The sequence below is a fragment of the Geobacillus sp. WSUCF-018B genome, from assembly GCF_002809985.1.
Taxonomy (GTDB): domain Bacteria; phylum Bacillota; class Bacilli; order Bacillales; family Anoxybacillaceae; genus Geobacillus; species Geobacillus thermophilus.
On the sequence record NZ_PIJF01000005.1, the window covers coordinates 1 to 57,047 of the forward strand.

A 57,047-nucleotide genomic window follows, 5' to 3' on the forward strand; every position below is an offset into this window, starting at 1 on the left:
TCTATTCTACCAGAAAAAAGGGCGATTCTTCTATATTTGAGGCAAAAAAGTGGGGGCTGATCCCAAAACGCATTCGCGTTTTGGGTCAGCCCCTTTTTTATGAGCGGGCACCTATTTTTCGACCGGCAGGAGAACCTCCTTTCGCCGCCTATATACTCGTGGTCGTTCGTTCCACTTCCTCTCGCTCGTCTTTTATGCCTTGTCATCCCACTTTTTCAACCGTTACGTCTCCCGTTGTCTTTTTCCGTCACGGAGTCGTATGAATGGCGAACAACTGACGGAGCATTGCATCATCTGACGCTATAAGAAAAAGCGCCCGGAAAGCGCAACATTCCGGGCCCCTTATTGTTCAGTCTTCCATCGTCGACAAGTCGCCGGTCGGCAAGTTGAGCTCCCACGCTTTTAAGACGCGGCGCATGATTTTCCCGCTCCGCGTTTTCGGCAGTTTGTCGCGGAACTCGATCTCACGCGGCGCGGCATGAGCGGCGAGCCCTTTTTTGACGAACTGGCGGATGTCTTCTTTCAGCTCTTCAGACGGCTCATAGCCTTCGCGAAGCGCGATGAACGCTTTGATGATTTCCCCGCGCACCGGGTCCGGCTTGCCGATGACGCCGGCTTCGGCCACGGCCGGATGCTCGACGAGCTTGCTCTCCACTTCAAACGGCCCAACGCGCTCGCCGGATGTGTTGATGACATCGTCAACACGGCCTTGGAACCAGAAGTAGCCGTCTTCATCCATGTAGGCCGAATCGCCGGATACGTACCAGTCGCCGATAAAGTACGATTCATATTTTTGCGGGTTGTTCCAAATCGTTTTCATCATCGACGGCCAGCCTTTTTTGATGGCCAAGTTGCCCATCCGGTACGGCGGCAGGACGTTTCCTTGGTCATCAATGATCGCCGCCTCGACGCCTGGGATCGGTTTCCCCATCGATCCCGGCTTGATTTCCATGCACGGGTAGTTGCAGATGAGATGCCCGCCTGTTTCCGTCATCCACCACGTATCATGGATGCGGCGACCGAACACTTTCATCCCCCAGCGGATGACTTCCGGGTTGAGCGGCTCGCCGACGCTCAAAATGTGGCGGAGCGAGCTTAAATCATATTTTTTCACGACTTCATCGCCGGCGCCCATCAGCATGCGGAACGCCGTCGGCGCGCTGTACCAGACGGTGACGCCGAAGTCTTGGATCGTTTCATACCAGGCGTCCGGGCTGAAGCGGCCGCCAACGATGACGCTTGACGCCCCGCACAGCCACGGGCCGAAGATGCCGTACGACGTTCCGGTCACCCACCCCGGATCGGCCGTGCACCAGTAAATGTCGTCTTCTTTTAAGTCGAGCACCCACTTCGCGGTTTGATAATGCTGAATCATCGCGTTATGGACGTGCAGGACGCCTTTCGGCTTTCCGGTCGAACCGGATGTGTAATGCAAAATCAAGCCGTCCTGGCGGTCGACCCATTCGATGTCGAAGTGCTTGCTTGCCTCGTTCATCCGCTTTTTCAAATCGATGTACGGCCCTTCTTCGACAACGCCGTCGCCAACCAAAAAGACGTACTTCAACTCCGGCAAGTCGCCCACCGGCACGCGCGGCAAAAGCTCCGGCGTCGTCACGATCGCCTTCGCCCCGCTGTCTTCGAGGCGGTCGCGCACCGCGCCTTCCATGAACGCCTCAAACAGCGGTCCGACGATGGCGCCGGTTTTGATGATCCCGAGCACAGCGAAATACAGCTCCGGCGAGCGCGGCATAAAGACGAACACGCGGTCTCCTTTTCCAATCTCGGCCACATTTTTCAAAACATTCGCCACTTTGTTCGACATTTCTTTCATTTCTTTAAACGTATATTTCTCATTCCGCACCGCATCCCGGTAGTAAAGCGCCACTTTATTTTTGCGGAACGACTCAGCATGGCGGTCGATCGCCTCGTACGCCATGTTGACCCGTCCCGTCTCATACCAAGAAAACGCTTTCTCTGTTTCCGACCATTGAAACTGTTTATATGTTTCTTCGTAGTTTTTCAAATTGTAGTCCCCTTGTATGACGGGAAGCCGTTCTGTGTTCATTCTCCGATCCCCCTTATGTAAGTGATTACATTTCTATTATAGTCGATTGAAAACCATTTCTCAATTTTTAAAATATTCCTTGTCCCCACTTTTTTGAAATTTTTTTGATCCGCGCCAGCCGGCGCCATTTTTATGTATAATGGAAGCAGAACGACCAATTCAGGTGGTGGACGAATGGAACATAAAAAAACGTATAACGCCAAAGAGCTGAAAACCCCGAAAGGAACGCTCCTCATCGAAGGGCCGGTGACGCCGGAAGCGTTGGCCAGCTACGAATTCCACCATGACCTCACTTCCTTCCGCCCGCCTGCCAAACAGCACAAAGCGTTGATCGAAATCGCCAAGCTGCCGGAAGGGCGGATCATCATCGCCCGCCGCGGCGAGGTGATTGTCGGATATGTGACGTTTTTGTATCCCGATCCGCTTGAGCGTTGGTCGGAAGGGAACATGGAAAATTTGCTCGAGCTTGGCGCCATTGAAGTCATTCCGGAGTTCCGCGGGTTTGGCGTCGGAAAAAATTTGTTGATCGTCTCGATGATGGACGACGCCATGGAAGACTACATCATCATTACAACTGAATATTACTGGCATTGGGATTTAAAAGGCACGGGGCTGAACGTATGGGAGTACCGAAAAGTGATGGAGAAAATGATGAACGCCGGCGGGCTCGTCTGGTATGCGACCGACGACCCGGAAATTTGCTCGCATCCGGCGAACTGCCTGATGGTCCGCATCGGCAAACGGGTCGACGCCGAATCGATTCAACGGTTCGACCGGCTGCGGTTTATGAACCGCTACATGTATTAAATGAACTCCAGGCCTGCCTGCCGAAAAGCCGGCCGTCGGTTGAACAATCGCAACATATGCGAAAGAAACGGGTGTACGGACGGATGGCTTCGGCCGTTCGCTGCATACAAGGCGGCGGCCGCGGGCGAAACGACGCGGGCTCGCCTGCGGCTGACAGCCGGCCGATCATGCATGAAATGACAAAGGGGAGAGGGAAAGCATGATTGTCGAACAAATCATGAAAACGCGGGTGGTGACACTCCGTCCCACGAATACGATCGCCGAAGCGCTGCAGCTGCTCAGACATCACCGCATCCGCCATCTGCCGGTCATCGATGAAAGCGGGAGATTGATCGGCCTTGTGACCGATCGCGATTTGCGCGACGCGAGCCCGTCCATTTTCCATCTTCATGAACATCTGGAAGACTTGCAAAAACCGGTCAGCACGATGATGAAAACCGACCTCATCGTCGGCCATCCGCTCGATTTCGTCGAGGAGGTGGCGGCGCTCTTTTACGAACACCGAATCGGCTGCCTGCCGATCGTCAACCATGGGAAACTCGTGGGCATCATCACGCAAACGGATTTGCTCCGCACGTTCATTGAATTGACCGGCGTTCACCAGCCGGGGTCGCAAATCGAGATCAAAGTGCCGAACGAGGCCGGCATGTTAAGCAAAGCGGCGGCCATCATCAGCGAGCGCCATGTGAACATCGCCAGCGTCTTGGTGTATCCAGCTCCGGATCCGAATGAGAAAATTCTAGTCTTCCGTGTGCAGACGATGAACCCGCTTCCGTTGATCCGCGATTTGCAAAACGCCGGCTATCGCGTGCTATGGCCGAACTTGCCGGGGGTTACGTCATGAGCGGAAACTGCGCATTCGTCTATAGCGAGCAATTTCTTCAGTACAAATTTCATGATAACCATCCGTTCAACCAGCTGCGGGTCAAAATGACATACGACTTGCTTTGCACGCTCGGCTCGCTCGAAGACCGCCAGATCGTCGCCCCGCGCATGGCGACCGATGACGAGCTCGCACTCATTCACGACCGCTCCTACATCGAGGCGGTGAAAGCGGCCGGGCGCGGCGAACTGTCGGAAGCGGCGGCGCAAAACTACGGCCTTGGCACCGAAGATACGCCGATTTTCCCGAACATGCACGAGGCGAGCGCCCTCTTGGTTGGCAGCACGCTGACTGCTGTCGACGCGGTTCTTTCCGGAGCAGCCGAGCATGCCCTCAACTTGGGCGGCGGCCTGCACCACGGCTTCCGCGGCAAAGCATCCGGCTTTTGCGTCTACAACGACAGCGCGGTCGCCATCCAATACATCCGGGAGAAATACGGACTGCGCGTGTTGTACGTCGACACCGACGCCCACCATGGCGACGGGGTGCAATGGGCGTTTTACGACGATCCGAACGTCTGCACGTTTTCCATTCATGAAACGGGGCGCTATTTGTTCCCAGGGACCGGAAATGTCAACGAGCGCGGCTTAGGCGCAGGCTACGGCTATTCGTTCAACATTCCCGTTGATGCGTTCACGGAAGACGAATCATGGATCGCCGCCTATACGACCGCGCTTCGGGAAATCGCCGACTTTTTCCGCCCGGATGTCATCGTGACGCAAAACGGCGTCGACGCCCACTATTACGATCCGCTCACCCATTTGTCGGTGACGATGAAAACATACCGCGCCATTCCGAAGCTCGCGCACGAAATCGCCCATCAATATTGCGGCGGACGCTGGATCGCCGTCGGCGGCGGTGGGTATGACATTTGGCGCGTCGTGCCGCGGGCGTGGGCGCTCCTTTGGCTCGAGATGACCGGACGCGCCGACGTATCGGGCCCGTTGCCGGATGAGTGGCGCCAACGCTGGCAACCGCTTTCACCCGTCGCGCTTCCGCTTGAGTGGGACGACCCGGATGACTTGTATCCCCCGATTCCGCGCAAAGCAGAGATCAGCGAAAAAAATGCGCAGACGGTGGAAAAAGCGTTGTATTTCATCCGCAGCCAGCGGCCGGCACGGTGACCGGCCGGCCGAACCGCCCTCCAAATTCAGAAACAATAGGCGAAGGGGGCTGCTTTTTATGGGCGCCATCGAGCCGGTTCGCGCCTGTTGGCGGCGCATGGGAAACGCAAACGAGAGCGCCTCGGCGGGCGCGTTCGGAGGAAACGCGAAAAAGGCTGATCCGAAAACGCTCCGCGTTTTCGGATCAGCCTCGCTCCTTATTTCGTCGATTCCCGCACTTCAAGCCGGTGCGGCAAGACGACGATATGGTTGTCAACTTTCTCCTTGTTCATGTACTTCGTCAGCAGCCGCATCGCCACCGCTCCGATGTCGTACATCGGCTGCACGACGGTCGTCAGCCGCGGCCGCACCATCGTCGCAAGCCTTGTGTTGTCAAAGCCGACGACTTCCACCTCTTCCGGCACGCGCACGTGATGGTCTTGGGCGCTGTGGATGATGCCGAGCGCCATTTCGTCCGTGCCGGCAAACACCGCCGTCGGTCGTTCGGCAAGCTCCGCGATTTTCTCATACGCTTCCAAGCCGGAGTCGTATGAATTGTCGCCCTCAACGACCAGCTCTTCGTCATATGGCACCCCGCGCTCTTCCAACGCGCGCCGGTAGCCAGCCAACTTCCGCTGGTTGATCGGATCGTCGGTCGGACCGGTCACATACGCCACACGGCGGTTTCCTTTTTCCAGCAAATACGTCACCGCTTCAAACGCCGCCTGCTCATAATCGATGTTGACCGATGGAATCTCCTCCGGCCCGACCGTCGCTGCCAGCACGATCGGCACCGATGATTTTTGAAATTCGGCGACGTGCTCTTCGGTGATGGTCCCGCCCATAAACAACAGGCCGTCCACTTGCTTGGCGAGCATCGTGTTGAGCAAATGCAGCTCTTTTTCTTTGTTTTGGTCGGAGTTGCTCAAAATGATGTTGTACTTGTACATCGTGGCGATGTCCTCAATGCCGCGCGCCAGTTCGGCGAAGAAAATGCTCGAAATATCCGGGATGATCACTCCGACCGTCGTCGTTTTTTTGCTGGCGAGCCCCCGCGCCACGGCGTTCGGGCGGTAGCCGAGCCGTTCGATGGCCTCAAGCACTTTTTTCCTCGTCGACGGTTTGACGTTCGGGTTGCCGTTCACGACGCGCGAAACAGTCGCCATCGAGACGTTCGCCTCCCGCGCCACATCATAAATCGTTACCGTCATTTTGTTTCACTCCTTTTCGCTCGATCCGATAACCGGTCAAATTCCGAATGTATGTACAACTATCATACGATACATTATCGCCAACTCGCAACGAAATCGCAACCATTTTGCCGGTTTGTTCACAAACCGTTCACCAATAGTTTGCCCGAAGCCGCGCCATTGCATGAAAAGGAAGCCGCTGTTTCCCCATGTTTTGGCGCTGGGCGCCAACTGCCCCCAGTGCAAACGAAAACACGCCGGACAGCGCGATTCGGTTGCCCTATCATGCCGCCAACCCAACCGGCCTCCATTTCCCGCCTCGGCCGCAGTCCGCTTCGCACTGCCCCAAAAACAAAAGACGCCCCAACACAATGGGACGTCTTCTTTCGCCGACACGCCGCCCTTTGCCCTTTACGCTTGAACAAACTGGCGTTGGAACGCGCGCACTTCTTCCATAAACTCGTTGAATTGGGCGATGTCCATTTGCTGGGCGGAATCGGACAAGGCGACGGCCGGGTCCGGATGCACTTCGGCCATGACGCCGTCGGCGCCGATCGCCAAGGCCGCTTTGGCGCACGGGATGAGCAGATCGCGCCGCCCCGTTGAGTGGGTGACATCGACGAACACCGGCAAGTGCGTTTCTTTCTTCAAAATCGGCACAGCCGAAATGTCGAGCGTGTTGCGCGTCGCCCGCTCGTACGTACGGATGCCGCGCTCGCACAAAATGATCTGCCCGTTTCCTTTCGACATGATGTACTCAGCGGCGTTGATGAATTCTTCGATCGTCGCCGCCAAGCCGCGCTTCAGCAAAATCGGCTTATTCACTTGGCCGGCTGCCTTAAGCAGCTCAAAGTTTTGCATGTTGCGGGCGCCGATTTGGATGACGTCAATATAGTCCAAGGCGATTTCAATGTCCGCCGGCGTGACGATTTCACTGATGACCGCCAAATCAAACTCATCGGCGATCCGTTTCAAAATTTTCAGTCCTTCCACGCCGAGCCCTTGGAAATCGTACGGCGACGTGCGCGGTTTGTACGCACCGCCGCGCAGCATCTTGATGCCTTGTTTTTTCACCGCTTCGGCGACCGCAGCCACTTGCTCGTAGCTTTCCACCGCACACGGGCCCATGACAAAATATTGCTTGCCGTCGCCGATCCGCTCTCCTTTCACCTCGACGATCGTGTTTTCTGGATGCTTTTTCCGCGAGACAAGCAGCGCTTTCCGATGGTCATCTTCTTGCAATTCGAGCGCCGCTTTGAAAATTTCCTTGAAAATGTGCTGCAGCGTCGACGTTTCGAACGGACCGTCGTTATGCTCGGAAATGAGGTCGAGCATTTTCCGCTCGCGCACCGGGTCGTAGCGGTGCGTTCCTTGCGCTTCTTTGATCTTGCCGATTTCTTGAACGAGCCGCCCCCGTTCGTTGATCAGCTTCAACAATTGCAGGTTAATCTCATCGACCCTTGCCCGCAGCTCCTCCAACCGTTCGTTGCTCATGCTTCTCTCATCCTTTCGCCCATTTTCATGCATCGTTTCCGCCCCATAGCGGCCGCCGGCCGGCTGCGTTCGGGGCGCTTCCCCGTTTTGAAGATCGAAGTTTTGTAATTAGTCTTTATTATAATCGATGACTTAGCGGTTGTCACGAAAAAAATGCTTTTTTGATTAAACGCTTTTAAGCAATAAAGCAAAAAGTGTGCAAAAAACCGCCCGCAGTAAAGGCGGACGGTCAAGCGCCGACATGCTCCGAGAGCGCGCCATACGTAATGGCCCAATGGGACGCGTGCCAGACGACTTTGCCGTTTTCAAACAAAAGCGCCTGCGGCGATTCGTGCTTAACGCCGGTCGTCTCGGCGATGTAGTTCGAGAGCGGGCGCGCTTCTTGAACGTACAGGCAATATACCGCGAGCTCCGGGTGATCGGCGGCGAACTTTTCACATTCGCCGAACGCCGCTCGGCTGATCGGGCATGTTAGGCTATGTTTGACGAACAAAAAGCGGTTCGTTTCCTTCTTGACGCGTTCAAACTGTTCGACGGTTTCCAGTTTCTCCATTCCCACGTTCTGCTCACTCCATTCCGCTTCGGTGTCCCATCGTTTGCTCGGTGTCATCGAGCGCCGCTTCTGCTTCCTCAAACAGCTTTTGCAGCGTCTCGCGGTCGGCCGGCTCAGCGGATGGCGGAATCGGGATCGTCGCATTTTCAGCACCGGTCTTTGCCTCTTCGCCTTCGGACGGAGCCTCAGCTGTTTTCAGCGGGATGAACTCGGCGATTTCCTTCGTTTTCTCTTTCGCTGTTTCCAACCATTCCGCCGCCGTCGTTTTCACCGGCTCCCACGTTTCGCTGCTGCTCCATTCCGCGAGCCATTGCCGTCCTTTCTCACTTGTTAAAAACATGGCCGCCGCCGCGCCGGCGATGCCGCCGACAAGCGCCCCAAGCAAAAATCCGCCGTTATTTTTCGCCATTTTGCATTCCCTCCTGTTCACGCAATCGTTCCCTTTCCCTCCATTTTTCCCTTAGATCGAGCAAAACATTTGCCCATCGCAACGTTTTGCGCCATTTTTTCCGCCCACCGCCCGCTCGAGCCGACAGCGCCGCGACTGTCTGCTGAAGGGCGCGGTTGAACGAGCGGACGGCGTCGCCGACTTCACTGACGGCTTCGACGGCGCTGTTCAGCTTTTCCACCTTCTTTTGCACATCGCCGGCGATATCGTTCGCCGTATGCAAAAGCTCGGTGACTTCGCGGGCCACCGCTTGCACTTGCTCCTCCGTATGGCCCACCGCCGCCGTCAGCCGGCGCAGCGTTTCCTGCAGGACGACGAGCGTCCTCGCGATGTACACGACAAGCAACAAAAACGCCGCCGCCGCCACCGCAGCGCTCGCGTACAAAAGCCACTCCACTTCGTTTCCCTCCTTGCCGTCCGGACCGCCTCATCCAGTTTGTACCCGTTTGCCTCCGCCTTTAAACGTTCGCCGCCGTCTCATTCGATTCCTACCGCCCAACGAAAAACGGACTGTTTTGGTCACAGCCCGCTTCCCGGCCGGCCGCTACGCGGACAGAACGGCCTGTTCGTACGCCTGTTGAAATTTTTGAATATCGCCGGCTCCCATAAACACCAACACTGCATCCGGATGCTGCTTCAACACTGCAACGTTGTCTTCTTCAAGCAGCTGCGAGCGCGGAATTTGCGCCTGCAAATCGCGGATGGACAGCTTGCCCTCGCGTTCGCGCGCCGAGCCGAAAATATCGCATAAATAGACGTGGTCGGCCTGTTTTAAACTTTCGGCAAACTCGCGCAAAAACGTCTGCGTTCGCGTATACGTGTGCGGCTGGAAAATGGCGACGACCTCGCGTCCCGGATATTTTTGCCTTGCCGCCTCCAATGTGGCGGTAATTTCGCGCGGATGATGCGCATAATCGTCAATCAACACCTGGCGCCCGACCGTTTTTTCGCTGAAGCGGCGTTTCACCCCTTGGAACGTCTGCAGCCGGGCGGCGATCGTGCCGGCGTCAATGCCTTCATAGTGGCAAAGGGCGATGACCGCGAGCGCATTCAGCACGTTATGGGTGCCAAAGCGCGGGATGGAAAAAGAGGCAAAAAACGTGTTGCGCACGAACACGTCAAACGCCGTCCCTTCGGGCGTCTTGACAATATTGCGCGCCTGAAAATCGTTTTCGTCGCTAAGCCCGTAAAACAAAATCGGCACTTTCGCCTGGAGATTCGGCAAATACGGATCATCCCCGCAGGCGACAATCGCCTTGTTCACTTGTTCCGCCATTTGTTGGAAGGCGGAAAAGACGTCGTCAATATTGGCAAAATAGTCGGGGTGGTCGAAGTCAATGTTCGTCATGATTGCATAATCGGGAAAATAGGACAGAAAATGCCGGCGGTACTCGCACGCCTCAAACACAAAGTATTTGCTCCCCGGCTCCCCTCTTCCCGTTCCGTCCCCAATTAAATATGACGTAGGGTGCGCCCCTTGCATCACGTGAGCGAGCAAGCCCGTCGTCGTCGTCTTTCCATGTGAGCCGGTCACCGCGATGCTTGTGAATTTCCCCGCCAGCTCGCCCAAAAAGCGGTGGTATCGAATGACAGGGACGCCGAGTTGACGGGCCGCTTCGATTTCCTCATGCGTATCGGAAAAGGCGTTGCCGGCAATGACCGTATAACCTGGGCGGATATTGTCTTTGGAAAAAGGCAAAACCGGGATGCCCCGTTCCTCGAGCACCTTTTGCGTAAAAAACCACTTTTCTACATCCGACCCTTGCACTGTATAGCCGAGATCATGAAGCACTTGTGCAAGCGCGCTCATTCCCGTGCCTTTGATGCCAACAAAATGGTAAACTGTCATCGCTAAGCCCTCCAGCCATCTTCTCTCTGTAGAACAGTATATGATATTCGTCTAGTTTTGCCATTTGCTTCATGCCGCCGCGCCGGCGGTTTCATTTCCCCATTATAGCACGGCCGGCGGCAAAACACTACCGCCCGGAAGCAACGCCGTTGGCAGGGCGCCCGCCGTGCTCCCCGCGCCAGCGCGCCCACTCTTCCTCGCTCATCAGCACATCGCGCGGTTTGCTGCCGCGCGCTTCCGAGATGAGCCCATGATGCTCCATCATCTCGATGAGCCGGGCGGCGCGGTTGTAGCCGATGCGGAAATGACGCTGCAAACTTGACGTTGACGCCCCTCCCTGGGCGATGACAAACCGGCATGCTTCGTCAAACAGCTCGTCGTCTTCCTCGCCGAACGCCGCCGCTTGCCGGAACTCGTCCGGACTGAACATGTACGAAGGGGCTTGCTGCGCTTTCACGTGGGCGGTGACCCGCTCAATTTCTTCATCGGAAATGAAGCAGCCTTGCAACCGCACCGGCTTGGCTGACCCGTTTTCCAAAAAAAGCATATCGCCGCGCCCAAGCAGCCGCTCGGCGCCGTTCACATCCAAAATCGTGCGCGAGTCGACTTGGGAAGAAACAGAAAAGGCGATGCGCGTCGGAATGTTCGCCTTGATCAAGCCGGTGATGACGTCAACCGACGGCCGTTGCGTGGCGATCAACAAGTGAATGCCGCACGCCCGCGCCTTTTGCGCCAAGCGGCAAATCGATTCCTCGACATCGGCCGGAGCGGCCATCATCAAATCAGCCAGTTCGTCGATGACGATGACGATGTACGGCAACGGCGGCTCACTTCCCCCGCTTGCACGCAGACGGTCATTGTATTTTTCAAGATCGCGCACGCCGGCATGGACAAACAGCTCGTACCGCCGCTCCATTTCGCCGACCGCCCACTTGAGCGCCCCGGCGGCCGCTTTTGCTTCGGTGATGACCGGGCTGAGCAAATGCGGCAAGCCGTTGTACGGGGCAAGCTCCACCATTTTTGGATCAATCAGCAGCCACTTCACCTCATGCGGGGCGGCTTTGTACAACATGCTGACAAGCATAGCGTTCATGCAGACGCTTTTGCCTGACCCGGTCGCCCCGGCGATGAGACCATGGGGCATGTTGCGGATATCGGTCACGACCGGCGCGCCGCTGATGTCAAGCCCAAGGGCGACAGTGAGCGGAGAGCGGCGCTCGCGGAAGGCGCGGTCGTCTAAAATCTCCCGCAGCCGCACCGGACGGCTCGATGGGTTCGGCACTTCAATGCCGATCGTCCGCTTTCCGGGAATCGGCGCTTCAATCCGAATGTCTTTCGCTGCCAAACTCAGTTTAATGTCGTCCGTCAAGCTCGTAATTTTGCTTACTTTCACGCCCAAATCGGGCTGCACTTCAAACTGCGTCACCGTCGGCCCTTGCGTTGCCCCAACGACCTTCGCTCCGATATGGAAGCTCGCAAACGTCTGGTCGAGGCGGGCGCATTGTTCGCGAATCCACTGTTCGTCAGCAGACGCCGCCTCCCCGGGCGGCTCAAGCAACGCAGACGGCGGCAGCGAATAGCCGTCCCGGCGCGAGCGTTCCTCGAGATTGCGCCGGTCTTCCTTTAGCATCATCACATTGTACGGGATGCGCGCCCGTCCGGCGCCTTTCTCCGCCCCATGGCCGCGTTGCCCCTCATCTGGTCGCGGCGCTCCTTCTTCTAGCACCTTGGTGATCTTCTCCGTCGCCGTTTCATTCTCAATCGCCTCTTCAAGCCGCGGACCGGCGCCAAAGACGGACCGCTCCTCTTCCTCTTGCCCGGCGCCCCTTTCCTGCTGATCGTGCTGCCGCTCATCCGATCGCGGCGCCCCTTCTTCCGCGGCCTTGGCCATAGTCTCTGCTACCGTTTCGCTCCCGGCCGCAACGGCGGCTTGTTCATCCGGTGGGGCGGTCGCTTTGCTGCTCTCTTCCTGTTCGGGCGGCGCCAAAGAGGCGGAGCGGCTTTGCTCCGGCTTAAAGTCGGAAACCGGCGTTCGTTTTGCCCCCCGCTGTTCGCCGCCCTGTCTTTGATACCCAAACACCGGCGACGGCACATCGGACGGGCGGAACGGGCGTTTTTCCGCCGTTTCCCGCGCCAGGCTGTCTGACGGGCGGCCAGAGGCCGGCCGCGTTCTTCCCCCGTCTGCCAACCGCTGCTGCTGTTTCTGTTCCTCCCGCGGCTGATCGTCGGGAATGAGCGGAAACCGAAAGCGGCCTTGCGGGTATTGGTACACCACTTTCGCCTCTGCACGCTCCGGTTGAGGAATGGGCGGCTGTTCCTGCTCTTCTTCCTCCGCAAACATGCGAAGCCATCGTTTCCAAAATTTCATCGGCCGTTTCACTCTTTCTATCTCATTCATTGTCGGCAAAAACGCCGTCGGGACGGTCAAAACACGAACGGCTGGCCGACTTCGTACTCGTCAGAGAGCACAAGAATCCCTTTTTCTTGCGGGGCGTTCGGCAGCCCGAGTTCGCGCGCCGAACAAATCATGCCGGATGACCGGACGCCGCGCAGCTCGCTTTCCTGAATGACAAGGCCGCTCGGCATGACGGCGCCGATTTTGGCGACGACGACTTTCTGCCCGGCGGCGACGTTCGGCGCCCCACAGACGATTTGCAGCACTTCACCGCCGACATCGACTTGGCAGACGCTCAGTTTGTCGGCGTTCGGATGCTTCGTTTTTTCTTTCACATATCCGACGACAAACTTCGGCGACAAATCAGCCTCGATCGGTTCGTCAAAACCGTTTTTCGCCAAAATGTCATTGATGACGCCAACGAGTTCTTCATCGACATCGAGCGGGCCACTGCCGGAAAACGGATGGTATGAAGAAGCGGAAAAAATGTTGTAACCGACCGTCTCTCCGCTCCGCTCCGAAAAAATGCGAACGACGTCGCCTCGTTTCACAAACGCCCGCTCTTCGGCAGGAATCGGCTTCAGCGACACAAGCAATACATCGCCGATTCCTTCGCGATTGTAAAATACATTCATCGGTTGATTCCTCCTTGCACCTTACGTTCTCCGTTTTTTTCCTAAAATAAAAATAGGTTCCAACTCCCCATTTTCGTACAAAAAGGATAAGGCGGTAATCGGCACGCGGCCGCCGGCAAAAAAACTCATCGTCATTTGCGCTAGAACGTCGTAGCCGACCTCGTTGCGCAAATCGGCGATAATGAGCACATCTTGATGCGGGACGGCCAACGCCATCGTCCCTTCGATGCGCGCTTCCATTTCCGCCAAAAATGCCTCGTTCAACAACCGGCTCGCATCATAGCCGTCGTTCGTATTGACAAAATAAAACACGTTGTCCGCCACGCGGTCTTCTTTCACCGGCGTCGGCAACGACCGGACGTTGAAACGGGCGATTTCCTTCACCCGTTCGGCGCTCCACCGCTCCGCTTTCAGCATTTGTTCATCGATCAAGCGGTACGTTTTGCCTAAATCAAGCGCATAATAAATGCGCGTTTCCGCCGTATGGCCATCGTGCACAAGCGGCACGCCTTCTTTCGTCTCCGTCGGAAACGATGTCGAGCGAATGACCGGGTAAATGTTCCGCTCGTTGCCGGAAAGCGCGGCCGCTTCTTCCATCGTTTTCAGCGTTTGTTCCACGTAATAGACGATTTCGCGCACCGCTTCGTCTTTTTGATCGTGCCACTTGGCGATCACGCCGGGAAGCGAAATCGTCACGCCTTTTTTCGTGCGTTCATCCTCGATGCGCATCGCATCCTGCTTGGCGTCAAAGCGAAACGTCCAGTGCGGATGGCCGCCTAGACGCTTCTTGATCGTCTCGTACATTTGCCGGCTGTCCATTCGTTTGCCTCCTTAGCATAATAGCGTCGTCAGCCGCTCCCTTTTATCATACCGTGAACGGTCCGTTTTGGCAAAAAAACTCATAGTGGCCGGCCAGCAGCTCGACGATGTGGGAAAACATCGCCGCACGCTTGATGCGCCCGTTCGTCAGCACGCCGACCGCCCCTTCGTTCGCGCGAATGTTCCGCCGCCCCGTATATTCCTCCATCACCTCGCCGAGTTCTCTTCCTGCTTCAAGTCCGGCGCCGATCTCCGGAGGCAGGGCAAGGCGCGCACCCGCCGCGGTGAGAACAAGGCCGCTTCGGTCGGCCAACGCCCCCCAATTGCACAGCCACCATTGCCCGTCGATCCGCATCACACCGCCTTCCAACCCGATGCCGATCTCCGCTCCTGCCGCGTCCAGCGCCCGTTTGGCGCGGTTCATCGCCCCAAGCCGCGTTTCTTCATCGGACAGCGGCTGGACGGAGACGCCGGAGGGCACGTCCAGCGGCACAAGGCGCCACGACGGCGCGGCGAACACCGCGCGGACGGCGGCAACTTTCGCTTCGTTTTTCGTTCCGACCGCAACAGTTTTCATCATTGTCCCTCCTTCGCATGGAAAAGGAGAAGCTGCCGCTTCTCCCCCTCCTTTTGTTCCGCTCTGCCGTTCGTTTCTCTTTGCCTAGCTGTTTTGGCGGATCGCCTCAACCGTCGCCCGGTCGCACCGTTTCACGAGCTCGACGATGAGTGCTTTCGCCGCCGCATAATCGTCGACATGAATGATCGCCGCATGCGTATGAATGTAGCGGGCGCAAATGCCGATCACCGCCGATGGCACGCCGCGGTTGGCGACATGGACTCGCCCGGCGTCTGTCCCCCCGCCCGGGGAAATGAAAAATTGGTACGGCACATCAAGCGACTCGGCCGTATCGAGCACAAATTCGCGCATGCCGCGGTGCGTGATCATCGTCCGGTCGTACAGACGGACGAGCGCTCCTTTCCCGATATGGCCAAACGCCTGCTTGTCGCCGGTCATATCGTTCGCCGGGCTCGCCTCAAGGGCGAAGAAGATGTCCGGATTGATCATCGTGGCCGCCGTCTGCGCCCCGCGCAGCCCGACTTCTTCCTGCACAGTCGCGCCGGCGTACAGGACGTTCGGCAGCGCAGCGCCTTGGAGCTCTTTCAGCAGTTCAATCGCCAACCCGCAGCCAAACCGGTTGTCCCACGCCTTCGCCATCACCGTCTTCCCGTTCGCCAACGGCGTAAACGGGCTGACCGGCACGATCGGTTGGCCGGGGCGAATGCCGATGCGCTCCGCGTCGTCGCGGCTTTCCGCACCGATGTCAATGAGCATGTTTTTCAGGTCCATCGGCTTATTGCGCTGCTCTTCATCAAGCAGGTGCGGCGGAATCGAGCCGATGACGCCGATGACCGGCCCGTTGTCCGTGATAATTTGCACGCGCTGGGCGAGCAGCACTTGGTTCCACCAGCTGCCGAGCGTTTGAAAGCGGATCATGCCGTTGTCGGTGATCGCCGTCACCATAAACCCGACCTCATCCATATGACCGGCGACCATCACCGTCGGGCCGGTTTCGTCGCCGCGCTTGACGCCGAAAACGCTGCCGAGCCGGTCTTGCACCACTTCATCGGCATACTTCGCCAGCTCTTGGCGCATAAACTGGCGCACCGGATGTTCATAGCCCGGCGCCCCCGGCAGCTCGGTCAACGTCTGAAACAATTGGAGCGTTTCTTCATTCATCGCCTATCTCCTTTCTGTTTTCAGTTCCTTTTCCCGTTCTGCTTACCTATTTCGCCAAAATCGGCTATACTAAACCGTATCAAGGCAAAAGGAGGACCGAACGCATGGCTTGGAAAAAATGGATCGTTGGCGCCGCAGTGGGCGCCGCCGCCATCTGCGCCGTCCGCGCCGCCGCAAAGCCGACGCTTCTCGCGCCGGAACAAGCGCTCGCGATGGCGAAACGCGCGCTCGGCGGACCGCTCCCCATTCGCGGTTCATGGATTCAAGTTGCGCCGGAGCAGTATGAGAAAAACGGGTTGACGTACACTGTTTACCGCGGCGGCGTTTGCCGCGATGACGGGGACGCGGAATTTTTCGTCAACGCCTACACCGGCGCGGTCATCGAGGCCAAACCGTTATAGCGGCGGCCGGTTCCGCTTCACCGCTGCGGCGATCGCGCCGTCCGCCTGCCATTTCACCGCCCGGTAATAAGCGTCGTGGTAAAACGTAAACCAGGCGTTTCGCTCCATGCCGTACGGGAGCCATCGCTGTTTGGCAAAAATGGAATCCATCGGGTAGTCGTCGTACGCCATCACCCAAAGCACGTTTTGATGGGCGTGCGTCCCGAGCAAATCGCCAAGATGAATCGCCATCTCCCCGTCTGATTCAATCACCACGATCGCATGGCCGGCGCTGTGGCCGCCGGTATGTATAAGGCGGATTCCCGGAACGACTTCGGTCTCTTTCGCAAACGGAACGACTTGTTCGGCGATCGGTTCCCAGTTTTCTTTCCAATACGTATTGCGCGAACGAATGTTCGGGTTTCGCATCTCATCCCACTCAACATCCGACACGATGACCGCCGCCCGCGGAAACGCCGGCACGAGCCGCCCGTCTTCCCACACTGTCAAGCCGCACGCATGGTCAAAATGAAGATGCGTCATGATGACAATGTCAATGTCGCAGCGCGCAAGCCCAAGCGCGGCAAGCGATTCATCGAGCGACGATTCTTCGGTGACGCCGAAGTTGCGCTTTTGTTTGTCGGTCAGCTTGCCGTTGCCGATGCCGGACTCAATGAGCAGCCGCTTGCCGCCCGCTTCAACCAAAATCGGGTCGGTGCGCAGCTCAATCTGGTTGTTGTCGTTTGGCGGATACTTTTTCGACCAAAGCGGCTTCGGAACGACGCCAAACATCGCCCCGCCGTCCAGGTGAGTGACGCCTCCGTTCAGCCACGTCAAGATGATTTGCCCGATTTTCAGCTGTTCCATGTCCATCTCCCCCTTCCTTAGTGTACCATTTTCTTCATAATCGAGAAAGAAAAAAACCGCCCCGCCGTTCCGTTCTAAACCGATGGGGAAAACGGCGGTGTTCCGTGGGCGAACCGGTGCGGTTCAACATTTTTCTGTTTGAGCCGACGATCATATCGATGACCAAAAACGGGATGAAAATCGGTGTGGTGCAACATGTTTCCGTTTGAGCGGGGCTGACCCAAAAGGCTGTCTGTCTTCAGGATAGACACAAAATATAGCGCGGAAGAAGCGATCGGGGTATATATAAAAACGAAAGGGGGTGTCCCGATCCTTTTGGGACACCGCCTTTTTTTGTAAGGCCGGAAACGCTCATCCGCTTTGATGTTCGCAGACTGGGCCGGCATCGTGCCCTCTTGGTCGCGGCAGCGCAGCGTCCGCCCCTGTCGGCTTTTCGTAAAACAAAAAAGAGCCCCGCCTGTTGGGGCTCTTCCGTTTGCGGCTACGCCCGCCGCGGGCGCACCGCCTCGCAGCGGTAAATGCGGTTGCCTTTAGCGGAAAACTTCTCCTCGTATTCGGTCATCACATTGCCTTCGACATCGCTCCGATGCAAATCGAGCTGAACCGCCGCGAGCACAAAGCCGTATTGCGACAAGCTGACGAGCGAGTATTCAAAAAACGACTGGTTGTCCGTTTTCAAATGAATGTCGCCGTCTTCCGTTAAAATGCGCTCATAAAGCGCCAAAAAATCCCGATATGTAAGCCGCCGCTTCTCGTGCCGCTTTTTTGGCCACGGATCGGAAAAATTCAAATAAATGCGGGAGACTTCCCCGTCGGCAAAAAATGTGCCGAGGTCTTTCGCATTGGCATTGAGCAGCCGCACGTTCGGCAGCTCGCTCTCAATCAGCTTGTCAAGCGCTGATACGAGCACGCTCGGATACAGCTCGATGCCAATGAAATTGAGATCGGGATGAAGCTTCGCCATTTCGGTGATAAATTTCCCTTTCCCCGTGCCGATTTCAATATGGATCGGCCGCTCGTTGCCGAACAGTTCGCGCCATCGCCCACGCCTCGCTTCCGGGTCGGGAATGACGTAATGCGGATAAGCGGCGATTTTGTCTTTCGCCCACGGTTTGTTGCGCAAACGCATACGGACACCTCTGCCTCGTTGAATTTGTCAGTTTGACGATATCATAGTCGCGCCCAAAGAAGCAAACGCCCGGGCATAAACGCTGCTGCGCCCGGGCATATTAACAACGTACAGCTTTGCTTGAAGGATGGTGATCGACATGCCGCTCGACCATAACGACCAATTGACCGTGCTCCGCGATATTTTATCCGAACATCAGGTTGATTGCTGCGGAACCGTCTCCGAATGTGAACAAATTGAGCGGCTTGTAAAGTCGCTGCTTGCCAATAGCGAAGTGAACGCCCATGTCAAGCAAATTCTTCCGAACATTTACGCCTACGGCCAAGGCGGAAAATACAGCGCCGATTTAAGCGCCCACATTTCCGCTCATCAAAGCCAGCTCGCCGACTGGGTGAACGAGCTCTCCTGAACAGGGGGGCGGCGCCAAACCGCCGCGCTTTGCGCTGCCGCTTCGGTGCACGTCAAAGCGGGTCGGACAACACACGGTGCAAAAACTGGAGCGACCGCTCCTTTTCTTTTTTCCAGTCCTTTCCCTTCGGCCAAAACAGCGAGTAAAGCGTATGGGCGATCGTATACCACTTCAGGCGGAGGCCAAGCTCCTCCGTCCACGCCAACCCATACTCGCGCAGCCACGCTTCCCATTCGGCGCGTGGAATGTATAGATGAAGCAGTGTGCCGATGTCAATGGCCGGATCCGCAATGACCGCCCCATCCCAATCGATCAAGTACAACGTGCCGTCATCGGCAAGCAGCCAATTGTTATGATTGATGTCACAGTGGCAAACGACATATTGATCAGCCGGCAGGAGCGGGACGCGCAGCTCAAGCCAGCCGAGCGCTTCGGAAACGGCCGCCGAACCGAGCGGATGGCGCCTCTGCTGCTCAGCGAGCGCAGCGAACATCGCCTTCGGGTGCAGCGGCGTTTTGCCAAGCCGCTGAAGCATCGTCACGAGTTCTTTCGAGCCGTGAATTTTCTTCAGCAGCGCCGCCACCTGCCCGCTCTTCATTTCATGCGGCTTCAGTTCCCGCCCGTTCAGCCATTGCTGAGCCGTAAACACATCGCCGTTTTCCAGCCGTTTCGTCCATACGAGCTTCGGGACGATGCCCTCGGCAGACAGCACGGCAAGAAACGGGGAAGAATTCCGTTTCAAAAACAGCTTCTTCCCCTCATATTCCGCAAAATACGCATCCCCTGTTGCACCGCCAGCCGGAGTGATCGCCCACTCCTTACCTAGTAACTGTTCCAAAGCATGTTCACCTGCGACTTAAAGTACAAATAAAAAGGACGGCCATCCCGCGTCCTGCTTCCGTCCATGTTACTTGTATTATACTGAAATACAACCCCGGCATGCAAACATTTTTCTTGCCAAACAAACCTCCTAAAGCTTCCATCCTTCATCCGCCAAGGCGAAAAAACGGCGGGGCCGCTGTCATGCCGTCCGGCTTCATTTTCCGTTTTCCACATCCGCGGCCGCGCCCGTTTTGACGAGCACCCATGTGCCGATGCCGTCCGCGTCCAAAAAGCGGCGCACTTGCCGAAGAGGGACGGTCCCGCTTTGCTCTCCGTCGCATACAACGTGCCATTCCCCGTCATCCGGAAGGGCGATGACTACCCCAGTTTCCTCGTTATGGTGAATGACGACAATGTCCGTCCACGGTCCGTAAAGGGCGACATCGCGCAGCCAATAGGCGATGACCGATGGCGGGGTTGGTTCGAGAAACGTCAAATGGCGCTGCACATCGACTTCGGTCGCTAGGCGGAACGCGCCGTGCGCCCGGCGGATGGCGATCAATCCTTGGATGTAGCGGACATCGTCTTCATAGCGGCTTTTCCGCTCCCAGTCGAGCCGGTTGACCGCATCGGGCGACCGGTAGCTGTTTTCGTCGCCGCCTTTCGTCCGATAAAACTCTTGGCCGCTGTGCAAAAACGGGATGCCTTGCGCCAACAGAACGATTGCAGTCGCCAATTTTTGCCGTTTACGACGAAGCCATTCCGGTTCATGGCCGTTGGCGGCCTCCATTTTGTCCCAAAATGTATGGTTGTCATGGCATTCGACATAGTTGACCGATTGAAGCGGATGGCAAAACAGACCGCCGAACGCCTGCAGGCTGCCGGCGATCGCCGTTTTGACCTGCTCGCGGCCGGCGGAGTCGCCAAGAGCGAACCCGCGGTCCGGCAAATAGAAGGTGCTGCCTTTGGCCGCATCGCGGAACCGGTCATTGAAATAGGCAAGGCGCGGCAGCCGCTTGGCGTTTGCCATCGTCGCTTTTTGCTCCGGAGCGAGCGGCGTCGGCAAGTCCCAGCCTTCCCCATAGACGAGAATGGACGGGTCGACCGCATCGAGGGCGTCGCGCACCGACTTCATCGTTTCGATATCATGCACGCCCATCAAATCAAAACGAAACCCGTTTATGCCGTACTCTTTCGCCCAAAACACCACTGAATCGACAATCCAGCGGCGCGCCATCCGCCGCTCGGAGGCGATATCGTTGCCGACGCCGGTGCCGTTGGCCGGCCAGCCGTAGGCGTCATAGCGGAAGTAATAGCCGGGAACAAGCTTCTCAAGCGGCGACTGCTCCCGGTCGTACACATGGTTGTACACCGCGTCCATCACGACGCGCAAGCCGTTCTCCTGCAGCGCGCGGATCGCCTGCTTCAGCTCGACAATGCGCGCGTATGGGTCATGCGGATCGGTGGCATAGCTTCCTTCCGGCGCATATAGATGAAGTGGATTGTATCCCCAGTTGTAGGCCGCTTGTGGATCGCGCTCATCGACCCCGGCGAAATCGGCAAACGGCATGAGCTGGACATGGGTGACGCCCAGCTCCTTCAAATAGGAAAGCCCGGTGACGGTCCCGTTCGGCCCGCGCGTATGTTCCTCCGTCAACCCGAGGTATTTTCCTTTCCAGACGGCGCCGCTGTCGGGATGGCTCGTAAAATCGCGGATGCTCAGCTCGTAAATGACGGCATCGGTCGGCGACGGGCATGGCGGAAGCGGCGGAGCAGGCTTGGCCAGCTTCGTTTTTTCCCAATCTACGATCACGCCATACTCTCCGTTGACCGAGACAGCGGTCGCATACGGGTCAACCGCCTCGCGCCAGACGCGGTTGATGCAGGCGACATACATATAGCGCGCCCGCTCCCAGTCCCCGGGGACGGCCGCTGACCAGACGCCGCGCTCCCCGCGCACAAGCGGCACATAGCGGACATCGCCATGGTCTGGATGGACGAGCTTGACGCTCACGGCAGTGGCCGTCGGCGCCCAAACGCGGAAGATCGTCTGCTCTTTCGCATACTCCACGCCAAGCTTTCCGTCGTAAAAAAACTGGTCATCAAACGCTGCCGTCCGCACCACCGCCCCGATTTGCACATCGGAATCCTCCCCGGAGCGGGCGCGAATCCAATGCGTCTCTCCAAATTGAAACGGCACCGAAAACCGGCACACATATTTGACCGCATCGCCCAAGTCCTCCTTTTGTTGCACCACAAGCGGGATGTCTTCTCCGCTGGGCGCCGTCATCACAAACGGCTCCATGTTGTCGAGGCAGCGCGCTTTCGGCACGATCACTGTTATTTGATCGATCTCGTCCAAATAGGCGGCAAACGTTCGGCTGATGTGAAGCATCGCGGTTCACCTCCTTTTTTTGCCTCCCGTTAGTACTATCATACGCAAAAGAAAAAGGGCGGTGCCAAAAAAACGGCCGGTCGCCCCATCGATGCACACATGATTCTATTGTTGCCACTCATCAACGCCGCTATTCCCGTCATAACGGCGGCTCGAAAAGCTGATGCAATGCCTGAGCAGTGCTTCAGCCGCCTTCAGCTGCCCGTGCCGAAGCGGCAGGGCCGAGCCGCGCAGGCGGGAAAACCATGATTCATAGTTTCGCTTATCGATATAGCGGACAAATGGAAAGAGATGGCCACTGTCAATGTAGCCATAGCGGTTGACAACCGCCAGATGGATCGGCCACTCCACACCGTGCCGGCGGAAAATGTCCGAAACGATTCCTTCCGTCCGCCGCAGCGAGATAACCGGGTTGACCCGCTTCACTGTGTCCGCTCCGGCGCGTTCCACCCAAAACCGGCCGGTGGAGGCGATGACGACGTTGTCCGGCTCCCCTTCGACAAACGCGAGGCACCAAGCGGCCGCCGGCGTCAACAAAATCGTCTCAAGCTCGACGGCCGCCTTGCCGGCTGCCGCGACTGGCCGGTAAAAACATAAATAGGTGTCCGGAAACCGCTGCAAAAAATATTTCAACCTTTCATCGCCGTACCATGCTTCATCCACAAAAGAGATGTGCGTCATCGTTGAACTCGCCCATCTCAGCTGGAGCTCAAACAAATCGTCAAGAAACTGCCGCTTCAGCTCATCGAGGGTGGCCGCCCGGCTCAAAGACGGGGCGGGCGGCCGTTCTTCGTCCATCTCCGGCTCCGGGCCGCGGCGCCAGCGGCCGATGAGCCGCTCCCACCATGACGGCTTGTCAAGCAAAAAGTCCCACGTTTCTCCCGGTTCCCGCCGCGCGCCATCGGCGTCCCGCTCCGCCTCCCAACGCGCTTTCGCCTGCTCCCATTGCCATTGTTTCAGCCGGATAAACTCCGGCACATAATGATACACATCCGTTTCATAGCGGGAAATATAATCCCGCAGCTTCAAAAGCTGCCCCATGCCTTCACCCGCTCCGGCCGTCCGGCGCGCCAAGCAACGGGAACGCGGCGATCGTCTCGTATTTCGGCGTTTTCTCCATATTCGTCCGGTACAGCACGATTTCCGGCACCGAAAACACCGTCGAAGCGGCTGGAAGCGAACGGAGCGCCTCCGGCTGAAACGGCGCCTCGCCCTGCCATTTGCGGGCGATCGTAATATGCGGGGCAAACGGCCGCCGGTCGAGGGAAAAGCCGAGCGCAAGGCACGCTTCATACACATCGCGTCGCAGCTCGTTCAACGCAGCCTCCTCTTTCACCCCTTGCCAAAAAATGCGCGGCGCCGTCCGCTCCCCGAACGTCCCCAGTCCGGCAAGCGCGAGGGAAAACGGGGCGCTTTTGGCGGCGACGGCGGCCATCGCTTCGCACAGCGGCGCCATTTTCCCCGGCGGCACATCGCCTAAAAACGCGAGGGTGATATGATAATCCTCTTCATGCACCCATGTGCGAAACGGCAGCGATGACGACGCATCCCCCGAAAATCGGGCAATGGCTTGTTTCGCTTCAGACGTCAGCGGAACAGCGATAAAATAATGGCTTCGTTTCACTTCTCTTCACCTGCCGTTCGTTCTCGTTTTGCGAGCAAAAGGAGCACGAGCACACCCACGATCGTGCAGATGCTAAAAAACAAGTAGACAGCGCCGATCTGCCAACGCTCAAACAAATATCCGCCCACCAACGTGCAAAACCACGCGCCAAGGCCGTTGCCGACCGCTGAGTATAACGCCACCGCCGTCGCCTGCACCCGCTCCGGCGCCAAGCGGCGCGCATATTGAAGCGCCGTCGGAATCGCCAGACCTACGGAGCAGCCTTGGACGACCGCCGTTGCATACACAAACCAAAGCGGCGGGTCGACCGCATACGACAACCAGCGGACTGCCGAGATGAGCGCCGCCAATAGAAGAAGCCGCACCATGCCGAAGCGGCCGATGAGCCGATCCGCCGCTTTCATAAACGGCGCCTCGCTGCCGGCGGCAAACAAAAAGGCGAGGCCGATGCCAGTTAACGTCCCGCCCAGCTCATGAATGAGCAGCCCGAAATACGAGTTGTTGGCCAAAATCGGGCCAAACAATAAAAACGTCGCCACAAGCAGCAGCCGAAACGGGCGGGACGCCAGCAGCCCGCGCACGTCCTGCCGCGTCAGCGCCCCCGGCGCCCCCATCGGATAGCGCGGCAGGCGGGTGGCCAAAGCCGCCGCGGTGAGCAGCGCCAACGAAAAGGCGTAAAAAATGACCGCAAACGCGACATGATCGGACAGCCATCCGACAACCAACACGGCCGCGGCAAACCCGATCGATCCCCAAAGCCGGATCGCCCCGTAGTTTCCTCCCTGTTCGTGCACATGGCGAAGGGCGAGGCTGTCGGAAAGCGGAACGATGGCGCTTTGCATCGCTGACAGCAGCACGGTGAGCACAACAAACAGCCGATAGCTGCCGGCGAGCGCATACATGACCCCAAACAGCGCCGCCAGCACGAGCGCTGCCAGCAAAAGGCCGACCGGTTTGCGCGTGTAATCGGCCGCCGTGCCCCAAAGCGGCTGGGCCGCCATCGTCACGATCGGAGGAAGCGACATGATCCAGCCGATCGCCGCCCCCGAAAGGCGCGCCTCTTCCTGCAAATAGACCGACAAAAGCGGAAACAACGCGCCAAAAGCAAAAAAGATGAGAAAGTAAAAGAGCGGAAACACCGTTTTTCGCGCTGCCGCCCCCCGTTTGAACGCCGCTTCCATCCCGTCTCCCCTTTCGTGAAAACAACGCCCGCCCCGCTCTCTTTTTCGCCGGAGCGGCGGACCGCCGTTTATTTCGCCAGCTCGTAGATCGCCTGCGCGTAAATGGCGGTCGCTTTCACCAAATCGTCGATTTCGATATACTCATCTTTCTGGTGGGCGACATCCGGACGGCCCGGAAACAACGCGCCAAACGCCACCCCGGCGGTCAAGGCGCGGGCGTATGTGCCGCCGCCGATGGCCAAAAGCCGGGCCGGCTCGCCCGTCTGCTCTTCGTAGACGCGCTGAAGCGTGCGGACAAGCTCGTGGCTCGGATCGATATAATGAGGCTTCGTATCGCTGAAACGGCTGAGCGCGAATCCATGTTCAGCCGCAGCGCCGGCGAGCGTCCGGCGGATCGCGTCGCCGTCGGCCGTCACCGGATAGCGGATGTTCAGCCCAATCGTTCCGCCATGCCGCCGGTCATACGACAGCACCCCGACGTTGACGGTCAAGTCGCCGCTTTGTTCGTCCCGATACGCAAGGCCGAGCCGCCGGCCGCGGGCATCGCCGAAAAAGGCGGAGGTCACAAACTGAACGAACGGCCGGCTTCGGCCATCGAGCGGAAGCGACGCCAAAAACTGCGCCAAATAGACGCCGGCGTTTTTGCCGCGCTCCGGCTCGGCGCCATGAGCGGACATCCCTTCCAATTGAAAGACGACGGCCCCTTCGCTTTGCCTGATGCTCCCCTTTACGCCGCGCTCTCGGCAAAACTGTTCATAGAGGCCAAGCAGCTCCTCCGTCCGTCCCGCTCCTTCCACCACCGCTTCGGCCGCATCCGGCACCATATTGTAGCGGCGCCCGGCTTGGAATGAGGCAAGCGCGAGCCCTTCCGCCTCCGCCGATTCAGGCGGGCGGTACGACAAATCGGCGTCAATGATTCCTTTTTCGGCATGAATGATCGGAAAATCAGCATCCGGCGCAAACCCGACATCCGGCATTTCTTCCCGCTGAAAATAATGAGCGACGCAACGCCAATCGCTTTCCTCGTCGCCGCCGAGGATAAGCCGCACCCGCTTGCGGAGCGGCAAGCCGAGTTCTTTGACGATTTTCAAGGCGTAAAACGCCGCGACGGTCGGCCCTTTGTCATCGATCGCCCCGCGCCCGTAAAGGCAGCCATCCTTGACCTCAGCAGCAAACGGATCAACGGACCAGCCGTCCCCTGCCGGCACGACGTCCAGATGGCCGAGCACGCCGATGAGCTTCTCCCCTTCTCCCATTTCGATATGACCGGCATAGCCGTCGACGTTTTTAATGCGAAATCCTTCTTCTTGACCGCGAGTTAACATGTAATCGAGCGCCTCCGCCACCTTCGGGCCAAACGGCGCCCCCGGTTTCGCCCCGCCGTCATCGCGGACGCTCGGAATGCGGACAAGCGCTTGCACGTCGCGGACAAGATCGTCTTTTCGTTTCTTCGCTTCGTTCATCCAGTCGATGTTCAACGCCCTTCTTCCTTTCCTTATTCAACACCCTTTGTTGCCAACGTATCATATCAAAAACAGGAAGTCAAAATGTTTCATTCGTTGCAAATCGATTTCCATTTCATGACAAAATGTTGAAATTTTTCGTGAATAGAGGCAACCGGGTAGCATTTTCCCTCTCATTTCGTGTACAATGGTAGTAAACAGACAAAGACATCTCTCATCTGCTAGCGGTCGGTTGTGCCATGCGAATGATGCTAAGATAGGGAGTGGTCTTTTGAAACCTTCAACACATCGGATGCTTACCCGCATCAAATCCGTGTATATGTACATTAGCGAAAAAGGAACGGTTACGACCCAAGAGCTTGTTGATGAGTTCGGCACCACCCCACGAACGATCCAGCGCGACTTAAACGTGCTTATGTACAACGATCTCGTTCGCAGCCCAAGCAAGGGCAAATGGACGACCACAAACAAAAAAGTGCGCATCTCTTCGTAAACCCGGTGCCAATAGGGTAGGCAAGATGGGAGATGAACGCGAACCATTTTTCCACAGATGAATATCCACTATTTTTCCATAAAAAAGGAACCGCGTCAGGTTCCTTTTTTTTCGTCCGTCTCTGGCCGGTATTGCTTCAACATGTCCACCTCTTCGTCCGTCAATTCCCGATACTCACCGACCGCCAAATCCGGGTCAAGCGGCAGCGGCCCCATTTGAATTCGTTTTAAATAGACGACCCGCTTGCCGACCGCTTGAAACATCCGCTTCACTTGATGGAACTTCCCTTCGGTGATCGTCACCTCGACATCGGAACGAAGGCCGGATTTCAACACAACGAGCTTGGCTGGCTTTGTTTCATAGCCGTCATCAAGGACGACGCCGCGCTGAAACGCCGCGACATCCGCTTCCGTCACTTCCCCGTCCACGACGGCAAAATACGTTTTCGGCACGTGTTTTTTCGGCGACAACAGCTGATGGGCGAGCTGGCCGTCATTCGTCAAGAGCAGCAGCCCTTCCGTATCTTTGTCAAGCCGCCCGACCGGAAACGGGGAAAATGCCCGGTCTTCTTCTTCAAGCAAATCGACGACCGTCTCTTCCACGGCATCTTCCGTCGCGGAAACGACCCCCGAAGGCTTATTCATCATCAAGTAAATGAATGGCTTGTACTCGACCGTTTCTCCCCAAACGGTCACGATTTGCTCATCCGGCCGCACTTTCGTTTTCGCATCACGAACCGGCGCGCCGTCCACTTTCACCGCTCCGGACTTGAGCAGCTTTTTCACTTCCTTCCTCGTCCCATACCCCATATGGGCGAGCAGCTTGTCAATGCGCAGCTCCACAAATCTCCCTCCTAAAAATATGGCCTTCATTAGGCGTTCATCTAGTCCGCTTCCGCCTTCCCCCCATACACTGTGAAGGAAACATCAAGAAGGGGGATTTGCCGATGAATGAATATTACTATTATGTCCCAACGTTGGATGATTACCGTCAACAGCCGCCAGCCAGCCAATTTTGGCCCGGATACCCAGGCGGGCCATTCGCCAACTGGGCGCGGCGCATCGAACGGCTTGAGCGGGCCGTCGAACGGCTCGACCGCCGGCTCGACCGGGTGGAAAGCCGCCTCGATCGCATCGAACGCCGGCTCGGCCTGTCGTAAGCGAAATGGAGAAAGAAGGCGGGGACGACCGCCTTCTTCTTTTTTTGCCGCAAGCCGAACGGCATGGGGGAGGGCGAAAAACAGCCGTCGTCGAACCCTTTCGCTCGGGCGCCGCGACGTTCGCAAGAAGCGCCGTCCGCCGGGCTCCCGGCCTAAACGAGCCGCTTCTAGGAAACGGCCGTCCGGTCAACGGCCGATCCCCCATACACCCTCGTCTACGATACCGCCTTTTTCTCTTTCCGGCGCCAAAACGCAAACCGGTCGCCAAACAGCGCCGAAAACAACCCGGAGCGGATGCTGAGAAACAAGTAGACGGCCGCCCCGACCGCTGCGCCGATGGAAACAGCGCCCACCGATTCAGCGGTGCCGGCGCGGTAATCGATCCATCGGGACGCCAACGCCTCGACCCCCATAACCGCCGCTGACATCGCCGCCGTCAGGATGGCCATAAACGCCGTCCGGCGGGCGACAAACCGATAGCGGTAGCGCGTGCGGCGCTGAATGACCCATAAGTTGAACGCCACCGAGACGAAATAGCCCGCCATCGTGGCCACAATGGCCCCGGCGGCCGACCATTTCATAATGAGCGGCGTGTTGAGCAAAAGCTTCACAAGCAAGCCGGCAGCCAAACTGACGACCGTAAACCGCTGCTCGTTGATGCCTTGCATGATGGCGGCCGTCACGGAAAACAATGCGTACAAAATCGCCGCCGGCGCATACCAGCGCAACACTTGTTCACCAAGCGGATCATAGCTGTAAAACGAGCTGTACACCGGCCCTGCAAGCACCGCCATGCCAATCACCGCCGGGAGCGTTAAAAACATGAGCACTTGAAACGTCTGGTTCAAATATTGCCGCAGCGCTTTCCGATCTTGCGCGACATACGCTTTCGTAATCGTCGGGATGAGCGCCAAGCTGAACGAGGTCGCGAGCGTCACTGGTATGATGACGAGCTTTTGCGCCCACATGTTGAACACGGAATACGCGTGCTCCGAGATGTTCCCGCGGCCCGCCGCCGCCATCGCGTGATTGAACGTAAACTGATCGACGAGCTGGTACAGCGACATCGACAAGCCGACAAACACAAACGGAATGGACGACAGAAGCAGCTCTTTGTACATCGCCAAAAGCGATACGTCCGCTTTGCCGCGGTCCTGCTCAAGAAGCGAGCGCAAATGCGGCCGCCGTTTCCACCAATACACCACAAGCACCAGCAGCCCTCCGATGGCGCCGACAAAGGCGGCAAACGTCGCCGCGCTCACAGCGGAGACGATCGAGCCGTCCCAAACGCGCAAAATGACATAGCAAGCCCCAAGCAAAAAGGCGATGCGAACGATTTGCTCGACGACTTGCGACAACGCCGTCGGGCCCATCGACTCATGTCCTTGGAAAAATCCGCGGATCAAGCTCATCACCGGCACGATGAGGAGCGCAAAGCTGACCGCGCGGATGACGGCCGTGACGTCGTCGACCGAGTTGACGTTCGTTTTCGCATCGATGACGTGCGGCGCCAAGATGGGCGCCAGGGCGTACAAAATGAGCCATGAGGCGATGCCGCTTGCGATCATCAAGACAAGGCCGGAGCGAAAGAGCCGATAGCCGACGCCGTATTCCCCAAGCGCGTTGTATTTCGACACAAACTTTGACACCGCCACCGGCAGCCCGCCGGTCGCCAAGCTCAAAAAAATTTGGTACGGCACATAGCCGTATCCGTACAGCGCCCCGCCGCGCTCGCCGACAAGATGGTAAAACGGGATGACGTAAAATAAACCAAGAAGGCGAGAAATCATCACGCCAGCCGTTAAAATAAACGTGCCGCGCAGCAGTTTCGATGTTGACATATGACCCCTTCCCTAGCCATGGACGTTGAAAATGACAACGTATCTATTTTACCATAGTTGTCAATGGAACGAAAAATATCGGCCACGCGCAGAAAGAAAGGGTGGAATGAACATGGGATACGACGTCATCATCATCGGCGGCGGTCCGTCCGGGCTCATGGCGGCCATCGGCGCCGGCGAAGAAGGGGCGAAGGTGCTCTTGTTGGAAAAAGGAACGAAGCTCGGGCGCAAGCTCGCCATCTCCGGCGGCGGACGCTGCAACGTGACGAATCGGCTGCCGGTGGATGAAATGGTCCGCCATATTCCCGGCAACGGCCGCTTTTTATACAGCGCCTTTTCCGTATTTAACAATGAAGACATCATCCGCTTTTTTGAGCGGCTCGGCGTGCCGCTCAAGGAGGAAGACCACGGCCGCATGTTTCCCAAAAGCGACAGCGCCCAGTCGGTCGTCGACGCGCTTGTTCGCGAATTGTCGCGCCTTGGCGTCGATGTTCGACTTGAATCGCCAGTGGCGGACGTGTTGTATGAACAAGGAAAAACAGTCGGTGTCACGCTGAAAAGCGGGGAGACGATCCACGCCCGTGCGGTTGTCGTCGCCGTCGGCGGCAAATCGGTGCCGCAAACCGGCTCAACAGGCGACGGCTATCCGTGGGCGGAAAAAGCGGGTCACACGGTGACCGAACTGTTTCCAACCGAAGTTCCGATCGTCTCGCATGAGCCGTTCATCCGAGAGCGGACGCTGCAAGGCTTGTCGCTGCGCGACGTCGCGTTAAGCGTCTTAAAGCCGAATGGCAAACCGATCATCACCCACCGGATGGATATGCTGTTTACGCACTTCGGCATTTCCGGCCCAGCTGCTCTCCGCTGCAGCCAGTTTGTCGTTAAGGCGTTGAAAAAAGCGGCGGACGGCGCGGTCAAAATGAGCATCGACGCGCTTCCGGACGTGACGCAGGAAGAGCTGTTTCAACAGTTCGCCAAGCTGTGCAAAGAGGAGCCGAAAAAGGCGATGAAAACGATCGCCAAAACGGTGCTTCCCGAGCGGTACGCCGTCTTTTTGCTCGAGCGTGCCGGCATCGACCCGCACGCCTCTGCCGGCACGGTCGGCCATGAGGAGCTGCGGGCGTTTGTCCGACAGTGCAAACAATTTACCTTTTACGTCCACGGCACGCTGCCGCTTGAGAAAGCATTCGTCACCGGCGGCGGCGTGTCGGTCAAAGAAATTGAGCCGAAAACAATGGCCTCCAAATGCATGGCCGGCCTTTACTTTTGTGGGGAAATTTTGGACATTCACGGCTACACGGGCGGCTACAACATCACCGCCGCCCTTGTCACCGGGCGGCTCGCCGGCGTGAACGCCGCCCGCTATGCATTGGCGGAAAAAAACGGGGCGAGCGGCTCCGCGGGGCAGACAGCAACGAATTGACCGCCGTCCTCATGCCCCTCGGGTGCTCCGGGGCGTTCGCTGACATTCCGACAACGCCCGTCTTCAAGGCGGGCGATCGCAAAATTTCGCCGCCTGAAATGGAAATGCCGCAACGAAAAAAGCGTCGCCCGCTTTGGGGGGATCAGCACGAAAACGGCCAAAGAATCCCGCAGTCTGGAGCCGTGTGAAGTGTCAAGTCCGGTAAATGACCATGGCGGAAAAACAGTAGATTTGCTCGCCTTCCGATTCCATCGCCGCCACACTGTACTTGACATCGATCAACTGTCCGTCTTTCAATCGGGCTAAAAAATCATTGACCGCCGCTTCCAAATCTTTTTCATGCTCTTTATCAAACACTTTCACTTTGTACATCGCCATTCCCCCGTTTTCTTTTTCCTTTTCCACGCATTTAGGGAAAATCCTGCCCACAAAAGGCGTCACGCGCCCTCGAACAGCGGGACGCGTGACGTCAGAAACTTCATCATCTTTGGCGAGGGGACCCCGACTTCTAAGCGAGAGCGAAAGTCGGGGAGGAATCGCCCTTCCTCCTTTCTTTTGTATATGATAGAATAAGAATGTGGAGAAAACCGTTGAATCAAGGCACTCCAATCCCCGTTACTCGATGTAGGGAGTTGGTTGCAGGAAACGTTGCAACCGTAAAACATCGAGCGTACATCCGTCTGTTGTGCGTGGAAGTCAAGTACTGCCTACAGACATGCCGAGCCACTCGGTAGCGATATAGGCATGACCTATGTCGTTGGGTAGTCGTCAACCTGCCCCTGATGCAACCCCAAGTCAAGGAAGGAGGACGAAGTCCGTTCGCACTTCTGGGGAGTTGCAAGCCCCCGCTTCAAGCGTTAGCTAAGTGGGGGTAGTTGACTCGTCTTAATACACTCCAACCGCATTGAACGCCTGTTTCACCGAGTTGACTTCTTGGCTTGTCGACCCGTACAAATCAGCGGCCGCTTGCACGCAGGCGGCGCGCAGCTGGCTGAAGTTCGACGTCGGCGTCAAATAGTAGACAAGCGCCCGGTAGAAAATTTTCCCCATTTTGTCGCGGCCAATGCCGGTGACGCTTACGCCGTAATGGACGCCGCCTTGGCTGAGCAAGTACGCCGCTTTATTGATGATGCCGCTGTTTGTATGGACTCCTCCATTGTCTTGTGTGCCGGTGTACCGTTTGGAATAATGATCCGGATCGCCGTATTTCGCCGGATCCGACATGGAGCGAAGCGCGTCGCCGGCAATTCCCGGCGTGTAAATGTCTTCGCCGATCTCCCAGTCCGGGTTGCGGTTGGCGTAGAACTCCACGAGCGTGCCGAAAATATCGGACATCGCTTCATTGATGGCGCCGGATTCGTTTTGGTAAACAAGCCCGGCCGTATAATCCGTCACCGCATGGGTCAGCTCATGCCCAACGACGTCAATGCCGCCGGAAAACGGCAAAAACGTCTGTCCGTCGCCATCGCCGTACACCATTTGCGAACCGTTCCAAAACGCGTTGTTGTAGCCGCGGCCGTAATGGACGGTCGAACGGATGGCGGCGTTGCTGCCGTCATAGCTCAGCCGGCCGTGCACATTTTTGTAGTAATCATACACGACACCGGCGTAATAATGGGCGTCCACGGCCGCCGCGTCATAGCTGGCGAAAAATTGGTTGTCGACATCGGCCCATAAGCTGCCGGGCAAAACGGTGCGGTTTCGTCCGTCATACGTAAAAATGCCGCTGCCGCGCGTATTGTCTTGCAAATAGTAGTAGCCATAATACGAGGAATACGTCGGCCTGCGACAAAACAGCCAAAGTGAAACACGACCGACAGCGAAGCTGCCAAGCGAAAAAACGATTGATCTTTATGCAAGCGCCGACAAGTAAGCCAAATCGGCCTCCTCCCCGCTCGTTTTCCATTCCCCCTTCAACAACTCTTCTGCCTTTTGATAACAATGCAAGGCGTCGTCATATTTTTCTTGACAATAATATAAAAGCCCAAAAAACTTCCAATACTTTTTTTTCTTGCATCACACTTTGGTACTAAAACAAAATGGAAAAAGCGCCCCAAAAAGCTGGGACGCTTTTTCGCTCCTACCCCGCAAGCGGACCGGGGAAGCGCAAGCCGCCGACGCATGAAAAGGCCCGCGGCAGCCAGCCATTCCTCTGCCTCTTGACTGAACGGGGCCGTTCGGATGGATCCATTTCCCATCCGCTGACACGTTCCGTCGTTTTGGTCTCGACAAAAACGGGATCACTTGGATGACGGCCCGCCGCCATGCCCTGTTCTTTGAGCCGGAAGCGCTTATCGCTTCGGCACTGTTTCGCCTTCCCACTCGAGCATGCCGCCCGTCATGTTGCGGACGCGATAGCCAAGCTCTTGCAAGTAGCGGCAGACGTTTTCGCTCCGCCGTCCGGAGCGGCAGACGAAAATATATTCTTCGTTGCGGTCGAATTCCTCAAGCCGATCGGGGATGTCGCCCATTTTAATATGTTTGGCGCCGGGGATCATGCCGAGGGCGACTTCCTCGTCTTCGCGCACATCGACAATGTTCAGCTTTTCCCCGCGTTCGAGTTTTTCTTTCACTTCAGCCGGCGTGATTTCCTTGATCTCTTCCATGGCAGATCGACCCCTTTCGTTGGTGGATAGGGAGCGGGCCGAAGCCCGCCCTCATCATCAGTTGGCGACGATATTGACGAGCTTGCCGGGGACGGCGATCACTTTGCGCACGGTTTTGCCCTCAAGCTGCTCTTTGATTTTTTCATCGGCGAGCGCCCGCTCCTCGAGCGCTTCTTTTGGCAAGTCAACTGGCACGTGCAAGCGCGACCGCACTTTGCCGTTGATTTGCACGACGATTTCCACGACGTCTTCCACAAGCTTCGTTTCATCATACGTCGGCCACGGTTCATAGGCGATCGTGTCCGTGTGGCCAAGCTTTTGCCACAGCTCCTCGCCGATGTGCGGGCAGACCGGCGACAAGAGCTTGACGAAGCCTTCCATGTATTCTTTTTTCATTTGCTCCGCTTTGTACGCTTCGTTGATGAACACCATAAGCTGCGAAATGGCGGTGTTAAAGCGCAAGGATTCGTAGTCTTCCGTCACTTTTTTCACCGTTTGGTGATAGATGCGCTCGAGCGTATCGTTTGCCGGTTCGTCGACAATGTTCGGGTTCAGTTCGCCATTCTCGGTGACAAAGAGCCTCCAGACGCGGTCGAGAAAGCGCCGCGCCCCGTCAAGCCCTTTCGTCGACCAAGCGATCGACGCCTCAAGCGGCCCCATGAACATTTCATACAGCCGCAAGGTGTCGGCCCCATGGCTTTCGATGATGTCGTCCGGGTTGACGACATTGCCTTTTGATTTGCTCATTTTTTCGTTGTTTTCGCCTAAAATCATCCCTTGGTTGAACAGCTTTTGGAACGGTTCTTTCGTCGGCACGATGCCAAGGTCATAAAGAAACTTATGCCAGAAGCGGGCATAAAGCAAATGCAAGACCGCGTGCTCCGCCCCGCCGATGTAGACGTCGACCGGCAGCCACTTTTTCAGCTTTTCCGGATCGGCGAGCTGCTTGTCGTTGTGCGGGTCGATGTAGCGCAAATAATACCAGCAGCTTCCAGCCCATTGCGGCATCGTGTTCGTTTCGCGCCGCCCTTTTTTCCCGGTTTTCGGGTCGACAACATTGACCCATTCTTCGATGTTGGCCAGCGGCGACTCGCCCGTTCCCGACGGACGGATTTCATCCGTTTTCGGCAACACAAGCGGCAATTCCTCTTCCGGCACCGGCGTCATCGTGCCGTCTTCCCAATGGATGATCGGAATCGGCTCGCCCCAGTAGCGCTGGCGGCTGAACAGCCAGTCGCGCAGCCGGTACGACACTTTTTTCCGCCCTTTGCCATGCTCCTCAAGCCAGGCGATCATTTTGTCGATCGCTTCCTGCTTGTTCAAGCCGTTTAAAAACTCGGAGTTGATATGCTCACCATCTCCGGTGTACGCTTCCTTTTCGATATTCCCGCCGGCAACGACTTCTTTGATCGGCAAGTGGAATGTTTTCGCGAATTCATAGTCGCGCTCGTCGTGCGCCGGCACGGCCATGATCGCCCCAGTGCCGTAGCCCATCAAGACGTAGTCAGCGATCCAAATCGGAAGCCGATCGCCGGTGACCGGGTGAATGGCGTACGCGCCGGTGAACACGCCCGTTTTTTCTTTCGCCAAATCGGTGCGCTCAAGATCGCTTTTCCGCTCAACTTCCTGCAAATACGCCTCAACGGCCGGTTTTTGCTCCGGCGTTGTGATTTTTTCCACGAGCGGATGCTCCGGCGCCAAGACGGTGTACGTCGCGCCAAACAGCGTATCGGGCCGCGTCGTGAAGACGGTGAACGTTTCGTCATGGCCGTCGACGGCGAACTCGATTTCCGCTCCCTCCGAACGGCCAATCCAGTTGCGCTGCATTTCCTTAATGCTTTCCGGCCAGTCGAGCTCTTCTAAGTCTTCGAGCAGCCGGTCGGCGTAGGCGGTGATTTTCAACACCCATTGCCGCATCGGCTTGCGAATGACCGGATGTCCGCCGCGCTCGCTCCGGCCGTTGATGACCTCCTCGTTCGCCAGCACGGTGCCGAGCGCCGGGCACCAGTTGACCGGCACTTCATCCATGTAGGCGAGCCCTTTTTCATACAGCTTCAAGAAAATCCATTGCGTCCATTTGTAATAATTCGGGTCGGTCGTGTTGATTTCACGGTCCCAGTCGTATGAGAACCCGAGCGATTTGATCTGCCGGCGGAAGTTGTCGATGTTTTTTTGCGTAAACTCCGCCGGGTCGTTTCCGGTGTCAAGCGCATATTGCTCGGCCGGCAGCCCAAATGCGTCCCAGCCCATCGGGTGAAGGACGTTGTACCCTTGCATCCGCTTCATGCGCGCCAAAATGTCGGTTGCCGTATATCCTTCCGGATGGCCGACGTGCAAGCCGGCGCCGGACGGATACGGGAACATGTCGAGCACATAAAACTTCGGCTTGTCGTCATCATCGGGCGTGCGGAACGTTTTGTTTTTCTCCCAATAGTCCTGCCATTTTTGTTCAATTTCGCGGTGGTTGAAGCTCATCTCAGCACTCCTCCTATCCAGTTCTACTTGCATCATAGACGAAAATATGTACAAAAAAACCCCCCATCCCCACAGCAAAGGGACGAGAGGCGCGCTTCCCGCGGTACCACCCTTTTTGGCGCGCCAAACGGCGCACCCGCTTTGTTCCTTAACGCAGATTCACGGCCGGCGTTATCGGCCGCAGCCGTTCACGCCGGCAACTCCGAGGCGAGTTCGCGGATTGACTTCGGTTGACTCGCACCGACCGTCAACTCTCTGCCGTCCATCAAGCCCGCTACTATTCCTCTTCACCGTTGTTCGCTTTATGATGACAAATTTATTATTATTGTAAAAAATTTGTCGATCGATTGCAAGCGGAAAACTAGACGGTCACAGCCGTTTTTTCCCCCGCCTTTTCCGCCCGCTTCGGCAGCCCCCGGTCATACACGAGCGCCGAGCCGGCGGCCAGCAGAGCGAAGGCGACAAGCAATCCGATGAGCGGTTTCATTCCGAACGCATCGGCGACCCACCCGCCGAGGACCGGCCCGATCATCCGTCCAGCCGTGGCCGTGCCGTTGACGATCCCTTGGTAAAACCCGGCTCTCCCCAGCGGCGCCAGCTCGTTCACCGCCGCCGGAATCGCCGGCCAGACGATCATTTCGGCGATCGTGAGCACAACCATCGACGTCGCAAATTGCAAAAGTGAATCCGCGCCAAACAATATCGCAAACGAGATGGTGAAAACGGCGAACCCGATGGCGATCTGCCGCTTCATCCCCGGCATAAAGCGGCGGACCAACGGCGCCAACAGCGGCTGGCCGAGCACGATCAAGGCGCCGTTGATCGTCCAAAGCAAGCTGTAGTGATGAACCGGAATGGAAAGCTCGCGCGTATAGGCGGCGATCGTCGTCGACCATTGGACGTAGCTCATCCAGCATAATCCATAGCCGGCGCAAAGAAGGACAAGGGCGCGGATGTGCGCCCGGGGCGCCCCGTCCCCCGTTCGGCGCTTCCGCTCTTTTCTCCGCAGCGGCGGCAGCGGCATGCGCCGCAGCCCAATGACGACCGTCGCCAAAAAAGCGGCATACAGCCAAACGTTCGCCCAAAACACGAGCGCAAACGAATGCGAGGCGACAACGCCGCCAAGCGCCGAGCCGGCGGCGACGCCGATGTTTTGCGCCACATACAAGGCGTTGAATGCCCGCCGTCCCCCTTCCGGCCAAACCGCCCCGACATACGCCGACGCCGCCGGAAAGACGACGCCGTTGCCGATGCCGACAAGCGCCAGCCAGACGGCATAATGCGGCCAACCATGCCAGACGCCCAAACCGGCAAGCGCCGCCATCGTCAGGCACGCTCCGGACACGAGCGTGCGAAACCCGCCGATCCGGTCAAACAACATGCCACCGAGCAAGCTGCCGATGACGCTGCCGCCGGAGTTGAGCATCAGCACCGCTCCCGCTACGGCGAGCGGCTGGCCGAGCTGTTCATGCAAATAAATGGTATTTAGCGGCCATAAAAACGACGCTCCTGTGACATTGAGCGCCATGCCGACAAGCAGCCACCAAAGAGCGCGGGGCATCGGTCATCATCCTTTTCGTCTGCTATTTCGACTCCCAAACTAATTGTATGTGGGAAAGCGAAAAAAAGCAATCAAAAAAAAGAGGGCGGCATGGCGCCCTCACGGACAGCGGCGCATCACCCGTTCCGCTGCTTGGAGCGGGCCGGCTGGCCACCTGTTTGTTCATACTGTTTTTTCGCCAGTTTCACCGGATCAAAGTCTTGGCCGAGTTCCAAATCGTTGTTGTTGTGACCGTTGCGCGTTTTTTGCTCCGGGTTCGTTTGTTTCAGACGTCGCTTCATTCCTTGTTCCTCCTTGTGTTCGCCATCAAGCAGACAGCCGCCCTGCGGTTGCTTTCCGTTTCACCGGTCAGGCAACATCCGCTTGTTATGCACCAGGACCTTCGATAGCGGCCATCGTGCAAAGCTCTTGTTTCATCGGTCAAGCAAGATCATCTCGTTTTGCAGCTGCTCAAGCTGAAGCCGCATCCGATGCAGCTGTTCGCGCTGCTGGGCGTTGCAACTTCGCGCCAAGTGAGCCAAATCGTTGACTGTCTGCTCAAGCATTTGCTGGGCGTTTGTGTATTCCGTGATGTTGTAGTGCTCTTGCTTTTGCGCTTCCGTATATTGTTCTTTCGCAAAGCGGATGACGTCTTCGCACCGCTGCAAAAATTCTTCCACCGATTGTCTTGTCGCCATGCGCTCACCTCTTTTCATGATGTTCCCTCATCTTTACTATGCGCCGACGCTTTCATCTGTATCACGTCAATGATTGGCAACAGTCGCTTTTTGCCGCCATCCGTGGTACAATGCAAGGATGATGCCATTTCAGCACAAGGAGAGAACGGCCGTGACAAACGCAATCCCATTTCCATATGCCGCCGACGGAAAACGGTATCACACATGGAACTGCCATTTGCGGCAAACGTTCGGCCAAAACGTGTTCAAAGTCGCCCTTGACGGCAGGTTTGACTGCCCGAACCGCGACGGGACGGTGACGTATGGCGACTGCACGTTTTGCAGCGCCGCCAGATCGGGCGATTTTGGCCCGATGTGGAGCGTCAACAAATGGGAAGGGCTAAACGCCATTGACGCTGAACTCAAGCGGCGGGACAGCTTTCAAGGAAAGCGGCGCGAACAGGGGGTGGCAAACGCATGGCCATCATGAATATTTTGCCGTTTGCCCGTTTTTTGCTAGACGGCGCGCTCGAAGAAGGCGACATCGCCGTCGATGCGACGGTTGGCAACGGCCATGACACCGTCTTTTTAGCCGAGCTCGTCGGGGAGCGCGGGCATGTGTTTGGTTTTGATATTCAAGCCGAAGCGATCGCGGCGGCCAGAGCCCGCCTCGCCGAACACGGGCTGGACGGGCGGGTGACGCTGTTTCAGACAAGCCATAGCCTGCTGCTCGAAACGCTCCCCGACTCCGTTCACGGACGCATCGCCGGCGCCGTGTTCAACCTCGGCTATTTGCCGGGCGGCAATAAGCAAATCGCCACCAAGCCGGAATCGACGATCGAAGCGGTCCGCCAGTTGCTTTCCGTCATGAAGCCGGGCGGCGTCATCGTTCTTGTCGTCTACCACGGCCATCCGGAAGGAAAGCGCGAACGCGACGCGCTCCTTGATTACGTCCGCTTTCTTGATCAACGGCGCGTCCATGCCTTGAAATACGAATTCATCAATCGGCAAAACAACCCGCCGTTTTTGATCGCACTCGAGAATCGGGCGGATGGGGGCGCCTGATTCCGTCCGATCCGCCGACGAACCACTGCTCTCGCCAGTACAAGCAAACGGCTGCCCTTACGAAAAGGACAGCCGTTTTTGTTGCTCCTGCCAAAAGCGGTACGCTTTTCCGTTCCAATAAAAAAACATCGACGCCGCCCCGCCGGCGCGGACGAGCCGGCGCGCCAGCCGGTGCAGACCGCGTTGCTTTTTCACCTTGGCATCCGACAAATACAACCCAAGAAGCCCTCGGTGAATAAGGCGGTGAAACTGGCCGTGCGGAAGGGCGCCGACATGGCGGTCGGCCTCTTCGATGAAATGGCAAAGCCGCTCAAGCATCACCGTTTCATTCGGATAGTAAAAGCAAAAATTCAAATCGCCGCCGGCTCGATCTTCCTCTTGATCGATCAAATAGTCGAGCAAAATGTGCAGCCCTTGAATGTATGGAAAATAACCGTCGCGCACTTGTCTCGCCATCTCCAGCGGCAGCGATTCGCCAAACGCATAGGCGACGAGACAGAAAATGCCGAGCGTCGAACCGGAGCAGGCGGAAAACTCATACCACTCCATCGGCGGCAAGGCGTCTTTGTATTGCGCGAACCATTTCTCCAACCGCGGCACCCGCTCGCTCGCTTCGACATGTTTATGTACTTGCAAGTCGCAATAATATCCGGCCAACTCATGTAAAAACGGGGCGATCGTCTCATAATGGCGCACCGTCTCGAGCACCTCTTGGCACGTGCGGACGAGCGCCGGCAAATAGCCGCCGTCTTCCTGCTCGCGGCGATGGCGGTAATAGTTCGACGGCTCGGCGCCGATTGTCAACGCGTCCGGCATTGAATCGTGCAAGGCGCGAAAGTCGAGCGGATCAAGCGAGGTGCTGCGGTCGCACAAATTATCCAAATAATCGCTGATCGTCTGGTAAGCCACGATAAAGCGGATGCAATCCTCCATGTTTTCTCCGGCCAAAAGCGCCAAAATGGAGCCGCCTTCGCAATGGAACGTTTTCGACGCGATGCTCGCCAAGGCCTGGCGCCGAAGCTCCGGGTCGGGAATGCGCTCGGCCTGGCGCCGCCAATAGGCAAGCTCGCGGTGGACAAGCGGAAGCACGTCACGATACACCATTTTCATCAAGGAGATGGGGTTTTTCGGAATGTTCAATCGGCTCACCTCAGGTGCAAACACCATGGTCTCGTCTCCTAGCATTTCCATCTTATCGGCAACCAAAATTGTTTCGCGTCTGAACAGCTTGCGATCTCGTCTTCCAGTATTGCCATCAATGCGGCCGGGGCAAACCATAAAAGGGTTGGCGACGGAGTGAAAAAGCCGCTCAACAACGGTTCTTCTCACGTTGAGAAGCTTTGTGAAATCGGATCTTCTTCCCCGATCCCAACCACTCATCGGGCGAAACGAAACGTTTTTCACCAATCCCGATTAGGCGCGCTCGCTTTCGTTGGCGATTTGGACGCAGCGTTGTACAATACATGGTGAACGATCGATTTTGCAACAGAAAGGAACGAACGCCCATGATCTATCCGTACAAAGGAAAAACGCCGCAAATCGCCGCCTCCGCCTTTATCGCCGACTATGTGACGATCACCGGCGATGTCGTGATCGGCGAAGAGACGAGCATTTGGTTCAATACCGTCATCCGCGGCGACGTGGCGCCGACGGTGATCGGCAACCGGGTCAATATCCAAGATAACTCAATTTTGCATCAAAGTCCAAACAATCCGCTTATCATTGAAGACGGGGTGACGGTCGGCCATCAAGTCATTTTGCACAGCGCCATCGTTCGCAAAAACGCGCTCATCGGCATGGGCTCAATCATTTTGGACCGCGCGGAAATCGGGGAAGGCGCGTTTATCGGCGCCGGCAGTTTAGTGCCGCCGGGCAAAAAAATTCCGCCCAACACGCTCGCCCTCGGCCGCCCGGCCAAAGTCGTCCGCGAACTGACGGAAGACGACCTCCGCGAAATGGAGCGCATCCGCCGCGAATATGTGGAAAAAGGGCAATATTACAAAGCGCTGCAGCAAGCCGCGCGTCCTCACGAACAAGAGCTGCCGTAATCCGGCAGCTCTTGTTCTGTTGCGTTTGCCGACGCCTGAAACGACTCGCGCATCCGCGCCGTCCGGCCTTACTTGTTCGCCAGCGCCAGCGCTTGTTCTCTCAGCGTCGTCGCTTTATCAGTGCGCTCCCACGGCAAGTCGATGTCCGTACGCCCGAAATGCCCGTAAGCGGCCGTCTGTTTGTAAATCGGGCGGCGCAGGTCAAGCATTTTGATGATGCCCGCCGGGCGGAGATCGAAGTTGCTGCGCACGACCTCAATCAAAATGTCTTCCGACACTTTGCCGGTGCCGAACGTATCAATGGAAATCGATACCGGACGGGCGACGCCGATCGCGTAGGCGAGCTGCACTTCGCATTTGTCGGCCAGTCCTGCCGCAACGATGTTTTTCGCCACATAGCGGGCCGCATACGCCGCCGAGCGGTCGACTTTCGTCGGGTCTTTGCCCGAGAACGCGCCGCCGCCATGGCGGGCGTAGCCGCCGTACGTGTCGACAATGATTTTCCGCCCCGTCAGCCCAGCATCCCCTTGCGGACCGCCGATGACAAACCGTCCTGTCGGGTTGATGAAATAGTTCGTGTTCTCATCAAGCAGCTCGGCCGGCACGACCGGTTTGATGACATGCTCCTTAATGTCGCGCTCGATTTGCTCTTGCGTAATTTCCGGATGGTGCTGCGCGGACACGACGATCGTATCGACGCGCACCGGTTTGCCGTTTTCATCGTATTCGATCGTCACTTGCGTTTTCCCGTCCGGCCGCAAGTACGGCAAGACGTCCGTTTTACGCACTTCCGCCAATCGACGCGCCAAGCGGTGCGCAAGCGAAATCGGCAGCGGCATCAATTCTTCCGTCTCATTGCAGGCGAACCCAAACATCAATCCTTGGTCGCCGGCGCCGATCGCTTCAATTTCCTCGTCAGTCATCTGACCTTCGCGCGCCTCAAGCGCCCGGTCCACCCCCATCGCAATGTCTGGCGACTGTTCGTCAATCGACGTCAGCACCGCGCACGTATCGGCGTCAAATCCGTATTTGGCGCGCGTGTAGCCGATCTCCCGGACCGTATCGCGGACGATGCGCGGAATGTCCACGTACGTTGATGTTGTGATTTCCCCACTCACGAGCACCAGCCCGGTCGTCACGCTCGTTTCGCAAGCGACACGGGCGTTCGGGTCTTTTTCCAAAATGGCATCCAAAATGGCATCAGAAATTTGGTCGCAAATTTTATCCGGATGTCCTTCTGTCACAGACTCTGACGTAAACAAGCGGCGTTTGGCTGACATTCGGTTTGTTTCCTCCTCTTAACATAATGTGGCGACACGGAACTCATTTCCCTTTTTCCCTTCGCAATATAAAAAACCTTTCCTGTAACGGCTGAGGAAAGGTCATGGCAATCGTATTGCTTCCTTTCACTCTTATCGTTCAAGGACTGCGCCTTGCCACAGGTTAGCACCATTTCACACATGTCCAGTTGTGACGGTTGCTGGGCTTCATCGGGCCTGTCCCTCCACCGGCTCGGGATAAGAGTATCCGTTCAATGAATTATCTTATCGCAATTGAAGGAACAAAGTCAACCGCAGAAGTGAATTTTTTATCATCCCGCTTCCGCGCACGAACCCAAGCAAAGGAGGAATGAGCGCCTTTCCCTTGCCTCCATAAAACAAAGGGAAGCTAAACGCAGCCCCTTTCTTTTGTATAGGAGGGGAGCGCGTCTATATAAACGTGCCGCTTCCGGCTGCATGCTTGAACAAGACGAGGCGGATTTGGCAAACGTATTGCCGATTTGGGTCATCACTGCCTGCTTCCTTAATAGCAAGACAGTAAGACAACCCGGGAACGGCCGCCTCCCGCTTGAAGCACAGGCGGGAGAGCGTGCAAAATCTGAAAAATAGGCAAAATAAGTTCAAAAAAACCCACACAATTAGTATGGACTATTAATAAAAATGTGTTATACTATTTTCAAGAGTGATTACAAAAAGAAGGCAGGTTGTGAACATGGGGATCGCAAACATGACAAATAAGCTGGATGTATTGCTGCAAAAACCGTACGTACATCACCAATTGTCCGTCGCCGAGCTCGTCGAGAAAGTATTGCAGCGGAACGAAGGACGGCTGACCCACACCGGGGCGGTTGCCGTGACAACCGGCAAGTACACGGGGCGGTCGCCGAAAGACAAATACATCGTCGAAGAACCGTCCACGAAGCAAACGATCGACTGGGGAACGGTCAACCAGCCGATGTCTCCGGAAACGTTTGAGAAACTGTACGACAAAGTGCTCGATTATTTAATGAAACAAGATGAACTGTTCGTCTTTAAAGGCTTTGCCGGCGCCGATCCGAAATACCGGCTGCCGATTCAAGTCGTCAACGAATTCGCCTGGCACAACTTGTTCGTCCATCAGCTGTTCATCCGCCCGAGCGCCGAGGAGCTCGCCGCGCACGAGCCGCAATTCACCGTCATTTGCGCGCCGAACTTTAAAGCCGACCCGAAGGTGGACGGGACGCGCTCGGAAGCGTTCATCATCATCTCGTTTGAACGGCGCACCGTGTTGATCGGCGGCACCGAGTATGCCGGCGAAATGAAAAAATCGATTTTCTCGGTCATGAACTATGTGCTGCCGGAACAAGGCATCCTGCCGATGCACTGCTCGGCCAACGTCGGGCAGGAAGGCGACGTCGCCCTCTTTTTCGGCTTGTCGGGAACGGGAAAAACGACGCTCTCGACCGACCCGAACCGCCGCTTGATCGGCGATGACGAACACGGTTGGTCAAGCCGCGGCATTTTCAACATCGAAGGCGGCTGCTATGCGAAATGCATCAACCTATCGCGCGAGAAAGAGCCGCAAATTTTTGACGCCATCGGCTTCGGCGCGGTGCTCGAAAACGTCGTTCTCGATGACGCGACGCGGGTGCCGAATTACGACGACGGCACGCTGACGGAAAACACACGCGCCGCCTACCCGCTTCAGGCGATCCAAAACATCATCGACCCGAGCGTCGCCGGCCATCCGTCCACGATCGTGTTTTTGACAGCCGATGCGTTCGGCGTCCTGCCGCCGATCAGCAAGCTGACGCGTGAACAGGCGATGTACCATTTCTTAAGCGGCTACACAAGCAAACTCGCCGGCACCGAACGCGGCGTCACCGAACCGGAAGCAACGTTCTCAACGTGCTTCGGCGCACCGTTTTTGCCGCGCCCGGCCGTCGAATACGCGGAAATGCTCGGGCAAAAAATCGCCGAACACAACGTCCGCGTCTTTTTGGTCAACACCGGCTGGACAGGGGGGCCGTACGGCGTCGGCAGCCGCATGAAGCTCGCCCACACCCGGGCGATGGTGCAAGCCGCCGTCGAAGGGGAGCTCGACAACGTCGAAACGGTGCAAGACCCGATTTTCGGCCTCGCCATCCCGACCCGCGTCCCGGGCGTGCCGGATGACGTCCTGCAGCCGCAAAACACATGGGCTGACAAACAAGCATACGAACAAAAAGCAAAAGAGCTGGCGCAAAAGTTCCGCGCCAACTTCCGAAAGTTCGCCCATATCGACCCGACGATCGAAAAACTCGGCGGACCGCTCGTGTAACAAGAACCCGGCCGGACAGGGAACATCCTGTTCGGCCGGTTTTTCTGTTCTTTCCTCTGCTTTCGTCTCCGACACTGAATCGTTAGACATTTCTGTACGTCGGTCCGTTTCATTCGCCTCAAACAACCAGACTCGAGCAAACGCAATGAGCTTCTGTGTTTTCATTTGCCGCAATGGCCATGAGTTCTGCAAGGAATACGTAATGTCATCAAAAGATGGATGATTAATGAACTTGCGCATTATTTCTAAAGTTTTTACTCCCTGTTTCCCCAAGAATTGTGTTCTTACTTCTATTTCTCCAACTGTTTTCCGCAAATCATTCATATACTTATCACAATTTTTAGTATCATTAAACAAGTGATCAAGATGCATAATTCCTATAGAAACTCCAGCAGCATGATATGCTCTGTCTAAAGGCCTTTTGATTTTCAAGATACTCTAAACAGAATAAGGGGGAGGCTTCCATTGCTTCAGTATATCCATTTACCTTTAGCAGATTGTTGAAAATCAACCCGTTTTCCTTCGCTCCATCGTTTTGGGGCGTGGCAAAAAGCCAGTTTCATCAAAGACTGAAGATCTGATTTTTGGTTCATTTTGACTATTCCATCACCAGTCGTTTCGATGATCAAAGAGAGGATTGAGGTCATGAAAAAGAAACCATTTCATTTCCTTTGGATCGGACAATCTTTCGCGAATTTCGGAGATGTGTTCTACATTGTTTCCGTTGTCTCTTACCTATATCATTTGACATCGAAAGCCATGGCTGCCGCATTAGTCCCTTTTTTCGTTACATTGTCGTTATTTATTAGCGGAATCGTCGCACCGATATTTTTCGAAAAATATAAACTAAAAACGTTATTGTCCTACGGACAAATGTGTAAAACATTTCTGCTGCTTTTTCTCTCGCTGTTTTTGCACTGGGGTGCGGAACATTACACTGCGATCGTTTATGTTTTTGTATCATTGATCGCTTTTTTAGATGGGATCAATAATCCGATTAAAAACTCCCTCGTTCCTTTTATCGTTTCCAAGGAGGAAATCTTGAAAGCCAACAGTTTTGTAAACACGTTAGACCAATTCATCAAACTTAGCGCATGGCCGATTGGGAGTTTGATTGTCAGTGTAGGGTCGCCGTTCCTTTTAATCAATATCACCTTATTGTTCTATGTCGTCTCAAGCATTCTCATGTTTCTGTTGCATATACAAGAACATACAAAGAAGAAGACGGCTCAAGGCAAAGGCCTAAAGAACTTTCTCCTTTCGATCAGTCTAGGATGGGAATACACGTGGAGAAATGTGCACGCTAAATCGATTAGCTTCATGTCATTTTTTGAAGGAATCGGAAATGGGGTCTGGATTTCGGCCATCCTTTATATGTATGTGAAAGAACAATTACATGTAGGAGAGGAATGGTGGGGATATATTAACTCTGTTTTCTTTGGCGGCATGGTGATAGGGGGATTGTTAAGCGTTAAGTTTAGTCAATCGGTTGAAAAAAATCAGCAATTTTTTGTATTGTTTGGCCCGTTTTGTATCGCTATTGTCACACTGTTATTTGGCACAACGACGCACGGTGCGCTGGCGCTTCTGTATTCCGCCCTGTACGGGATCATCGAACAATGGAAGGTGATTTGCCTTCAGACGATTCTGCAAAAAAATGCCCGGATGGACGCTCTGCCTCATGTTTTTTCCGTGCAGGGAGTCATTAGTTCCGTAACATTCGGAATTTCCACATTGTTAATGAGCTTTATCGCCGATGTTTACGGGATTCGTTTTTCATTTTATTTGTCTGTTTGCTGCTTTTTGATCAGCGGCTGGATCAGTTATCGTCAGCGAAAAATCTGGAGTTATAAGGAGAACCAAAAAGGAGAAATCACGGGAACTATTTTGTGAGCTCCCTCTGTAAATGATCACTTTATTTCAGAACAAAGCAAAGGAATCAGTCTTGCTTAATCATATGGCAGAGTGCAAACCGAAGGATTGTTTGCGCCCCTGCCTTTTCAACATTAGAATCAAAACGCCAATCGGGACGATGAACGTCGCCGACAAATTCTGTCAATAGACTTTACCCTCGATGGCCGTAAGGTTCGAACGCATAAAATGATTGTCGTCGATCCCCCGGGGTTTTTGCACGATTGGGGGTCGACGACAATGCGAAGGCGGGTTTACTTCTTCAGCTGTTCAATCTTTTCCGCCGGCAGCCCGGTCAGCTCGTGGACCGTGTCGACATCGTACCCTTTCGCCAACATTTTCTTCGCGATGTCGATTTTCCCTTCCTCGATCCCTTTTTGACGTCCCTGTTCAATCCCTTGCTTCATCCCTTGCTTCATCCCTTGCTTTATTCCTTGTTTCAACCCTTGTTCGATTCCTTGTTTGACTCCTTGTTGAATGCCTTTCTCGATTCCCCGCTGTTCGTATGAGATGATGAGCTCCATCACTTGTTTCGCTTCCTTCGTCTCCATTTGGCTCACCTCGTTTCGCAGTTGGATTTCCTCCGCTTCGGACAACCGCAAATACGTTTCAAAAAACCCAAACAACAGCCGCTGCTTCGCCTCATCGAGCTCGAGGCGGACTAGCATGCGCAAAAACTCCTTTTTCACTTCCACCTTCTCGCTTTCATTATACCCCATTTTGCTTAACAAGGCGGCGGCAACCGGATTGTCACGGCGGATGTACTCGCGCCACGGCAGTTTGCGCAGTTCCACCGTCAGAAAGCGGAAGTCAAGAACCGTCAAAAATGGAAATTGAATCATCAATGAGGAAGGTTCGTCGTGGCGTTCGTCGTAGCTGAAGATGGCAATCGGGAGGATGCGGCGGCGGTGTTTTTGAAACAAGCGGCTGAAGTAGAGGAACATTCGCTCGGGGAACGTCCGCTGCTTATAGCTTTGATGTTCGACGTGAACGATGACGAGCCCGTCTTCCCCTTTTACCTTTGTTTCGACCAACAAGTCGACGCGGTGCTTCTCCCCGGCTGTCACGTCGGTGAACAGCTCTTCGGAGAGGAAAGAGAGATGGTGAACGTCGATGTGCTCGTACACGTCAGGAAAGAAAAGAAGCAAAAAGTCTTCGAAAAACGTCGACAGCAGCTCCTTGAACAACCGGTCGTGATCGATTCGCTGTTTGGCCACGTTTTCCCTCCTTTCGATATCAAATTCATTGCATCCTATTCGCTTTCTTCCGGCCCAACTCCTGCTTTTCCCCGAACTTTTTCATCCGTTTCGCTGTTACGGCCGGAATCGGGGCAAGCGGCCTAGTTTTCCCTCGCTTCCAAAACAGGGAGCGCAAACCGTTCTTCCGTTTGCGCTCCCATTCCCCGTTTAGTCGGCCGCCCCATTCGGTGCGGCTCCGCGGTCTCCCGCATTCAATTCGTCGAATACAGGCTGACGAGCTCGTACGTCACCGTCGTCCGGTTGTCTTCCCACTCGAGCTTTTTCACGACCGCGATGCCGCTCGCTTCGCTTTGTACGGTCCGGCGCACTTCAAGCGGCACGTCGAGCGGATACAAGCGGTATCCGTCTTTTTCCAGCACAAACACATTTCCTTGAACGCGCTGTTCCTTCCCTTTGGTCACAATGACCGTCTGCACTTCCATCGGCATGCCCATATGATTTCAACCTCCTTGGCTGCCCATCGATTCGTTGGCGGCCGCGCCGCCTTTCTACTCGTATCGTATCACACCGTCGGCTGTTGTTTCATCCATTGTGTAAGCCTTTGCACCGTCTTGCGGTTGGCTGGCGGCGGAAAATAGTGGGTGAACGTGGGGAAGTACCATGCGGTCACCGGTTTGCCGAGCTGCTTCAACCGCCGTTCCAGCCGCCAAGCGTGCTCAATCGATACGTTCTCATCACGTCCGCCGTGGATGATGAGCACCGGGGCCTTGAGCCGCTCCAAATGGTAGAGCGGCGTGCGGTGCCGATAGCGCTCTGGGCATTTGTTCGGCGTCCCGCCGATGACGCGCTTCATCATCCGCCGCAAGTCTGGCCTCTCTTGATACGTAAGCGCCATATCGGTCACCCCTCCCCAAACTGCGACTGAACAGACCTTTTCCGCCATAAGGGCGGCATGAAGCGCCATCGCCCCGCCGCGCGAGAAGCCGAACAGATGGACGCGCCCCGGGTGGACGAGCGGGTGGCGGCGAAGAAGCTCAAACCCGGCAAATGCGTCATAGCGATCGTCGCCGGCGAAATCTTCGTTCCCTTCCCCGCCTCCGTTGCCGCGGTAAAGCGGGGCGAAGACGGCAAATCCGCGCGACGCGAACTCGATGAGGCGCGGCACTCGCACCTGCCCGACGTTTTTGATCCCGCCGCGCAAATATAAAAACCCGTCGTACACGCCGTTTCCTTTCGGCACCGCGAAAAACCCTTTCACCTTCAGCCCTTGGGACATATAGGTGACAACGAACACATCGATTCCCGGATGCGGCGACGGAAACCGGTATTGGTCGATGATGTCCCCGTCCATACGCCTGCCTCCTTCCTACGCGAAAACAGATGATGTGCGAACCACCCGTCATCATCCCCCAACGCCTTCTTTCATTAGGACAAGTGGGGATGTCCGACTGCCTCGCCGCTCTTGCATGCCGCCCTTGGAAGAGCATCAACTTGAAAAAGCCCTCGAGTGCGAGGAACGGCCCGACCGCCACCTGTTCTCGGCCGACCGCCTATTTTTTCTAGGCATTCACACATTTTTCCCTCCTGCATACGATAAGGTGAAACCAATGTTCACCGCACGTGGACGAAAAGGGGGTAAGCCGCATGAAAAAATGGATCGCATGGTTGTGTTCGCTTCTTCTCCTTTTGCCGCTCGCTGCCTGCAGCAACGGCGCCGACGAAGGAAAAAAACCGCTTAAAACTGTGCGCCTCGCCGAAGTGACGCGTTCGATTTTTTACGCGCCGCAGTACGTCGCCTTGGCGAAAGGGTTCTTCAAGGAAGAGGGGCTCGATGTCGAGCTGACGACGACATGGGGCGGCGACAAAACGATGACGACGCTTCTTTCCGGGGGCGCGGACATCGCGTTGGTCGGTTCGGAAACATCCATTTATGTGTATGCACAAGGGACGGACGATCCCGTCATCAATTTCGCGCAGCTCACGCAAACCGACGGGACGTTTCTCGTTTCCCGCAAAAAAATCGACCACTTTACGTGGGAGATGTTGAAAGGAAGCACGTTCCTCGGCCAACGGAAAGGCGGCATGCCGCAGATGGTCGGCGAATATGTGCTGAAAAAGCACGGCATTGACCCGCATCGGGATTTGAAGCTGATCCAAAACGTCGATTTCGCCAACATCGCCAACGCCTTTGCGAGCGGGACGGGCGATTTCGTCCAGCTGTTTGAGCCGACGGCGAGCCTTTTCGAACAAGAAGGAAAAGGCTATATCGTCGCTTCGTTCGGCATGGAGTCCGGACGCGTCCCGTACACATCGTACATGGCGAAACAAAGCTATATGAAAGAGCATAAAGACGTGATTGAAACATTCACAAGAGCCATCTATAAGGCGCAGCAATGGGTCGACTCGCACAGCGCCGCCGAGGTGGCGAATGCCATCCAGCCGTATTTCAAAGACACCGATTTGGCTTTGATTGAACAAGTCGTCGACCGATACAAAAGCCAAGGCACATACGCGACCGATCCGATTTTGGATGAAGAAGAATGGAATCACTTGCAAGACATTATGGCCGAAGCTGGCGAGCTGCCGAAGCGCATCGACCTGAACACGCTTGTTGATTCGTCGTTTGCCAAAAACGCGATGAACACGCAATGAAAGCGGGTGAACGGAATGTTTCTTTCGATCGACCGCCTTTCGCACACGTATTTGACGAAAACGAACGCCGTCACCGCGCTTGTTGATGTGTCGCTGTCCGTCGAGAAAGGAGAATTTGTTTCCTTTCTCGGCCCAAGCGGCTGCGGCAAAACGACGCTTTTGTCCATCATCGCTGGGCTGATTGAACCGACGGAAGGGGCGGTCCACATCGAAGGCCAACCGATTTGGCCGAGCGGAATGGCCGCGCCGACGGCGCGGCGCGCGGTCGGCTACATGCTTCAGCAAGACTACCTATTCCCATGGAAAACAATCGAAGAAAACATCCTTCTCGGCTTAAAAATGACTAGAACGCTAACTGCTCAAACCAAAGAACGGGCGCTCGCTCTGCTGGCGGAGATCGGCCTTGGCGGCGTCGAGTCGTATTACCCGAGCCAGCTGTCCGGCGGCATGCGCCAGCGTGCGGCGCTCGTGCGCACGTTGGCGACCGACCCGAAGCTGCTTTTGCTTGATGAACCGTTTTCCGCCCTCGATCAACAAACAAAGCTGAAACTGGAAGAACTCGTTTGGAAGACGTTAAAACAATACGAAAAAACAGCGGTGCTCGTCACCCATGACATCGAAGAAGCCATCGCCATGAGCGATCGCATTTTCTTGTTTTCGCCGCGCCCTGGGCGCCTTGTGCGGACGTTTGTCATCCCGGATGAACTGCGCGGCCGCCCGCCGCTTGCCGCCCGCCAGCATCCGGCGTTTTCGCCATTGTTCCAATCCATTTGGAAGGAGATGGAGGCTCTTGAATCAAGCTCCTGACCGCATCCAGTCGCTGCACCGTGAATACCTCGCCGCATTGCGCAAAGAGCGGCGAGTGATCCGCCTTTGGCAGACGGCGCTACTTGTCGCCTTTTTCGCCGTCTGGGAAGCGGCGAGCCGCTTCCATTGGGTCGATCCGCTCCTATTCAGTTCGCCCTCCGCCATCGCCAAGCTGTTTGGCGAAAAACTCGGCGATCATTCGCTGTTTGTCCACACGTGGGCGACATTGTTTGAAACGTTGCTCGGCTTTCTGATCGGCACCGCCGGCGGGGCGCTCATCGGCGCGGTCCTCTGGTGGTTTCCGCGCCTGGCGAAAACGCTCGATCCATATTTGGTCGTCTTCAACGCCATGCCGAAAGTCGCCCTCGGGCCGATTTTGATCGTCGCACTTGGGCCGGGATTTACGTCGATTATCGCCATGGGCGTCGTCATTTCGGTCATCATCACAACGATTGTCGTCTATTCGGCGTTCCAAGAAGTTAATCCGAACTATTTGAAAGTGCTGCGGACGTTCGGCGCCACCCGCTACCAATGCTTTAAAGAGGCGGTGCTGCCGGCGTCGTTCCCGGCGATCATTTCGACGTTGAAAGTGAACGTCGGCCTCGCTTGGGTCGGCGTCATCACCGGCGAGTTTCTCATCTCCAAGCAAGGGCTTGGGTATTTAATCATTTACGGCTTCCAAGTGTTCAACTTCACCCTTGTGTTGATGAGCCTGCTCATTGTCGCCTTGTTGTCTACAGGGATGTATCAGCTTGTCGCCATCATCGAGAAAAAGTGGAGCAGCCGCCGTTAAGGGACGTCCCGAACCGAAGGATGGGCGTCTCTTTTTGTATACCGCCATCTTCGCAACAGGGGAAACGCTGCAGACTGTTTCTTTCTCCTAAAAGCCGGCGGCGTAAACGGATCGTTCCATCTTCGCGGGATGCTCCCGCCGCCTGCGCTTCGCTTCAAAGCAGCGGCTTCTCGGGTCGCCCCGTCTCATGATGGGAAATGGACCGAGCGAACTCCGTGCAGCCCGCGGTTCTCGCAGACGTCCGGATGCGTCTAACCGAACTTCATCTCTCGCTTTCACTTTGTTTAGAAGTGGGAGGCTCCTTTCGGGGAATATTAAATCGAGAAACGCTATATTCCCGTTGCCCCAACATCGCCAGGTTCGAGGAAACGGTCGTTGAGCGCGCCCATGCCGGTTTCTTGGCCGCCCGCGTGTTGACCGCCCCGCGATTCGCCCTCCAAGGACAGCCGTCCGCGTTTCAGTCGATCCAGCCGCGCCGCCGGAGTTCCAGAAGCGAAAGCGCCAGCACATCGTCTTTCATCAAATAGCTGAAGCGCGAATCGGCGCGGATGTCATCCGGCAGCTCCTCAAGCAGCACCGGGCCGTTCGTTTCCAAATACGACCCCCGCTCGACGAGCGCAGCGATGTCGGCAAAATACATGTTTTTCACGATATCCGGCTCCACTTCATATTGGCCGATGTATTCAAGCCGGCCGACGATTCCCCCCGTTTCTTCCATCACTTCGCGGGCCGCGGCTTCCGCCGCTGTTTCCCCTTCTTCCACCTTGCCGCCGGGAAACTCCAAACCGCGGCGCGGATGATCGGTCAGGAGCCATTGGCCGCCATAGCGGCAAATGACCCATACATGACCGGGGGAGGGGGAAAACGGATCGGCCGTAAACGCCAGCCGGACGCGATGCCCGTAATAATCGCGAAATTCATGCATCGGACTCGCTCCTTTCTCTCCCCATTATACCGAAAAAAGCCGCTTCCTTCGCGGCTTTTTTATGCGTCGCGTTCGTCCGGAAGAATGCCCATCGAGCGGATGTGTGCTTTCGCTTCGTCGTTGCCGAGCTCATAAATCATTTTGTAAATGTCGACCATCGTCCGGTCGTACGCATCGTTTTCCCGGTCGTAATGGTATTGAATATACGGCACGTGGGCGCGCCAAAACGCCTGCCAGTCGGTCGAGTAGTTCTGGTCGAAATACTCGCGCAGGCGGGCGATTTCCTCATCAGTCGCCTCGATTTGAAAGTCCCACGGCGACGCGGTTTTCAATTGGGAAATTTCCCCAGTTGCCATCGACACGTAATACGTCTTTTTCCGTTCGTCTGCCACCTTCGTCCACTCCTTCTTCTGCTCTTTTTGTTTAGTGTGGGGCAATCGGGGAAAAATATGCTTATTTTATTTCATCTTTCAACAGCTCGATCGCCTTGCGGAGCACGGACGGGATCGGAACGCCGGCCCGGCCGGCGTTTTCGACGATGGAGATGAATTCATTAGCGATGTAGAAAAACACGATCGCATCGCGAATCAAATGCATGTTCCATCCGATCGCCACATCGACCAAGTGTGCCGCCGCCACCAGCACGAAAACCAACAGTTTCCGGGCGATGCCGCGGAAGCCGACTTGGCTTGACAATGCCCCTTCCATCGCGCTGGCGACAATGCCGGTAATATAATCGACAATGACCAGCGCCAATAAAATCACGACAAATGAGTCCACGCTGCCGACAAACATCGACAGAAACGAACCGAACAGCGACACGGCAACCATCGGGATCGGCTTGTTCACGCTCCCCCCTCCTTGAACATAGGATACGCGTAACTATCGTATGCCCGGAGGGGAGAACGCGGCGCGGCGCATTCCCTAAAAAATCGCCCTTTTTCGACAAAGAAAGGACAAAGCAAAAGGCCGTCCCCCGGCCTGAGGACAGCCTCCTCATTCTTATCGTCCTAAGAACGATTTCAACATCCAGACGTGTTTTTCCAAGCCGCGATGAATGCCAAGCAGCATATCCCCCGTCGTTTCATCGTTCACTTCATCCGCCAGCTGCATGCCTTCTTTCAGCTCGCCGGTCATCGTCTCAAAGTCGCCGGCAATGGCGGCGACCATCTGCTCGGCCGTCTCCGTCCCGGTCGCTTCTTTGACGGACGCCTGCTCGAGGCAGTCTTTCATCGTCGCCACCGGCTTTCCGCCCAACGCCAGCAGCCGCTCAGCGAGCGCATCAATATGGCCGGCCGCTTCGTTGTACAGCTGCTCAAACTTTTCGTGAAGCGTGAAAAACTGCGGGCCGGTGACGTACCAATGGTAGTTGTGCAATTTCACGTACAAAACAGTCCAGTTGGCGATTTGTTTGTTCACAATGTCGGTTAACGGTTTGGCCATGTCCATTCCTCCCTATCGTTCACTTACCCAACTTGTCCGCTCGTGAAACAACCGAACGGTGTCGATGGATAGCTTGCCCGATTGCGGTGGAAATATGAGTGGCTGGCCTTTTTGTATGCTATAATGGAAAGAAAAAAAGGAAGGCGTCATCATGTACTGGACGTTAGCCGTTTGTCTCATCATTGCGGCCGTCATTTTGGCGGCGGCGGTCGTCACCACCTCGAAAGCGTACAAGTACGAGCATACGGTGGACCCGCTTCCTGGGGAACAAGACGGCAAACAACAAGACGGCCCGAAACAGCCTCACTAGCGGCTTGGGGCCGGCTTGTTTGTCAGCCAAACACCTTTTTCAGCTCGTTTTTGTCTTGCGCCAGCCAAAAGCGCATCAAGTTTTTCGCCGCCTCTAAGTCATGGAGCTTCGCCTGGCCGCATTGCCGCTCCGTCGCCGCCGGCACCTCGGTCGCGTTCAAAGCGTCTTTCATCGCCTCTTCAAGCAAATCAATGATCTCGTCCACGGTCGGCGAGCCGCTCACGACAAGATAAAACCCAGTTTGGCAGCCCATCGGCGAGATGTCGATAATATCGAAATGATCATATTTCGCCGCATGTCGGCGCAGCGTATACGCCAACAAATGTTCGAGCGTATGAATCGCGGCCGGGTCCATCGCTTCTTTGTTCGGCTGGCAAAAGCGAATGTCAAACTTATTGACGACGCCGTCGCTGCCGACTTTGTGAACGCCGCAATGCCGAACGTACGGCGCTTTGACCGCGCAATGGTCCAATTCAAAGCTTTCCACAGGGGAAGGCATGCCCATCACTCCTCGTCAGTTGTTTTCGTTTTTATCATAACCAAAACGGCGCCTGTCCCGCACCTTTTTTGCCTGCCGCCCGTCCCGTTTGCGGCGGCTGCCGCAAAAAGGCGGCGCCAAGCCGGCCGTTCCCAAGCCCCAAGCGGGAAACGTTTTCCGCGAAAATGCATGCGCCTTGATGAACCATTTTCATGCCTAGGTGGAGGGCAAAACGCTGCCCATGCAACGTTTCCGCGAAAACGCCCGTTTCGTGCCCGGACGGAGGAAAAACTGCTGCCCATAGGACTTTTCTGGCTAACTTGATCCAGTTGGAGGCCGAACTGTGTTTCACCTGCTTTGCTTCCGCGCGGCACGAAGCATCCCTTTTTCTTGAACGGCGGAATGATTTGTCCTATGCTAAAGATAGTCAAGCTAGAAAGGAATGGTTTCGGTTGGCCAAACTGCTCATTATGCTCATCCGCTTTTACCAGCGGTTTCTCTCCCCGCTCAAACCGCCGACATGCCGCTTTTCCCCCACCTGTTCAAGCTACGGCATCGAAGCGATTCGGCGCTTTGGCGCGCTCAAAGGGGGATGGCTGACGGTCAAGCGCATTTTGAAATGCCACCCGTTCCATCCGGGCGGCTTCGACCCTGTTCCCGAGCCGGCCCGGCGTCCGAAACGAAAAACATAACGAAAGCCTCTTGCCTTCGGCTTTCTTTTTTTGTATGATGGATCATGTTAAATCGTAATGATTACTATTTTCATACATAAAGGAGGCAAAACAGATGAACAAACTTTCGGTCAAGGGTCAGGGAAACCGGCCGTGCTTCATCATTTTCAAATCGTAATGATTACGATATAATAAAAACGCCTATCCCCATTCCAGAAAGGAGTCGACCATGAGAGCTGCACCCATCCTTCTATCCTTGCTTTTAACGGCAAGCGCCTTGCTATATGGTTGCCAATCGAAACCGGAGAACGAGACCGGGACGTCAAACGATCGCCTGACGATTTACACGACCGTCTATCCGTTGGAAGACTTCACGAAAAAGATCGGCGGCGATCTTGTTGAGGTGAAAAGCATTTATCCGCCGGGCGCGGAAGCCCATACGTTCGAACCGACGACGAAAACGATCGAGCAAATCGCCGGGGCGGACGCGTTCCTTTACATCGGCCACGGGATGGAGCCGTTCGCCGAAAAGCTGAAGGAAACATTACAAAATGAGCATGTCCAATTTCTTGCGGCCACAAACGGCATCGAATTGCTTGAATCAAACCACGAAGAGGGGCATGAGGAAGAGCACCAAGACGAACACGGGGAAGAACATGAGCATGACCATGGAGACAAAGACCCGCACGTCTGGCTCGACCCG

At 56.1% G+C, this 57,047-nt stretch carries 56 protein-coding genes, 2 pseudogenes, 1 riboswitch and 1 other annotated feature (1 of these 60 running past the window's edge); of the genes and pseudogenes, 19 read left to right on the forward strand and 39 right to left on the reverse strand.

The features are described 5' to 3' along the window. Positions 1-349: 349 nt before the first annotated feature. Positions 350-2,065, reverse strand: a complete 1,716-nt coding sequence (gene acsA, locus CV944_RS02585; RefSeq protein ID WP_033009775.1) for an acetate--CoA ligase — start codon at positions 2,063-2,065, stop codon at positions 350-352. Between the two features lie 174 nt (positions 2,066-2,239). Here acsA and CV944_RS02595 point away from each other — a divergent pair, with 174 nt between their 5' ends. From CV944_RS02595 to CV944_RS02605, 3 genes are all read left to right on the forward strand, one after another. After that, positions 2,240-2,872, forward strand: coding sequence for a GNAT family N-acetyltransferase (locus CV944_RS02595; RefSeq protein WP_011232281.1), 633 nt, complete (start codon positions 2,240-2,242; stop codon positions 2,870-2,872). A gap of 199 nt (positions 2,873-3,071) precedes the next feature. After that, complete coding sequence (locus CV944_RS02600; protein WP_100663802.1) at positions 3,072-3,716, forward strand: acetoin utilization AcuB family protein; 645 nt, start codon at positions 3,072-3,074, stop codon at positions 3,714-3,716. Further along, on the forward strand, positions 3,713-4,879 hold the full coding sequence (locus CV944_RS02605; protein ID WP_100659395.1) for an acetoin utilization protein AcuC: 1,167 nt from the start codon (positions 3,713-3,715) through the stop codon (positions 4,877-4,879). The genes CV944_RS02600 and CV944_RS02605 overlap by 4 nt, the downstream gene beginning before the upstream one ends. Positions 4,880-5,076: 197 nt before the next feature. On the opposite strand, the gene ccpA is transcribed toward CV944_RS02605, so the two are convergent. From ccpA to CV944_RS02660, 11 genes are all read right to left on the reverse strand, one after another. After that, on the reverse strand, positions 5,077-6,069 hold the full coding sequence (gene ccpA / locus CV944_RS02610; protein WP_094239097.1) for a catabolite control protein A: 993 nt from the start codon (positions 6,067-6,069) through the stop codon (positions 5,077-5,079). 390 nt (positions 6,070-6,459) lie between these two features. Further along, a complete protein-coding gene (locus tag CV944_RS02615; protein ID WP_050368709.1) occupies positions 6,460-7,542 on the reverse strand; it encodes a bifunctional 3-deoxy-7-phosphoheptulonate synthase/chorismate mutase in 1,083 nt (360 codons plus the stop codon). Between the two features lie 229 nt (positions 7,543-7,771). Further along, the gene (ytxJ, locus tag CV944_RS02620; protein ID WP_063211531.1) at positions 7,772-8,101 is read right to left on the reverse strand and encodes a bacillithiol system redox-active protein YtxJ; all 330 of its coding nucleotides are present in this window, start codon (positions 8,099-8,101) and stop codon (positions 7,772-7,774) included. 7 nt (positions 8,102-8,108) lie between these two features. Further along, positions 8,109-8,504 carry a hypothetical protein gene (locus CV944_RS02625; protein WP_100663803.1) on the reverse strand — a complete coding sequence of 132 codons (396 nt, stop codon included), beginning with the start codon at positions 8,502-8,504 and terminating at the stop codon, positions 8,109-8,111. After that, positions 8,491-8,940 carry a DUF948 domain-containing protein gene (locus CV944_RS02630; protein ID WP_049625012.1) on the reverse strand — a complete coding sequence of 150 codons (450 nt, stop codon included), beginning with the start codon at positions 8,938-8,940 and terminating at the stop codon, positions 8,491-8,493. The genes CV944_RS02625 and CV944_RS02630 overlap by 14 nt, the downstream gene beginning before the upstream one ends. A gap of 147 nt (positions 8,941-9,087) precedes the next feature. After that, positions 9,088-10,392 (reverse strand): UDP-N-acetylmuramate--L-alanine ligase, encoded by a 1,305-nt coding sequence (gene murC / locus CV944_RS02635; RefSeq protein ID WP_100663804.1) that lies wholly within the window; start codon positions 10,390-10,392, stop codon positions 9,088-9,090. A 127-nt stretch (positions 10,393-10,519) separates the two neighbouring features. Next, entirely contained in the window at positions 10,520-12,760 is a 2,241-nt protein-coding gene (locus CV944_RS02640) for a DNA translocase FtsK (RefSeq protein ID WP_100663815.1), read from the reverse strand. A 56-nt stretch (positions 12,761-12,816) separates the two neighbouring features. Then, complete coding sequence (gene ytpR, locus CV944_RS02645; protein ID WP_033009788.1) at positions 12,817-13,422, reverse strand: YtpR family tRNA-binding protein; 606 nt, start codon at positions 13,420-13,422, stop codon at positions 12,817-12,819. Positions 13,423-13,443: 21 nt separating this feature from the next. Beyond that, positions 13,444-14,241, reverse strand: coding sequence for a DUF1444 domain-containing protein (locus CV944_RS02650; protein WP_033014510.1), 798 nt, complete (start codon positions 14,239-14,241; stop codon positions 13,444-13,446). Positions 14,242-14,287: 46 nt separating this feature from the next. Further along, positions 14,288-14,818: a DUF84 family protein gene (locus CV944_RS02655; RefSeq protein WP_033009790.1), complete on the reverse strand. Its 531-nt coding sequence runs from the start codon at positions 14,816-14,818 to the stop codon at positions 14,288-14,290. 84 nt (positions 14,819-14,902) lie between these two features. Next, a complete protein-coding gene (locus tag CV944_RS02660; protein WP_100659392.1) occupies positions 14,903-15,979 on the reverse strand; it encodes a M42 family metallopeptidase in 1,077 nt (358 codons plus the stop codon). A gap of 104 nt (positions 15,980-16,083) precedes the next feature. On the opposite strand from CV944_RS02660, the gene CV944_RS02665 reads away from it, so the two are divergent. Next, on the forward strand, positions 16,084-16,380 hold the full coding sequence (locus tag CV944_RS02665; RefSeq protein ID WP_049625016.1) for a PepSY domain-containing protein: 297 nt from the start codon (positions 16,084-16,086) through the stop codon (positions 16,378-16,380). Here the strand turns inward: CV944_RS02665 and CV944_RS02670 are convergent. Both CV944_RS02670 and trmB read right to left on the reverse strand, forming a co-directional pair. After that, the gene (locus tag CV944_RS02670; RefSeq protein ID WP_100659391.1) at positions 16,375-17,226 is read right to left on the reverse strand and encodes a YtnP family quorum-quenching lactonase; all 852 of its coding nucleotides are present in this window, start codon (positions 17,224-17,226) and stop codon (positions 16,375-16,377) included. The genes CV944_RS02665 and CV944_RS02670 overlap by 6 nt on opposite strands. A 481-nt stretch (positions 17,227-17,707) precedes the next feature. Continuing rightward, positions 17,708-18,355, reverse strand: a complete 648-nt coding sequence (gene trmB / locus CV944_RS02675) for a tRNA (guanosine(46)-N7)-methyltransferase TrmB (protein ID WP_033009793.1) — start codon at positions 18,353-18,355, stop codon at positions 17,708-17,710. A gap of 139 nt (positions 18,356-18,494) precedes the next feature. Between trmB and CV944_RS02680 the strand changes: the two genes are divergently transcribed. Next, complete coding sequence (locus CV944_RS02680) at positions 18,495-18,764, forward strand: YtzH-like family protein (RefSeq protein ID WP_100659390.1); 270 nt, start codon at positions 18,495-18,497, stop codon at positions 18,762-18,764. A 52-nt stretch (positions 18,765-18,816) separates the two neighbouring features. On the opposite strand, the gene CV944_RS02685 is transcribed toward CV944_RS02680, so the two are convergent. The 6 genes from CV944_RS02685 to pepV form a co-directional block, all read right to left on the reverse strand. Continuing rightward, positions 18,817-19,602: a phosphotransferase family protein gene (locus CV944_RS02685; protein WP_033009796.1), complete on the reverse strand. Its 786-nt coding sequence runs from the start codon at positions 19,600-19,602 to the stop codon at positions 18,817-18,819. A gap of 198 nt (positions 19,603-19,800) precedes the next feature. Further along, entirely contained in the window at positions 19,801-21,981 is a 2,181-nt protein-coding gene (gene pulA / locus CV944_RS02690; protein WP_100659389.1) for a type I pullulanase, read from the reverse strand. A 105-nt stretch (positions 21,982-22,086) separates the two neighbouring features. After that, a complete protein-coding gene (locus CV944_RS02695) occupies positions 22,087-23,022 on the reverse strand; it encodes a hypothetical protein (RefSeq protein ID WP_047818889.1) in 936 nt (311 codons plus the stop codon). 4 nt (positions 23,023-23,026) lie between these two features. Then, positions 23,027-23,605: an RNA 2',3'-cyclic phosphodiesterase gene (thpR, locus tag CV944_RS02700; protein ID WP_049626118.1), complete on the reverse strand. Its 579-nt coding sequence runs from the start codon at positions 23,603-23,605 to the stop codon at positions 23,027-23,029. After that, positions 23,602-24,786 (reverse strand): maltose permease, encoded by a 1,185-nt coding sequence (malA, locus tag CV944_RS02705; protein WP_100659388.1) that lies wholly within the window; start codon positions 24,784-24,786, stop codon positions 23,602-23,604. The genes thpR and malA overlap by 4 nt, the downstream gene beginning before the upstream one ends. A gap of 68 nt (positions 24,787-24,854) precedes the next feature. Beyond that, complete coding sequence (gene pepV / locus CV944_RS02710; protein ID WP_100659387.1) at positions 24,855-26,264, reverse strand: dipeptidase PepV; 1,410 nt, start codon at positions 26,262-26,264, stop codon at positions 24,855-24,857. Between the two features lie 256 nt (positions 26,265-26,520). On the opposite strand from pepV, the gene CV944_RS02715 reads away from it, so the two are divergent. Next, positions 26,521-26,742, forward strand: coding sequence for a DeoR family transcriptional regulator (locus tag CV944_RS02715; protein WP_008880936.1), 222 nt, complete (start codon positions 26,521-26,523; stop codon positions 26,740-26,742). A gap of 95 nt (positions 26,743-26,837) precedes the next feature. Here CV944_RS02715 and CV944_RS02720 read toward each other — a convergent pair whose 3' ends face one another. Beyond that, entirely contained in the window at positions 26,838-27,584 is a 747-nt protein-coding gene (locus CV944_RS02720) for a pseudouridine synthase (protein WP_033009804.1), read from the reverse strand. A gap of 104 nt (positions 27,585-27,688) precedes the next feature. Here CV944_RS02720 and CV944_RS02725 point away from each other — a divergent pair, with 104 nt between their 5' ends. Then, positions 27,689-27,901, forward strand: a complete 213-nt coding sequence (locus CV944_RS02725; RefSeq protein WP_011232307.1) for a hypothetical protein — start codon at positions 27,689-27,691, stop codon at positions 27,899-27,901. 215 nt (positions 27,902-28,116) lie between these two features. Here the strand turns inward: CV944_RS02725 and CV944_RS02730 are convergent, their stop codons facing one another. Beyond that, a complete protein-coding gene (locus tag CV944_RS02730) occupies positions 28,117-29,742 on the reverse strand; it encodes a putative polysaccharide biosynthesis protein (RefSeq protein ID WP_100663805.1) in 1,626 nt (541 codons plus the stop codon). Between the two features lie 112 nt (positions 29,743-29,854). On the opposite strand from CV944_RS02730, the gene CV944_RS02735 reads away from it, so the two are divergent. Then, a complete protein-coding gene (locus CV944_RS02735; protein ID WP_094239107.1) occupies positions 29,855-31,165 on the forward strand; it encodes a BaiN/RdsA family NAD(P)/FAD-dependent oxidoreductase in 1,311 nt (436 codons plus the stop codon). Between the two features lie 192 nt (positions 31,166-31,357). Here the strand turns inward: CV944_RS02735 and CV944_RS02745 are convergent, their stop codons facing one another. From CV944_RS02745 to CV944_RS02785, 7 genes and pseudogenes are all read right to left on the reverse strand, one after another. After that, positions 31,358-31,537 (reverse strand): sporulation protein Cse60, encoded by a 180-nt coding sequence (locus tag CV944_RS02745; RefSeq protein WP_008880941.1) that lies wholly within the window; start codon positions 31,535-31,537, stop codon positions 31,358-31,360. Between the two features lie 513 nt (positions 31,538-32,050). Continuing rightward, positions 32,051-32,920 (reverse strand): annotated as a pseudogene (locus tag CV944_RS02755) (M4 family metallopeptidase); the annotation flags it as partial. A 536-nt stretch (positions 32,921-33,456) separates the two neighbouring features. After that, positions 33,457-33,771, reverse strand: coding sequence for a rhodanese-like domain-containing protein (locus CV944_RS02765; protein WP_013144427.1), 315 nt, complete (start codon positions 33,769-33,771; stop codon positions 33,457-33,459). Between the two features lie 57 nt (positions 33,772-33,828). Continuing rightward, entirely contained in the window at positions 33,829-36,246 is a 2,418-nt protein-coding gene (gene leuS, locus CV944_RS02770) for a leucine--tRNA ligase (RefSeq protein WP_100659382.1), read from the reverse strand. 75 nt (positions 36,247-36,321) lie between these two features. Then, positions 36,322-36,546: a binding site (T-box leader), on the reverse strand. 61 nt (positions 36,547-36,607) lie between these two features. Further along, positions 36,608-37,807: an MDR family MFS transporter gene (locus CV944_RS02775; RefSeq protein WP_063329857.1), complete on the reverse strand. Its 1,200-nt coding sequence runs from the start codon at positions 37,805-37,807 to the stop codon at positions 36,608-36,610. 116 nt (positions 37,808-37,923) lie between these two features. Beyond that, entirely contained in the window at positions 37,924-38,088 is a 165-nt protein-coding gene (locus CV944_RS02780) for a hypothetical protein (protein ID WP_033009817.1), read from the reverse strand. 132 nt (positions 38,089-38,220) lie between these two features. Beyond that, positions 38,221-38,484, reverse strand: coding sequence for a YtzC family protein (locus CV944_RS02785; protein ID WP_033009819.1), 264 nt, complete (start codon positions 38,482-38,484; stop codon positions 38,221-38,223). Between the two features lie 121 nt (positions 38,485-38,605). On the opposite strand from CV944_RS02785, the pseudogene CV944_RS02790 reads away from it, so the two are divergent. Next, positions 38,606-38,830: pseudogene (locus CV944_RS02790) on the forward strand (hypothetical protein); the annotation flags it as partial. 110 nt (positions 38,831-38,940) lie between these two features. Further along, positions 38,941-39,528 carry a tRNA 5-(aminomethyl)-2-thiouridylate-methyltransferase MnmM gene (gene mnmM, locus CV944_RS02795; RefSeq protein WP_063329858.1) on the forward strand — a complete coding sequence of 196 codons (588 nt, stop codon included), beginning with the start codon at positions 38,941-38,943 and terminating at the stop codon, positions 39,526-39,528. Positions 39,529-39,585: 57 nt separating this feature from the next. Here the strand turns inward: mnmM and CV944_RS02800 are convergent, their stop codons facing one another. Then, positions 39,586-40,695, reverse strand: coding sequence for a tetraprenyl-beta-curcumene synthase family protein (locus tag CV944_RS02800; protein WP_082825807.1), 1,110 nt, complete (start codon positions 40,693-40,695; stop codon positions 39,586-39,588). Positions 40,696-41,033: 338 nt separating this feature from the next. Between CV944_RS02800 and CV944_RS02805 the strand changes: the two genes are divergently transcribed. Then, positions 41,034-41,576, forward strand: a complete 543-nt coding sequence (locus tag CV944_RS02805) for a gamma carbonic anhydrase (RefSeq protein WP_063329859.1) — start codon at positions 41,034-41,036, stop codon at positions 41,574-41,576. Between the two features lie 68 nt (positions 41,577-41,644). Here CV944_RS02805 and metK read toward each other — a convergent pair whose 3' ends face one another. Continuing rightward, a complete protein-coding gene (gene metK, locus CV944_RS02810) occupies positions 41,645-42,856 on the reverse strand; it encodes a methionine adenosyltransferase (protein WP_033009825.1) in 1,212 nt (403 codons plus the stop codon). A 129-nt stretch (positions 42,857-42,985) separates the two neighbouring features. After that, positions 42,986-43,100: riboswitch (SAM riboswitch) on the reverse strand. A 468-nt stretch (positions 43,101-43,568) separates the two neighbouring features. On the opposite strand from metK, the gene pckA reads away from it, so the two are divergent. Both pckA and CV944_RS02820 read left to right on the forward strand, forming a co-directional pair. Further along, on the forward strand, positions 43,569-45,155 hold the full coding sequence (gene pckA / locus CV944_RS02815; RefSeq protein ID WP_100663806.1) for a phosphoenolpyruvate carboxykinase (ATP): 1,587 nt from the start codon (positions 43,569-43,571) through the stop codon (positions 45,153-45,155). 645 nt (positions 45,156-45,800) lie between these two features. Then, positions 45,801-47,048 carry an MFS transporter gene (locus CV944_RS02820; RefSeq protein ID WP_100663807.1) on the forward strand — a complete coding sequence of 416 codons (1,248 nt, stop codon included), beginning with the start codon at positions 45,801-45,803 and terminating at the stop codon, positions 47,046-47,048. 272 nt (positions 47,049-47,320) lie between these two features. Here CV944_RS02820 and CV944_RS02825 read toward each other — a convergent pair whose 3' ends face one another. The 3 genes from CV944_RS02825 to CV944_RS02835 form a co-directional block, all read right to left on the reverse strand. Further along, positions 47,321-48,283, reverse strand: a complete 963-nt coding sequence (locus CV944_RS02825; RefSeq protein ID WP_100659611.1) for an Rpn family recombination-promoting nuclease/putative transposase — start codon at positions 48,281-48,283, stop codon at positions 47,321-47,323. Positions 48,284-48,516: 233 nt separating this feature from the next. Next, a complete protein-coding gene (locus CV944_RS02830; protein ID WP_033009830.1) occupies positions 48,517-48,759 on the reverse strand; it encodes a DUF2584 domain-containing protein in 243 nt (80 codons plus the stop codon). A gap of 68 nt (positions 48,760-48,827) precedes the next feature. Then, the gene (locus CV944_RS02835) at positions 48,828-49,616 is read right to left on the reverse strand and encodes an alpha/beta hydrolase family protein (RefSeq protein ID WP_100663808.1); all 789 of its coding nucleotides are present in this window, start codon (positions 49,614-49,616) and stop codon (positions 48,828-48,830) included. A 293-nt stretch (positions 49,617-49,909) separates the two neighbouring features. Between CV944_RS02835 and CV944_RS02840 the strand changes: the two genes are divergently transcribed. Genes CV944_RS02840 through CV944_RS02850 form a run of 3 tightly spaced genes read left to right on the forward strand, consistent with a single transcriptional unit; the run spans position 49,910 to position 52,517 of the window. Then, positions 49,910-50,917 (forward strand): ABC transporter substrate-binding protein, encoded by a 1,008-nt coding sequence (locus CV944_RS02840; protein ID WP_100663809.1) that lies wholly within the window; start codon positions 49,910-49,912, stop codon positions 50,915-50,917. A gap of 15 nt (positions 50,918-50,932) precedes the next feature. Then, entirely contained in the window at positions 50,933-51,724 is a 792-nt protein-coding gene (locus CV944_RS02845) for an ABC transporter ATP-binding protein (RefSeq protein WP_063330486.1), read from the forward strand. Then, positions 51,708-52,517: an ABC transporter permease gene (locus CV944_RS02850; protein WP_100663810.1), complete on the forward strand. Its 810-nt coding sequence runs from the start codon at positions 51,708-51,710 to the stop codon at positions 52,515-52,517. Before CV944_RS02845 ends, CV944_RS02850 begins: the two co-directional genes overlap by 17 nt. Positions 52,518-52,974: 457 nt before the next feature. Here CV944_RS02850 and ytkD read toward each other — a convergent pair whose 3' ends face one another. The 4 genes from ytkD to CV944_RS02870 form a co-directional block, all read right to left on the reverse strand. Then, a complete protein-coding gene (ytkD, locus tag CV944_RS02855) occupies positions 52,975-53,442 on the reverse strand; it encodes an RNA deprotection pyrophosphohydrolase (RefSeq protein ID WP_100663811.1) in 468 nt (155 codons plus the stop codon). A 59-nt stretch (positions 53,443-53,501) separates the two neighbouring features. Then, positions 53,502-53,834 (reverse strand): hypothetical protein, encoded by a 333-nt coding sequence (locus CV944_RS02860; RefSeq protein ID WP_033009840.1) that lies wholly within the window; start codon positions 53,832-53,834, stop codon positions 53,502-53,504. Positions 53,835-53,895: 61 nt separating this feature from the next. Then, positions 53,896-54,291, reverse strand: a complete 396-nt coding sequence (locus tag CV944_RS02865; protein ID WP_100663812.1) for a phage holin family protein — start codon at positions 54,289-54,291, stop codon at positions 53,896-53,898. Positions 54,292-54,444: 153 nt separating this feature from the next. Beyond that, positions 54,445-54,885 (reverse strand): Dps family protein, encoded by a 441-nt coding sequence (locus tag CV944_RS02870; protein WP_100663813.1) that lies wholly within the window; start codon positions 54,883-54,885, stop codon positions 54,445-54,447. 151 nt (positions 54,886-55,036) lie between these two features. Here CV944_RS02870 and ytzI point away from each other — a divergent pair, with 151 nt between their 5' ends. After that, the gene (gene ytzI, locus CV944_RS02875; RefSeq protein ID WP_198518495.1) at positions 55,037-55,195 is read left to right on the forward strand and encodes a YtzI protein; all 159 of its coding nucleotides are present in this window, start codon (positions 55,037-55,039) and stop codon (positions 55,193-55,195) included. A gap of 22 nt (positions 55,196-55,217) precedes the next feature. Here ytzI and CV944_RS02880 read toward each other — a convergent pair whose 3' ends face one another. Beyond that, positions 55,218-55,694 (reverse strand): S-ribosylhomocysteine lyase, encoded by a 477-nt coding sequence (locus CV944_RS02880; protein ID WP_100659618.1) that lies wholly within the window; start codon positions 55,692-55,694, stop codon positions 55,218-55,220. Positions 55,695-56,143: 449 nt separating this feature from the next. Here CV944_RS02880 and yidD point away from each other — a divergent pair, with 449 nt between their 5' ends. Together yidD and CV944_RS02895 are read left to right on the forward strand one after the other, a co-directional pair. Then, positions 56,144-56,365, forward strand: coding sequence for a membrane protein insertion efficiency factor YidD (gene yidD / locus CV944_RS02890; protein ID WP_369806425.1), 222 nt, complete (start codon positions 56,144-56,146; stop codon positions 56,363-56,365). A 208-nt stretch (positions 56,366-56,573) separates the two neighbouring features. Beyond that, a protein-coding gene (locus CV944_RS02895) for a metal ABC transporter substrate-binding protein (protein ID WP_033009846.1) crosses the window boundary here: on the forward strand, positions 56,574-57,047 show its 5' portion. The gene runs 492 nt beyond the window's last position; 474 of the gene's 966 nt are visible here — the first part of the coding sequence; its start codon is at positions 56,574-56,576; its stop codon lies off the right edge, out of view.

Bases quoted from the DNA above. Each gene is read 5' to 3' on its own strand.
- CV944_RS02600 (WP_100663802.1), top strand. From the start codon at position 3,072: ATGATTGTCGAACAAATCATGAAAACGCGGGTGGTGACACTCCGTCCC.
- CV944_RS02650 (WP_033014510.1), bottom strand. From the start codon at position 14,241: ATGGACAGCCGGCAAATGTACGAGACGATCAAGAAGCGTCTAGGCGGC.
- CV944_RS02765 (WP_013144427.1), bottom strand. From the start codon at position 33,771: ATGGAAGAGATCAAGGAAATCACGCCGGCTGAAGTGAAAGAAAAACTC.
- CV944_RS02660 (WP_100659392.1), bottom strand. From the start codon at position 15,979: ATGAATGAAGAAACGCTCCAATTGTTTCAGACGTTGACCGAGCTGCCG.
- murC (WP_100663804.1), bottom strand. From the start codon at position 10,392: ATGACAGTTTACCATTTTGTTGGCATCAAAGGCACGGGAATGAGCGCG.
- CV944_RS02745 (WP_008880941.1), bottom strand. From the start codon at position 31,537: ATGTACAAAGTGAAAGTGTTTGATAAAGAGCATGAAAAAGATTTGGAA.
- CV944_RS02695 (WP_047818889.1), bottom strand. From the start codon at position 23,022: ATGGGGCAGCTTTTGAAGCTGCGGGATTATATTTCCCGCTATGAAACG.
- CV944_RS02785 (WP_033009819.1), bottom strand. From the start codon at position 38,484: ATGGCGACAAGACAATCGGTGGAAGAATTTTTGCAGCGGTGCGAAGAC.
- metK (WP_033009825.1), bottom strand. From the start codon at position 42,856: ATGTCAGCCAAACGCCGCTTGTTTACGTCAGAGTCTGTGACAGAAGGA.
- CV944_RS02615 (WP_050368709.1), bottom strand. From the start codon at position 7,542: ATGAGCAACGAACGGTTGGAGGAGCTGCGGGCAAGGGTCGATGAGATT.
- acsA (WP_033009775.1), bottom strand. From the start codon at position 2,065: ATGAACACAGAACGGCTTCCCGTCATACAAGGGGACTACAATTTGAAA.
- leuS (WP_100659382.1), bottom strand. From the start codon at position 36,246: ATGAGCTTCAACCACCGCGAAATTGAACAAAAATGGCAGGACTATTGG.
- mnmM (WP_063329858.1), top strand. From the start codon at position 38,941: ATGGCCATCATGAATATTTTGCCGTTTGCCCGTTTTTTGCTAGACGGC.
- ccpA (WP_094239097.1), bottom strand. From the start codon at position 6,069: ATGACGGTAACGATTTATGATGTGGCGCGGGAGGCGAACGTCTCGATG.
- CV944_RS02880 (WP_100659618.1), bottom strand. From the start codon at position 55,694: ATGCCTTCCCCTGTGGAAAGCTTTGAATTGGACCATTGCGCGGTCAAA.
- CV944_RS02680 (WP_100659390.1), top strand. From the start codon at position 18,495: ATGCCGCTCGACCATAACGACCAATTGACCGTGCTCCGCGATATTTTA.
- CV944_RS02725 (WP_011232307.1), top strand. From the start codon at position 27,689: ATGAATGAATATTACTATTATGTCCCAACGTTGGATGATTACCGTCAA.
- CV944_RS02775 (WP_063329857.1), bottom strand. From the start codon at position 37,807: ATGCCCCGCGCTCTTTGGTGGCTGCTTGTCGGCATGGCGCTCAATGTC.
- CV944_RS02805 (WP_063329859.1), top strand. From the start codon at position 41,034: ATGATCTATCCGTACAAAGGAAAAACGCCGCAAATCGCCGCCTCCGCC.
- pulA (WP_100659389.1), bottom strand. From the start codon at position 21,981: ATGCTTCACATCAGCCGAACGTTTGCCGCCTATTTGGACGAGATCGAT.
- CV944_RS02780 (WP_033009817.1), bottom strand. From the start codon at position 38,088: ATGAAGCGACGTCTGAAACAAACGAACCCGGAGCAAAAAACGCGCAAC.
- malA (WP_100659388.1), bottom strand. From the start codon at position 24,786: ATGGAAGCGGCGTTCAAACGGGGGGCGGCAGCGCGAAAAACGGTGTTT.
- CV944_RS02730 (WP_100663805.1), bottom strand. From the start codon at position 29,742: ATGTCAACATCGAAACTGCTGCGCGGCACGTTTATTTTAACGGCTGGC.
- CV944_RS02835 (WP_100663808.1), bottom strand. From the start codon at position 49,616: ATGGACGGGGACATCATCGACCAATACCGGTTTCCGTCGCCGCATCCG.
- pckA (WP_100663806.1), top strand. From the start codon at position 43,569: ATGGGGATCGCAAACATGACAAATAAGCTGGATGTATTGCTGCAAAAA.
- CV944_RS02665 (WP_049625016.1), top strand. From the start codon at position 16,084: ATGGCTTGGAAAAAATGGATCGTTGGCGCCGCAGTGGGCGCCGCCGCC.
- CV944_RS02640 (WP_100663815.1), bottom strand. From the start codon at position 12,760: ATGAAATTTTGGAAACGATGGCTTCGCATGTTTGCGGAGGAAGAAGAG.
- CV944_RS02655 (WP_033009790.1), bottom strand. From the start codon at position 14,818: ATGAAAACTGTTGCGGTCGGAACGAAAAACGAAGCGAAAGTTGCCGCC.
- CV944_RS02595 (WP_011232281.1), top strand. From the start codon at position 2,240: ATGGAACATAAAAAAACGTATAACGCCAAAGAGCTGAAAACCCCGAAA.
- CV944_RS02870 (WP_100663813.1), bottom strand. From the start codon at position 54,885: ATGGCCAAACCGTTAACCGACATTGTGAACAAACAAATCGCCAACTGG.
- ytkD (WP_100663811.1), bottom strand. From the start codon at position 53,442: ATGCATGAATTTCGCGATTATTACGGGCATCGCGTCCGGCTGGCGTTT.
- CV944_RS02735 (WP_094239107.1), top strand. From the start codon at position 29,855: ATGGGATACGACGTCATCATCATCGGCGGCGGTCCGTCCGGGCTCATG.
- CV944_RS02800 (WP_082825807.1), bottom strand. From the start codon at position 40,695: ATGGTGTTTGCACCTGAGGTGAGCCGATTGAACATTCCGAAAAACCCC.
- CV944_RS02625 (WP_100663803.1), bottom strand. From the start codon at position 8,504: ATGGCGAAAAATAACGGCGGATTTTTGCTTGGGGCGCTTGTCGGCGGC.
- CV944_RS02820 (WP_100663807.1), top strand. From the start codon at position 45,801: ATGAAAAAGAAACCATTTCATTTCCTTTGGATCGGACAATCTTTCGCG.
- yidD (WP_369806425.1), top strand. From the start codon at position 56,144: ATGCTCATCCGCTTTTACCAGCGGTTTCTCTCCCCGCTCAAACCGCCG.
- CV944_RS02845 (WP_063330486.1), top strand. From the start codon at position 50,933: ATGTTTCTTTCGATCGACCGCCTTTCGCACACGTATTTGACGAAAACG.
- CV944_RS02830 (WP_033009830.1), bottom strand. From the start codon at position 48,759: ATGGGCATGCCGATGGAAGTGCAGACGGTCATTGTGACCAAAGGGAAG.
- CV944_RS02670 (WP_100659391.1), bottom strand. From the start codon at position 17,226: ATGGAACAGCTGAAAATCGGGCAAATCATCTTGACGTGGCTGAACGGA.
- ytzI (WP_198518495.1), top strand. From the start codon at position 55,037: ATGTACTGGACGTTAGCCGTTTGTCTCATCATTGCGGCCGTCATTTTG.
- CV944_RS02605 (WP_100659395.1), top strand. From the start codon at position 3,713: ATGAGCGGAAACTGCGCATTCGTCTATAGCGAGCAATTTCTTCAGTAC.
- CV944_RS02840 (WP_100663809.1), top strand. From the start codon at position 49,910: ATGAAAAAATGGATCGCATGGTTGTGTTCGCTTCTTCTCCTTTTGCCG.
- trmB (WP_033009793.1), bottom strand. From the start codon at position 18,355: ATGCGTTTGCGCAACAAACCGTGGGCGAAAGACAAAATCGCCGCTTAT.
- ytpR (WP_033009788.1), bottom strand. From the start codon at position 13,422: ATGAATGTATTTTACAATCGCGAAGGAATCGGCGATGTATTGCTTGTG.